Origin of the sequence: Kitasatospora sp. NPDC101183 (genome assembly GCF_044767945.1) — a bacterium.
In the GTDB taxonomy this organism is placed as follows: Bacteria; Actinomycetota; Actinomycetes; order Streptomycetales; family Streptomycetaceae; genus Kitasatospora.
Genome location: NZ_JBIWOW010000027.1, coordinates 55,052 through 109,170, shown reverse-complemented (window position 1 = coordinate 109,170; position 54,119 = coordinate 55,052). Strand labels below are relative to the sequence as shown.

General features: G+C 74.3%; 42 protein-coding genes, 1 tRNA gene and 1 pseudogene (1 of these 44 cut by a window edge). 30 read left to right on the top strand and 14 right to left on the bottom strand.

The window, feature by feature from the left end; translation table 11 throughout:
* Positions 1-91: 91 nt before the first annotated feature.
* The gene (locus tag ACIRRS_RS30945) at positions 92-2,767 is read right to left on the bottom strand and encodes a flippase-like domain-containing protein (RefSeq protein WP_402977676.1); all 2,676 of its coding nucleotides are present in this window, start codon (positions 2,765-2,767) and stop codon (positions 92-94) included.
* Positions 2,768-2,902: 135 nt separating this feature from the next.
* On the opposite strand from ACIRRS_RS30945, the gene ACIRRS_RS30940 reads away from it, so the two are divergent.
* From ACIRRS_RS30940 to ACIRRS_RS30925, 4 genes are all read left to right on the top strand, one after another.
* A complete protein-coding gene (locus tag ACIRRS_RS30940) occupies positions 2,903-3,289 on the top strand; it encodes an MGMT family protein (protein ID WP_402977673.1) in 387 nt (128 codons plus the stop codon).
* Between the two features lie 105 nt (positions 3,290-3,394).
* The gene (locus ACIRRS_RS30935) at positions 3,395-6,709 is read left to right on the top strand and encodes an ATP-dependent helicase (RefSeq protein WP_402977670.1); all 3,315 of its coding nucleotides are present in this window, start codon (positions 3,395-3,397) and stop codon (positions 6,707-6,709) included.
* Positions 6,710-6,866: 157 nt separating this feature from the next.
* Positions 6,867-10,082 (top strand): UvrD-helicase domain-containing protein, encoded by a 3,216-nt coding sequence (locus tag ACIRRS_RS30930; protein ID WP_402977667.1) that lies wholly within the window; start codon positions 6,867-6,869, stop codon positions 10,080-10,082.
* A 284-nt stretch (positions 10,083-10,366) separates the two neighbouring features.
* A complete protein-coding gene (locus tag ACIRRS_RS30925) occupies positions 10,367-11,455 on the top strand; it encodes a PP2C family protein-serine/threonine phosphatase (protein ID WP_402977664.1) in 1,089 nt (362 codons plus the stop codon).
* Positions 11,456-11,458: 3 nt separating this feature from the next.
* On the opposite strand, the gene ACIRRS_RS30920 is transcribed toward ACIRRS_RS30925, so the two are convergent.
* Positions 11,459-12,427 (bottom strand): endonuclease/exonuclease/phosphatase family protein, encoded by a 969-nt coding sequence (locus ACIRRS_RS30920; RefSeq protein ID WP_402977661.1) that lies wholly within the window; start codon positions 12,425-12,427, stop codon positions 11,459-11,461.
* A 78-nt stretch (positions 12,428-12,505) separates the two neighbouring features.
* Here ACIRRS_RS30920 and ACIRRS_RS30915 point away from each other — a divergent pair, with 78 nt between their 5' ends.
* The 6 genes from ACIRRS_RS30915 (at position 12,506) to ACIRRS_RS30890 (ending at position 20,437) form a co-directional block, all read left to right on the top strand.
* Positions 12,506-13,138: a PadR family transcriptional regulator gene (locus tag ACIRRS_RS30915; protein WP_402977659.1), complete on the top strand. Its 633-nt coding sequence runs from the start codon at positions 12,506-12,508 to the stop codon at positions 13,136-13,138.
* Positions 13,139-13,192: 54 nt separating this feature from the next.
* Positions 13,193-13,954 (top strand): ABC transporter ATP-binding protein, encoded by a 762-nt coding sequence (locus tag ACIRRS_RS30910; RefSeq protein ID WP_402977656.1) that lies wholly within the window; start codon positions 13,193-13,195, stop codon positions 13,952-13,954.
* Positions 13,951-16,815 (top strand): ABC transporter permease, encoded by a 2,865-nt coding sequence (locus ACIRRS_RS30905; RefSeq protein WP_402977653.1) that lies wholly within the window; start codon positions 13,951-13,953, stop codon positions 16,813-16,815. Before ACIRRS_RS30910 ends, ACIRRS_RS30905 begins: the two co-directional genes overlap by 4 nt.
* Positions 16,816-16,962: 147 nt before the next feature.
* Entirely contained in the window at positions 16,963-18,366 is a 1,404-nt protein-coding gene (locus ACIRRS_RS30900; RefSeq protein ID WP_402977650.1) for a dipeptidase, read from the top strand.
* 58 nt (positions 18,367-18,424) lie between these two features.
* The gene (gene nudC, locus ACIRRS_RS30895) at positions 18,425-19,366 is read left to right on the top strand and encodes an NAD(+) diphosphatase (protein ID WP_402977647.1); all 942 of its coding nucleotides are present in this window, start codon (positions 18,425-18,427) and stop codon (positions 19,364-19,366) included.
* A 231-nt stretch (positions 19,367-19,597) separates the two neighbouring features.
* On the top strand, positions 19,598-20,437 hold the full coding sequence (locus tag ACIRRS_RS30890; protein ID WP_402977644.1) for a GntR family transcriptional regulator: 840 nt from the start codon (positions 19,598-19,600) through the stop codon (positions 20,435-20,437).
* A 28-nt stretch (positions 20,438-20,465) separates the two neighbouring features.
* Here the strand turns inward: ACIRRS_RS30890 and ACIRRS_RS30885 are convergent, their stop codons facing one another.
* Positions 20,466-20,720: a mycoredoxin gene (locus ACIRRS_RS30885; RefSeq protein ID WP_402977641.1), complete on the bottom strand. Its 255-nt coding sequence runs from the start codon at positions 20,718-20,720 to the stop codon at positions 20,466-20,468.
* Between the two features lie 203 nt (positions 20,721-20,923).
* Between ACIRRS_RS30885 and ACIRRS_RS30880 the strand changes: the two genes are divergently transcribed.
* The 4 genes from ACIRRS_RS30880 to ACIRRS_RS30865 all read left to right on the top strand — a co-directional run bounded on the left by ACIRRS_RS30880 (position 20,924) and on the right by ACIRRS_RS30865 (position 24,866).
* A complete protein-coding gene (locus ACIRRS_RS30880; protein WP_402977638.1) occupies positions 20,924-23,185 on the top strand; it encodes an ATP-dependent DNA helicase UvrD2 in 2,262 nt (753 codons plus the stop codon).
* 283 nt (positions 23,186-23,468) lie between these two features.
* Complete coding sequence (locus ACIRRS_RS30875; protein WP_402977635.1) at positions 23,469-23,930, top strand: hypothetical protein; 462 nt, start codon at positions 23,469-23,471, stop codon at positions 23,928-23,930.
* A 169-nt stretch (positions 23,931-24,099) separates the two neighbouring features.
* A complete protein-coding gene (locus ACIRRS_RS30870; RefSeq protein WP_402977632.1) occupies positions 24,100-24,468 on the top strand; it encodes a WhiB family transcriptional regulator in 369 nt (122 codons plus the stop codon).
* On the top strand, positions 24,465-24,866 hold the full coding sequence (locus ACIRRS_RS30865; RefSeq protein ID WP_402977629.1) for a hypothetical protein: 402 nt from the start codon (positions 24,465-24,467) through the stop codon (positions 24,864-24,866). Before ACIRRS_RS30870 ends, ACIRRS_RS30865 begins: the two co-directional genes overlap by 4 nt.
* 108 nt (positions 24,867-24,974) lie before the next feature.
* Here the strand turns inward: ACIRRS_RS30865 and ACIRRS_RS30860 are convergent.
* Together ACIRRS_RS30860 and ACIRRS_RS30855 are read right to left on the bottom strand one after the other, a co-directional pair.
* Positions 24,975-26,377 (bottom strand): annotated as a pseudogene (locus tag ACIRRS_RS30860) (ABC1 kinase family protein).
* A 129-nt stretch (positions 26,378-26,506) separates the two neighbouring features.
* The gene (locus ACIRRS_RS30855; protein WP_402977626.1) at positions 26,507-27,595 is read right to left on the bottom strand and encodes a ThiF family adenylyltransferase; all 1,089 of its coding nucleotides are present in this window, start codon (positions 27,593-27,595) and stop codon (positions 26,507-26,509) included.
* 376 nt (positions 27,596-27,971) lie between these two features.
* On the opposite strand from ACIRRS_RS30855, the gene ACIRRS_RS30850 reads away from it, so the two are divergent.
* Positions 27,972-28,556 (top strand): M48 family metallopeptidase, encoded by a 585-nt coding sequence (locus tag ACIRRS_RS30850; RefSeq protein ID WP_402977623.1) that lies wholly within the window; start codon positions 27,972-27,974, stop codon positions 28,554-28,556.
* 64 nt (positions 28,557-28,620) lie between these two features.
* Here the strand turns inward: ACIRRS_RS30850 and ACIRRS_RS30845 are convergent, their stop codons facing one another.
* Both ACIRRS_RS30845 and ACIRRS_RS30840 read right to left on the bottom strand, forming a co-directional pair.
* Positions 28,621-29,196 carry an NUDIX hydrolase gene (locus ACIRRS_RS30845; RefSeq protein ID WP_402977621.1) on the bottom strand — a complete coding sequence of 192 codons (576 nt, stop codon included), beginning with the start codon at positions 29,194-29,196 and terminating at the stop codon, positions 28,621-28,623.
* A complete protein-coding gene (locus tag ACIRRS_RS30840) occupies positions 29,193-30,746 on the bottom strand; it encodes a zinc-dependent metalloprotease (protein WP_402977619.1) in 1,554 nt (517 codons plus the stop codon). The genes ACIRRS_RS30845 and ACIRRS_RS30840 overlap by 4 nt, the downstream gene beginning before the upstream one ends.
* A 199-nt stretch (positions 30,747-30,945) precedes the next feature.
* Here ACIRRS_RS30840 and ACIRRS_RS30835 point away from each other — a divergent pair, with 199 nt between their 5' ends.
* The 4 genes from ACIRRS_RS30835 to ACIRRS_RS30820 all read left to right on the top strand — a co-directional run bounded on the left by ACIRRS_RS30835 (position 30,946) and on the right by ACIRRS_RS30820 (position 34,175).
* Positions 30,946-32,094, top strand: a complete 1,149-nt coding sequence (locus tag ACIRRS_RS30835) for an NAD-dependent epimerase/dehydratase family protein (RefSeq protein ID WP_402977617.1) — start codon at positions 30,946-30,948, stop codon at positions 32,092-32,094.
* A 107-nt stretch (positions 32,095-32,201) separates the two neighbouring features.
* A complete protein-coding gene (locus tag ACIRRS_RS30830) occupies positions 32,202-32,642 on the top strand; it encodes a molybdenum cofactor biosynthesis protein MoaE (protein WP_402977615.1) in 441 nt (146 codons plus the stop codon).
* A gap of 207 nt (positions 32,643-32,849) precedes the next feature.
* The gene (locus ACIRRS_RS30825) at positions 32,850-33,041 is read left to right on the top strand and encodes a hypothetical protein (protein ID WP_402977613.1); all 192 of its coding nucleotides are present in this window, start codon (positions 32,850-32,852) and stop codon (positions 33,039-33,041) included.
* Between the two features lie 42 nt (positions 33,042-33,083).
* On the top strand, positions 33,084-34,175 hold the full coding sequence (locus ACIRRS_RS30820) for a PDZ domain-containing protein (RefSeq protein ID WP_402977611.1): 1,092 nt from the start codon (positions 33,084-33,086) through the stop codon (positions 34,173-34,175).
* Between the two features lie 23 nt (positions 34,176-34,198).
* Here the strand turns inward: ACIRRS_RS30820 and ACIRRS_RS30815 are convergent, their stop codons facing one another.
* Entirely contained in the window at positions 34,199-34,771 is a 573-nt protein-coding gene (locus ACIRRS_RS30815; RefSeq protein ID WP_402977609.1) for a PPA1309 family protein, read from the bottom strand.
* Positions 34,772-34,934: 163 nt separating this feature from the next.
* On the opposite strand from ACIRRS_RS30815, the gene ACIRRS_RS30810 reads away from it, so the two are divergent.
* From ACIRRS_RS30810 to ACIRRS_RS30800, 3 genes are all read left to right on the top strand, one after another.
* Positions 34,935-37,931, top strand: a complete 2,997-nt coding sequence (locus ACIRRS_RS30810) for a UPF0182 family protein (protein WP_402977606.1) — start codon at positions 34,935-34,937, stop codon at positions 37,929-37,931.
* A gap of 65 nt (positions 37,932-37,996) precedes the next feature.
* Positions 37,997-38,070, top strand: a tRNA-Met gene (locus tag ACIRRS_RS30805).
* A 353-nt stretch (positions 38,071-38,423) separates the two neighbouring features.
* On the top strand, positions 38,424-40,391 hold the full coding sequence (locus tag ACIRRS_RS30800) for a tetratricopeptide repeat protein (RefSeq protein ID WP_402977603.1): 1,968 nt from the start codon (positions 38,424-38,426) through the stop codon (positions 40,389-40,391).
* Between the two features lie 5 nt (positions 40,392-40,396).
* Here ACIRRS_RS30800 and ACIRRS_RS30795 read toward each other — a convergent pair whose 3' ends face one another.
* A complete protein-coding gene (locus tag ACIRRS_RS30795; RefSeq protein ID WP_402977600.1) occupies positions 40,397-40,813 on the bottom strand; it encodes a Fur family transcriptional regulator in 417 nt (138 codons plus the stop codon).
* Positions 40,814-40,918: 105 nt separating this feature from the next.
* On the opposite strand from ACIRRS_RS30795, the gene ACIRRS_RS30790 reads away from it, so the two are divergent.
* Positions 40,919-42,394, top strand: coding sequence for a catalase (locus tag ACIRRS_RS30790; RefSeq protein WP_402977597.1), 1,476 nt, complete (start codon positions 40,919-40,921; stop codon positions 42,392-42,394).
* Positions 42,395-42,584: 190 nt separating this feature from the next.
* On the opposite strand, the gene hisN is transcribed toward ACIRRS_RS30790, so the two are convergent.
* The 5 genes from hisN to ACIRRS_RS30765 form a co-directional block, all read right to left on the bottom strand.
* Positions 42,585-43,382, bottom strand: coding sequence for a histidinol-phosphatase (gene hisN / locus ACIRRS_RS30785; protein WP_402977595.1), 798 nt, complete (start codon positions 43,380-43,382; stop codon positions 42,585-42,587).
* A gap of 70 nt (positions 43,383-43,452) precedes the next feature.
* Positions 43,453-43,776, bottom strand: coding sequence for a DMT family transporter (locus tag ACIRRS_RS30780; protein ID WP_402977593.1), 324 nt, complete (start codon positions 43,774-43,776; stop codon positions 43,453-43,455).
* Positions 43,777-43,884: 108 nt separating this feature from the next.
* Positions 43,885-44,940 carry a ribosome small subunit-dependent GTPase A gene (rsgA, locus tag ACIRRS_RS30775; RefSeq protein ID WP_402977590.1) on the bottom strand — a complete coding sequence of 352 codons (1,056 nt, stop codon included), beginning with the start codon at positions 44,938-44,940 and terminating at the stop codon, positions 43,885-43,887.
* Positions 44,941-44,956: 16 nt separating this feature from the next.
* Positions 44,957-46,288 carry a 3-phosphoshikimate 1-carboxyvinyltransferase gene (gene aroA, locus ACIRRS_RS30770; protein WP_402977587.1) on the bottom strand — a complete coding sequence of 444 codons (1,332 nt, stop codon included), beginning with the start codon at positions 46,286-46,288 and terminating at the stop codon, positions 44,957-44,959.
* Between the two features lie 67 nt (positions 46,289-46,355).
* Positions 46,356-47,090: a M50 family metallopeptidase gene (locus ACIRRS_RS30765; RefSeq protein ID WP_402977584.1), complete on the bottom strand. Its 735-nt coding sequence runs from the start codon at positions 47,088-47,090 to the stop codon at positions 46,356-46,358.
* Positions 47,091-47,213: 123 nt separating this feature from the next.
* Here ACIRRS_RS30765 and ACIRRS_RS30760 point away from each other — a divergent pair, with 123 nt between their 5' ends.
* From ACIRRS_RS30760 to ACIRRS_RS30730, 7 genes are all read left to right on the top strand, one after another.
* A complete protein-coding gene (locus ACIRRS_RS30760) occupies positions 47,214-47,960 on the top strand; it encodes an SOS response-associated peptidase (protein ID WP_402977581.1) in 747 nt (248 codons plus the stop codon).
* 18 nt (positions 47,961-47,978) lie between these two features.
* Positions 47,979-48,626, top strand: a complete 648-nt coding sequence (locus ACIRRS_RS30755; RefSeq protein ID WP_402977578.1) for an alpha/beta family hydrolase — start codon at positions 47,979-47,981, stop codon at positions 48,624-48,626.
* Between the two features lie 247 nt (positions 48,627-48,873).
* Entirely contained in the window at positions 48,874-49,617 is a 744-nt protein-coding gene (locus ACIRRS_RS30750) for a sigma-70 family RNA polymerase sigma factor (protein WP_402977692.1), read from the top strand.
* Entirely contained in the window at positions 49,614-50,015 is a 402-nt protein-coding gene (rsrA, locus tag ACIRRS_RS30745) for a mycothiol system anti-sigma-R factor (RefSeq protein WP_402977575.1), read from the top strand. The genes ACIRRS_RS30750 and rsrA overlap by 4 nt, the downstream gene beginning before the upstream one ends.
* A gap of 305 nt (positions 50,016-50,320) precedes the next feature.
* A complete protein-coding gene (locus ACIRRS_RS30740; RefSeq protein ID WP_402977572.1) occupies positions 50,321-51,757 on the top strand; it encodes an HD-GYP domain-containing protein in 1,437 nt (478 codons plus the stop codon).
* 125 nt (positions 51,758-51,882) lie between these two features.
* A complete protein-coding gene (locus ACIRRS_RS30735; RefSeq protein WP_402977570.1) occupies positions 51,883-53,220 on the top strand; it encodes an HD-GYP domain-containing protein in 1,338 nt (445 codons plus the stop codon).
* Positions 53,221-53,485: 265 nt separating this feature from the next.
* Positions 53,486-54,119 carry the 5' portion of a tetratricopeptide repeat protein gene (locus tag ACIRRS_RS30730; RefSeq protein WP_402977567.1) on the top strand. The gene runs 353 nt beyond the window's last position, so only the first 634 of its 987 coding nucleotides appear in the window; its start codon is at positions 53,486-53,488; its stop codon lies off the right edge, out of view.

Here is a 54,119-nt window from a genome sequence, read left to right as displayed (position 1 = left end):
GGCTCCACACCTACAATCACCACCGCGGACACACCGCACTCGCAGGCAAGCCACCCGCCAGCCGCATCCCCAACCTCACGGGACAGAACACCTAGAGCGCGCTCTTGCGCTGTAGCACGTTGTAGGCGATCCAGCCCGGCACCACCGGCAGCCAGAAGGTCAGCGCCCGGTAGAGGAACACCGCCGGGGTGGCGACCGAGGGGGAGACGTCGGCGACGGTCAGGGCGCCGATCAGGGCGACCTCGACGGGGCCGATGCCGCCCGGGGTGGGGATCGCGGAGCCCGCCGCGTTGGCGGTCAGGAAGACCACCGCCACGGCCGAGAAGCTGACGTTGCCGCCGAACGCCTGCACCGAGAAGTCCAGGCAGGCGGTGAAGGAGAGCGTCAGCAGCAGGATGCCGCCGAAGCCGGTGATCAGCTTGCTGGGCGTCTGCATCAGGTCGAGCATGCGCGGCACCACGCCGAAGAACAGCGAGCGCAGCCGCCCCAGCACGAACCGGCGCATCGGCGCCACGGCCGCCACCACCAGGGCGAGCACGGCGGCCGAGAGCACGCCGATGATCACCGCGCGGGAGGCGGAGAGGTCCCCGTTGGTCTGGCTGCCGGTGATCAGGCCGAAGGCGAACAGCAGCAGCAGGTGCCCGGCCAGGCCCGCCAGCTGGGAGGCGCCCACCGAGGCGACCGCCTGCCCGGAGCGGATGCCGGCCTTCTGCAGGTACCGGGTGTTGAGCGCCATGCCGCCGATCGCCGCCGGGGCGACCAGCTTGACGAAGGACCCGGCGATCTGGGCGGCGACGGTGCGCCGGAACGGCAGCTTCTCGGGGACGAAACCGGTGAGGCTCATCGCCGCGGCCACGTAGCTGAACGCCGCCGCGAGCAGGGCCGCCGCGGCCCAGGCCCAGTTCATCTGGGAGAGCTTGAGCTGCGCCGGATTGATGGTGGTCAGCGCCAGGTACGCGGCGAAGGTGAGCGCGATCACCATGATCAGGGTCTTGGGCTTGAGCCGCTCCAGCTTGGCCGGCGCCATCGGCGCCTCCGGGGCGATCTGGAGGATCTGGCCGCGCAGCCGGCTCAGCAGGTCCTCGCCGGCGACCGCGATGTCCTCCTCCGCCTGCTGCTGGGTGCGCTCGCCGGAGGCGACCTGCTCCAGGGCCCTGGCCCGGGCGACGGTCTTGCGCTCCTTGGTCAGCTTGGCGAGGTCGACCCTGGTGGAGCGGCTCATCCCGACGGGCTGGAGCAGCGGCAGGGCCTGCGCGACCCGGTCGGCGCCGAGCACCGCGTTGGCGACGGAGACGGCCCGCTCGGGGCCGATCCGCAGCGCGAAGGTGGTGAGCAGCTGGGCGACGTCGATGCGCAGGGTCAGGTCGGTGGCGGCGATGTCCCCGCCGGAGAGGTTGACCAGGCAGCCGGTCTCCTCGTCCACGACCAGCAGGGACTCGCCGGTCAGGCGGCGGTGCGCGATGCGGCGCTCGTGCAGGGCGGCCACCGACTGCCACAGCGAGGCCATCATCCGGTCGGTGACGTCCTCGTCGGCCAGCTCGTCGAGGGTGCGGCCCTCCACGTACTCGTAGACCAGGATCGCGGCGTCCGGGCCCAGCTCGGAGGTGGCGACCAGCTGCGGCGCCCGGGCTCCGGAGGCGGCGGCCGCGTACGCGATCAGCGCCTCCTGCTCCAGGGCCTGGCGCAGGGACTGGGGGCTGCGGCGCACGGCCACCGAGCGCAGCCGCAGGCGGCGCCAGGCGCGGTAGAAGAAGCCGGAGGCCTGCTGCTCCCGGTCGATGATGTGGACGTCCAGCGGCGGGCCGTCCTGCTGGGTGACGTGGTAGCGGCGGGTGCCGCCGGGCGCGTCGGGGGCGCGCAGCGCGGAGTCCGGGGTGAAGCCGACCTTGCGCAGGCCGATCATCAGGTGCTGGCCGGTGGGGCGGATGTTGGGCGAGCCGATCGCGTACAGCGTGCCGTAGGCGACGGACCAGCCGATCAGCACGGTGAGCATCAGCGACAGCGGGGTGGTGTAGCCGCCGAGCAGCTCGGTGATCCCGCTGAACAGCACGACGGCCCAGAGGGCGACCCGCCAGCGGGGTCTGCTCGACATGCCGACGGCGGTCATGTAGGCGATCACCGGCGCGAGGTAGCCGTGCACCGGGTCGGTCAGGGTGCCGTTGCTGTTGGTCGCGAGCCGGGTCAGGGCGTCGCGGATGTGGTCGGAGGCGCCCTCGGCCACCCACCAGTCGATGCCCAGCGAGACGCCGTACGCCAGCACCGAGGCGAGCACGCCGTCGGCGACCCGCAGGCCGTCGCGTTTGATCAGCCGCTCGACGGCGAAGGACAGCGGCACGGCCAGCACGGCGACGCTGGAGAGCAGGCCGGTGATGGTGGACAGCACCGCGGAGAAGTGCGGGGCGTTGGTGGCGATGTCCTGCTCGATGCCGCTGGTCGTCGAGGTGGCGATGCCCGCCAGCACGAAGACGGCGACGATGCCGAGGACGCCGGCCAGGAAGCGGATCAGGTCGGACGGGCGGTGCGCGCGGGCGGCGAGCAGGGGCTCGTCGACGTCCAGCGGCGGGGCGTCGTCCAGGGGGTCGTGGTCGGGGGCGGGGACCTTCGCTGCCCGGTCCCTCTTGGTCTTGACCAGTGACACCTGGGGCGGGACGGGGGCCGCGGGCTCCTCCTCCGAGGGGCTCTGCGGCCCTCCCGGAGGCTCCGCGGGTACGGCGGCGGAGGACTCGTCGGAGTCCTTCTCCACGCCCACGTCAGCCGTCCCGGTCATCTGGTCTTGTCCTCGTATCACCACTCACCGCCCCGGAAGATGGTGGCATGCCCCGCGCCCCCGCGCTGGACAGGGGCCGGATCGGGCGCGGCGGATCGTACGGACCGGCCCTGCCCCGCGCCCCGGTGCGGAAGAATGCCGCAGGTGACGGACGTGACAGAGGAAGGCCCTCCGGGTGCACTTCCGGCCTTCGCCGAACTGGTGCTCGACCTGACCGAGCGGATTCCACCCGGCAGGGTGATGACGTACGGGGACGTCGCCGAATACCTCGGCCAGGGCGGCCCGCGGCAGGTCGGCCGCGTGATGGCACTCTACGGCGCCTCCGTGCCCTGGTGGCGGGTGATCCGGGCGGACGGGCGGCTGCTGCCCGGCCACGAGCACCGCGCCCTCGCCCACTACGGTGACGAGGGCACCCCGCTGCGCGAGCTCGCCGACCCGCCCCGGGTCGACCTGCGCCGGGCCCGCTGGGACGGCGCCGAAACGTCACCGGATGCGGCGAAACCGCCACGCGGACGGGATTGACGGGGCAGGATCGTAGGCTCGATGCGGGCGGGCTCACTCGGGCCCGCTCGTCCGGATGGGCCCCGGCCCGCCCCTCAGGTGCCCGAAAGACCCCAGGACCAGTCAGTGACCTCCCCCTACCGGCTCGTGCGCAGCCCGCTCGCCCAGCCCGACCCGCCCGTGCTGGACGAGTACCAGCGCGCCGTGGTCGAGCACCGCGGCGGCCCGCTGCTCGTCCTCGCAGGGCCGGGCACCGGAAAGACCACCACCCTCGTCGAGGCCGTCGCCCGCCGCATCGAGGAGGGCGTCGACCCTGAGAAGGTCCTCGTCCTCACCTTCAGCCGCAAGGCCGCGATGGAACTGCGCGACCGGATGTCCGGCCGCCTCGGCGCCAGCGCCGCCGCCCCGCAGGCCACCACCTTCCACTCCTTCTGCTACGCCCTGCTGCGCGCCCACCAGTCCCCCGAGGACTACGCCGAGCCGCTGCGGCTGCTCTCCGGCCCCGAGCAGGACGTCATGGTCCGCGAACTGCTGGCCGGCGGCGCCGAGGACGCGAAGGCCGGCCGGGGCCGCACCGCCTGGCCGCTGGACCTGCGCGCCTGCCTCACCACCCGCGGCTTCGCCGACGAGGTCCGCGCCGTCCTCGCCCGCAGCCGCGAGCTCGGCCTCGGCGAGCAGGAGCTGGAGCGCTTCGCCCAGGGCGTCCAGCGCCCCGACTGGGCCGCCGCCGCGCACTTCCTCGCCGACTACCTCGACGTCCTCGACCTGCGCGGCGTCCTCGACTACGCCGAGCTCGTCCACCGCGCCGTCCTGCTCGCCGAACGCCAGGACGTCGAGGAGGACCTGCGCCGGCGCTACGAGGTCGTCTTCGTCGACGAGTACCAGGACACCGACCCCAGCCAGGTCCGGCTGCTGCGCCGCCTCGCCGGGCCGGGCCGCGACCTCGTCGCCGTCGGCGACCCCGACCAGTCGATCTACGCCTTCCGCGGCGCCGACATCAACGGCATCCTCGACTTCCCCCGCACCTTCCGGCGCGCCGACGGCGCCCCCGCCGACGTCAAGGTGCTGCGCGTCTCCCGCCGCTCCGGCGCGGTCCTGCTCGCCGCCTCCCGCGAACTCGCCCGCCGCATGCCGATGGGCCGGCTGCCCGCCGACAAGCTCGCCCAGCACCGCGCCCTGCTCCCCTCCCGGGAGGGCGGCCGGGTCGAGGTGTACACCTACCCGACCCCCGGCGCCGAGCTGGACTCCGTCGCCGACCTGCTGCGCCGCGCCCACCTGGAGGACGGGGTGCCCTGGGGCGAGATGGCCGTCCTCGTACGCGCCGGCGCCCGCTCCATCCCCGGCGTGCGGCGGGCCCTCGGCGCCGCCGGAGTCCCCCTGGAGATCGACGGCGACGACCTGCCGCTGCGCGAGGAGCCCGCCGTCGCCCAGCTGCTGCTCGCCCTGCGGGTCTGCGCCGATCAGGCCGCCCGCGACAAGGCGGGGGACCCGGACGCCCCCGACCCGCTCACCGTCGACCTGGCCCACGCCCTGCTCACCGGCCCCCTCGGCGGCCTCGACGGCGCCGACCTACGCCGCCTCGGCCGCGCCCTGCGCGAGGAGGAGCGCGCCGCCCTGCGCGCCGAGAAACTGCCCGGAGCCCCCCGGGCCGCGGGCGAACTGATCCGCGAGGCCCTCGCGGAACCCGAGCGCCTCGTCGCCCTCGACCCCGCGCACGCCCGCCGCGCCCGCGACCTCGGCACCCTGCTGCGCAAGGTCCGCGAACGCCTCGCCGGAGGCTGCACCGCCGAGGACGCCCTGTGGGAGCTGTGGGACGGCAGCCGCCGCTGGCGCGAACGCCTGGAGCGCGCCGCCCTGCGCGGCGGCGCCGCCGGCCGCAACGCCGACCGCGACCTCGACGCCCTGTGCGCCCTGTTCGAGACCGCCGCCCGCGCCGAGGAGCAGGTCACCGGCCACCGCAGCGCCCTCGACCTGCTCGCCGAACTCGACGCCCAGGACATCGCCGCCGACACCCTCACCGTGCGCACCGTCCGGCCCGAGGCCGTCCGCCTGATGACCGCCCACCGCTCCAAGGGCCTCGAATGGCGCCTCGTCGTCGTCGCCGGGGTCCAGGACGGCCTCTGGCCCGACCTGCGCCGCCGCGGCTCCCTCCTCGAAGCCGACCGCATCGGCCGCGACGGCCTCGCCGAACCCCTCTCCCCGGCCGCCCTCCTCGGCGAGGAGCGCCGCCTCTTCTACGTGGCCGCCACCCGCGCCAAGGACCGCCTCGTCGTCACCGCCGTCAAGGCGCCCGCCGACGACGGCGACGAGCCCTCCCGCTTCCTGCGCGAGCTCTACCGCGAGGACGTCGACCCGCGGACGGGCCGCGTCGTGCGCCGGACCCCGCCCGTCACCGTCGAGGACGTCACCCACCGCCCCCGGCGCCCGCTCTCCGTCGCCGCCCTCGTCGCCGAGCTGCGCGCCGTCACCGTCGACCCCGCCCGCAGCCCCGAACTGCGCCGCGCCGCCGCCGAACGCCTCGCCACCCTCGCCGCCGCCTCCGACGAGGAGGGCGTGCCGCTCGTCCCCGCCGCCCACCCCGACCGCTGGTGGGGCCTGGACGACCCCACCACCGCCCCCGAACCGCTGCGCAGCCCCGACCAGCCCGTCCGGCTCTCCGGCAGCGGCCTCGAACAGCTGGAGAACTGCTCCCTGCAGTGGTTCCTCGACAAGGAGGTCAAGGCCCGCGCCCCCGGCTCCGCCGCCCAGGGCTTCGGCAACGTCGTCCACGCCCTCGCCGACGAGGTCGGCTCCGGCCGCGCCCCCGCCGACCTCGCCGTCCTCATGGAGCGCCTCGACACCGTCTGGGACGCCCTCGCCTTCGACGCGCCCTGGAAGTCCCAGCAGGAGAAGACCGCCGCCCGCGACGCGCTGGAGCGCTTCCTCAACTGGCACGTCCTCGAACGCGGCCGCGACGTGGTCGCCACCGAGCACGGCTTCGACCTCACCCTCGACGTCGGCGGCGTCTCCGTGCGCATCCGCGGCTCCATGGACCGCGTCGAGAAGGACCACGCCGGGCGGGCGTACGTCGTCGACTTCAAGACCGGCAAGCAGATCCCCACGGACAAGTCCCTGCCCGAGCACAAGCAGCTCGCCGTCTACCAGCTCGCCGTCCGGGCCGGGGCCCTCAACGAACTCCCGGGGTTCGACGGAGGGCCGCCGGCCGTCGGGGGAGCCGAGCTCGTCCATCTGCGCGAGGCCGCCGCCAAGGCCGACCAGGACAGCCCCAAGGTCCAGCGCCAGGAGCCGCCCGAGGGCGAGCCGTGGATAGAGAACCTCCTCGCCGAGGCCGCCGGGAAGGTCCTCGCCGAGCGCTTCGTCCCGCAGACCGGCGGCGGCTGCGACCGCTGCTCCTTCCGCCGCAGCTGCTCCGCCCAGCGTGACGGGGCCCAGCTTCTCTGAGTGCCCGCTCGCCTCCGGGCGCTCTGACCCGGTGCCGACGGTCGGCGCTCCCTCGCTTCTCCCTTTCGGCACCGGCGCGCCCTTCGGCTCGGGGCACGGCTCGTCGAGTGGAGCCCGGCAGGTGAAGGGTGTCCGAAGCTCCGGTTACGGTTGCGGGGTGACCGCCGTGCTCAGCCATCCCGACCAGCTCAAGGAGCTGCTCGGCATCCCGTTCAACCGGGAGCAGATGGCCGCCATCGGCGCCCCCCTCGCCCCCGCCGTGATCGTCGCCGGCGCAGGCTCCGGCAAGACCACCGTGATGGCCGCCCGCGTCGTCTGGCTCGTCGGCTCCGGAGCCGTCCGCCCCGAGGAGGTGCTCGGCCTCACCTTCACCAACAAGGCCGCCGGGGAACTCGCCGAACGCGTCCGCGTTTCCCTCGCCCGGGCGGGTGTCACCGACCGCGACGAGGCCGAACCCCTCGGCGAGCCCGAGATCTCCACCTACCACGCCTTCGCCGGGCGCCTGCTCAAGGAGCACGGCCTGCGCATCGGCATCGAGCCGGACGTACGGCTGCTCGCCGACGCCACCCGCTTCCAGCTCGCCGCCAAGGTCCTGCGCACCGCCCGGGGGCCCTTCCCGCACCTCACCGGCACCTTCGCCAACCTCGTCGCCGACCTCATCGCCCTCGACGGCGAACTCGCCGAGCACCTCGTCGAGCCCGACACCCTGCGCGCGTACGACGAGGGCCTCCTCGACACCCTCGCCGGGGTCAAGCTCACCAACGACGACCTGCGGGCCGTCCCCGCCACCGCCCGGGCCCGGCTCGAACTGCTGCGCCTCGTCGAGGACTACCGGCGCCGCAAGCACACCGCCGGGCTCATGGACTTCGGCGACCAGATAGCCGCCGCCGCCCGCCTCGCCCAGCAGCGCCCCGAGGTCGGCGAGCTGCTGCGCGCCCAGTTCAAGGTCGTCCTGCTCGACGAGTACCAGGACACCTCCGTCGCCCAACGCCTCATGCTCGCAGGGCTGTTCGGAGGCAGGGCAGGGCACCCCGTCACCGCCGTCGGCGACCCCTGCCAGGCCATCTACGGCTGGCGCGGCGCCTCCGTCGCCAACCTCGACGACTTCCCCCGCCACTTCCCCCGCGCCGACGGCAGCCCCGCCGACCGCTACGCGCTCAGCGAGAACCGCCGCAGCGGCGGCCGGCTGCTCGCCTTCGCCAACGGTCTGGCCGCCCCCCTGCGCGCGATGCACGAGGGCGTCGAGGCGCTGCGCCCCGCCCCCGGCGCCGAGCGGGACGGCTACGTGCGCGCCGCGCTGCTGCCCACCCACGCCGAGGAGATCGACTGGCTCGCCGACTCCATCGCCCACCTGGTGCGCACCGGCACCGCCCCCGGGCGCATCGCCGTGCTGTGCCGGGGCGGCGCCGCCTTCCCCGACGTCCACGCCGCCCTCGTCGCCCGCGAGGTGCCCGTGGAGGTCGTGGGCCTGGGCGGGCTGCTGCAACTGCCCGAGGTCGCCGACCTGGTGGCCGTCTGCGAGGTCCTCCAGGACCCGACCGCCAACGCCGCGCTGGTGCGCCTGCTGATCGGCCCGCGCTGGCGGATCGGCCCGCGCGACCTCGCCCTGCTCGGGCGCCGCGCCGCCGACCTGGTGCGCACCGACCGGGGCGACGGGGGAGAGGCGCTGGCCGCCGCCGTCGCCGAGGCCGACCCCACCGAGGTCGTCTCGCTGGCCGACGCCGTCGAGACCTTCCTGACCGCCTCGGCCGACGGGGGTGGCGACCAGCCCGACGACCTGCCCTTCTCCGCCGAGGCCCGGGTGCGCTTCGCCCGCCTCGCCCGCGAACTGCGCGAGCTGCGCCGCTCCCTGGCCGACCCGCTGATGGACGTGCTGCACCGGGTCCTGACCGTCACCGGCCTGGAGGTCGAACTCTCCGCCTCCCCGCAGGCCCTGGCCGCACGCCGCCGCGAGACCCTGCACGCCTTCCTCGACGTCGCCGCCTCCTTCGCCGACCTCGACGGGGACCCCGGCCTGCCCGCCTTCCTCGGCTTCCTGCGTGCCGCCCAGGAGTACGAGCGCGGCCTCGACTCCAGCCTCCCCGGCGGCGAGGACACCGTGAAGGTCCTCACCGCCCACAAGTCCAAGGGCCTGGAGTGGGACGTCGTCGCCGTCCCCGGCCTGGTCAGGGGCGCCTTCCCCTCCTCCAGCCCGCGCGAGCGCTGGACCAGCACCAAGCGCGTGCTCCCGCACGCCCTGCGCGGCGACGCCGCCACCCTGCCCGACGTGCGCGGCGACTGGACGTCCAAGTCCATGACGGCCTTCAGGAAGAGCCTCGCCGAGCACTCCGCGACCGAGGAACTGCGCCTGGGCTACGTCGCGTTCACCCGCCCCCGCTCCCTGCTGCTGGCCTCCGGGCACTGGTGGGGGCCCTCCCAGAAGACCGTCCGCGGCCCGTCCGCCTTCCTGGAGCAGCTGCGCGAGCACTGCGAGGAGCCCGGCAACGGCGAGGTCGAGCACTGGGCCGAGCAGCCGGAGAAGGGCGCCGAGAACCCGGCGCTGGCCGCCCCCGTCGACCGCCCCTGGCCGCTGCCGCTCGACCCCGCCGCCCAGCACGCCCGCCGCCGCGTCGCCGAGGTCGTCCGCGCCCGGCTCGCCGGGGCGCCCGCCCCCGAGGCGGAGCCGATGGCCGTCGAGGACCAGCGCCAGGTCGCCTCCTGGGACCGCGACCTGACCGCCCTGCTCGGCGAGTTGGAGCGCTCCCGGCGCACCGCCCGCGAGGTGCCGCTGCCCGGCGCGCTCTCCGCCACCCAGCTGCTGCGCCTGGCCGCCGACCCGGACGGCTTCGCCCACGACCTCGCCCGCCCGATGCCCCGCCCGCCCCAGCCCGCCGCTCGGCGCGGCACCCGCTTCCACGCCTGGGTGCAGTCCCGGATCGAGCCGCTGCTGCTGATCGAGCCCGGCGCGCTGCCCGGCGCCGACGACGACGGCATCGAGGACGAGCAGGACATGGAGCGCCTCAAGGAGGCGTTCCTGCGCACCCCGTACGCCCGGCGCCGGCCGCTGCGGGTGGAGGCGCCGTTCCAGCTGGTGCTCGCGGGGCGGGTGGTGCGCGGCCGGATCGACGCGGTCTACCGCGAAGGTGACGCAGTGTCGGAATCCGGTGGTGCGTCACGCTACGAAGTGGTGGACTGGAAGACCCACCGCGAGGAGAGTGCCGACCCGTTGCAGCTCGCGGTCTACCGGCTCGCCTGGGCCGAGCAGGCGGGCGTCGACCCCGAGCAGGTCACGGCCTCGTTCCTGTACGTCCGCAGCGGACGGATCGTCCGCCCGGAAGGACTTCCCGACCGAAAAGAGTTGGAACGGCTCCTGATCGGGAACAGTGAAGAATGAGTCACCGAGAGCATCCAACTCATCACGCCGACGCCCGAAACCTGTGCGTCGTGCACGTTTCGCGCCTATTGTGGGGTCGGTAACCGGTCAACCCCGTGCTCCGGCCACCAGCGAGGTCCACGCCTCCTAACCCTCAGTCATCACCGCAGGTGTCCCACGGGCACCGGCGACTTCTGCTGGAGAGACCGAAGTTGAGCGCGACCGGATGGATCAGAGAGCGGTTCACCGGGCCGACCCCGGGCTCCGCTCCGGGCACGACCGGCACCTGGCCGAGGACGGCGCTCATGCTGCCCGTCATCGGCATGGCGCTGATCGTCGCCCTCGACTACCTCAGCGGCACCGAGGTGACCGTCGAACCGGCCCTCACCGCCGTCCCCGCGCTGGCCGCCGTGGTCAGCCGCCGCACCTGGTACCCCCTCGTCATCGGCCTGTGCACCGAGGCCGTGGCCTTCCTGATGGCCTTCCGCAGCGACGCGCTGGGCCAGTCCGTGCACGCCGCCAGCGTCATCGCGATCCTGCTCGTCGCCACCATCGGCTGGGTCAGTGCCACCCTGAGGCTGCGCCAGGAGCGGGCCCTGGCCGACGCGCAACTCGTCGCCTCCATCGCCCGACGGGTCCTGCTGCGGCCCGTCCCCGAGAAGGTCGGCACCGTCCGGGCAGCCGTCCACTACGAGGCCGCCGCCGCGCACGCCCGCATCGGCGGGGACCTCTACGAGGTCGTCAACACCCGGCACGGGGTGCGGGCCGTGGTCGGCGACGTGCGCGGCAAGGGCCTCGGCGCGGTGGAGACCGCCGCCGCCGTCCTCGGCGCCTTCCGCGAGGCCGCCCACCAGGAGGCCGCCCTGGACAAGGTCGCCGGCTGGCTGGCCGTCAGCCTCGACCGGGCCCTGCACGAGAACGACCACCCGGGCGTGGAGGAGGAGTTCGTCACCCTGGTGCTGATCGGCGTCGGCCCGGACGGCACCGCCGAACTCGTCAACTGCGGCCACCCCTCCCCGCTGCTGCTGCGCGGCGGGGACGTCCTGCCCCTCGAACTCGACGAGACCGTACCGCCGTTGGGCGTCCTCGACCCGGCCGACGTCCGCCCGCCCGTCCACCGCGTGACGCTGCGCGGCGGCGACCGGGTGCTGCTGTTCACCGACGGCGTCATCGAGGCCCGCGACCGCTCCGGCGCCTTCTACCCGCTCGCCGAACGCCTCCCGCGCTGCGCGGCCGGCCACCCGGCGGACGTCCTGGAGCGCCTCCACGAGGACGTGGTGCGCCACGTCGGCCGCCAGCTCGGCGACGACGCGGCGATGCTGCTCCTGCAGTACGAGCCCGCCGGCGGCACCGGCCTGCCCCAGCAGGCCGGCATCCTGACCCACCAGAACTAGCTGCTAGAGCGAGACCTCCACCAGCAACGGCCGGTGGTCCGACACCGCCGAGCGCGGCGCCGCCGCCGGGCCCACCGCCGTGCGCGGCACGCCCACGGCGAGCACGTGGTCGAACTGGACCGCCGGCCGGTGCGAGGGGTACGTGGGGGTGCGCGCCAGGTCGTACCAGCCCTGCAGCCGGGCGCGCGGCTCGCGCACCCGGCGCCGACGCGGCTCGGCCGCCGCCCGCCCCCGCCGCGCCGTGCGCAGCCGGCGCACCTGCGCCCGGGGCGCGCTGCGCTCCAGCGCCGTGGCCCCGCCCAGCACCGTGCGGGGCACCGCGCCGATCAGGTTGAAGTCCCCCAGCACCAGGTACGGCTGCGGCAGGTCGGCGATCCAGCGGCGGATGCCGGCCAGCTGCGCCATGTTCCAGCCGGGCACGAAGGACAGGTGCGCGGCGACCACGGTGAACGGGCCGTGCCGCCCTTCCAGCACCGCCGCCAGGGCCGCGCGCGGCTCGTCCGGCACGGGGGTCAGGCCGCGCCGGCCGGCGACCCGCAGCGGCAGGCCGAACGGCGCGGGGGCGAAGCGCCGGGCCCGCCAGTGGTGCACCGGGAGCCTGGTCAGCAGCGCGGTCCCGTACGAGGGCGGGGCGCCGTCGCCGGTCTCGCCCGGCCCGTACACCCGCAGGCCGCCGGGGGCGGAGGGCTCGGGCAGCCAGCCGGCCACCGGGGCGGGGCGCCCGTGCAGGGCGGCGGCGAAGCGCCAGTCGGCGGCGCCCATCGCGGCGGCGGCCACGGCGGCCTGGTCGGCGCCGCCGGAGCGGTCCTGGTGGCGGTCCACCTCCTGGAGGGCCAGCACGTCGGCGTCCAGCGCGGCGACCGCCTCGGCCAGCGGGGCGCCCGGGTCGTCCGGGTAGGGCCGCGGGGCGCCGTCCGGTGCCAGGGGCTGACCGTGCAGCAGGTTGAAGGTGGCGATGCGCAGCTGGCTCACCCGGACGACGGTACCCGCTCGCCGGAGGGCGGGGGCGCGGCTTGAGGCGGCAGGGCATACCGGGTATACATACTGAGTATGTCCATCCGCCACGGTCTGCTCGCCCTGCTCGACCAGGGCCCCCGCTACGGCTACCAGCTGCGCGTCGAGTTCGAGGCGCGCACCGGCGCCACCTGGCCGCTCAACGTCGGGCAGGTCTACACCACCCTCGCCCGCCTGGAGCGCGACGGCCTCGTCGAGCCCGCCGGGGAGGACGAGGAGGGCCACCAGTTCTACGCCGTCACCGACGCCGGCCGCACCGAACTGCGCGCCTGGTTCGACACCCCGGTGCCCCGCACCAGCCCGCCGCGCGACGAACTGGCGATCAAGCTCGCCATGGCCGTCACCGTCCCCGGAGTCGACGTCTCCGCCGTCGTCCAGGGCCAGCGCCGCCACAGCATCAAGGCCCTCCAGGACTACACCCGGCTCAAGGGCCGGGCCCTGGCCGCCGAACCCGCCGACGGGCCCACCGCCGGCAACGACCTCGCCTGGCTGCTCGTCCTCGACCAGCTGATCTTCCAGACCGAGGCCGAGATCCGCTGGCTCGACCACTGCGAGACCCGGCTCGCCAAGCAGGCCGAACTCCGGCAGGCCCGCGCCGCCCAGGCCGCCCGCGACGGCGTCGCCGAACGGCCCGCGCCCGCCAAGGGCCTGCGCCGCACCCGCCGCTAGAACCGCACCGCTCGGCCCCGACCCGAGCGCACACCCAGCAACAAGGGGGGAATCGTGTCCCACGACCCACACCGGAACGAACCGGTGCTGCACCTCGAGAACGTCACCCGCGTCCACGGCCAGGGCGCCGCCGAGGTCCAGGCCCTGCGCGGCGTCGACCTCAAGGTCCACCCCGGCGAGTTCGTCGCCGTCATGGGCCCCTCCGGCTCCGGCAAGTCCACCCTGCTCACCCTCGCCGGCGGCCTCGACAGCCCCACCGACGGGCAGGTCCTCGTCGAGGGCGTCGCCCTCGGCGGCCTCAGCCGCAAACGCCTCGCCCAGGTCCGCCGCCGCTCCATCGGCTACGTCTTCCAGGACTACAACCTCATCCCGGCGCTCACCGCCGCCGAGAACGTCTCCCTGCCCCGCGAACTGGACGGCCTCTCCACCCGCGCCGCCCGCCGCGAGGCCCTCGCCGCGCTCTCCGAACTCGGCATCCTCGAACTCGCCGACCGCTTCCCCGACGACATGTCCGGCGGCCAGCAGCAGCGCGTGGCCATCGCCCGCGCCCTCATCGGCGAGCGCCGCCTCGTCCTCGCCGACGAGCCCACCGGCGCGCTGGACTCCACCACCGGCGAGTCCGTCCTCGCCGTACTGCGCGCCCGCTGCGACGCCGGCGCCGCCGCCATGATGGTCACCCACGAGGCCCGGCACGCCGCCTGGGCCGACCGCGTCGTCTTCCTGCGCGACGGGAAGATGGTCGACGAGTCCGTCAGCCAGGACGCCGCCAGCCTCCTCGTGGCCGCCGCCGCGAACAGCAAGCAGGTGGACGAGTGAGGATCGGAGCCTGGCGGGTCGCCCTGCGCATGGCCCGACGGGACGCCCTGCGCTCCAAGGGCCGCAGCGCCCTCGTGATCGCCATGGTCGCCCTGCCCGTCCTCGGCGTCACCGGCGCCGACGTCTTCTACCGAAGCGGCGAACTGACGCCCGGCGAACGCGCGGTGCGCGTCATGGGCCAGGCCGACGCCGACCTGCGCATGTCCCAGCGCGGATCCAGCGTCCTCCAGGCGCCCGACCCGGACAACGGCATGATGATGCCCAGCCCCGGCCGCGACGCCTCCGGCAAGCCCGTCGAGCCGACCCCCGCCCAGAAGCGCAGCCAGGAGACCGAACCCGCCGAACTGGCGCGGCAGTTGCTGCCCCCGGGCACCGTGTTCGTCCCCCAGCCCGACACCTACTACGGCGCCGCGAAGAGCGCCGAGGGGCTGCTCAGCGTCCAGGTCACCGAGAAGGACCTCGCCGACCCGCTCTGGAAGGGCGCCGTCAAGCTCGTCGACGGCGCCGCCCCCACCGCCGACAACCAGGTCGCCGTGACCAGGGCGTTCCTCCAGCGCTCCGGGCTCAAGATCGGCGACCGCACCGGAGTCCAGGGCCTCGACGGCACGGACCTCACCATCACCGGCTCCGTCGAGTACCCCGGGGACCTCAACTCCACCGAGATCGTCGCCCGCCCCGGCGCCCTCCTCGGCGCCCTCGCCAAGAGCGCCGACAACAGCCGCAACAACCACAAGACCGACAACGGCACCGTCAACCACTGGCTCGTCAAGCTCCCGGCCGGCGCCGCCCTCGACTGGCCCAAGGTCGTCGAGCTCAACACCTACGGCTTCACCGCCACCTCCCGCGCCGTCCTGCTCGACCCGCCCGCCCGCGCCGACGTGCCCTTCTACGTCGACGCCGACCGGCGCGGCAGCGGCGACCGGCCCTCCTTCTTCAACCGCACCTCCGTCGTCATGCTCGGCACCGTCGTCGGCATGGCCCTGCTGGAGATCGTGCTCCTCGCGGGCCCCGCCTTCGCCGTCGGGGCCAGGCGCTCCCGGCGGCAGCTCGGCCTGCTCGCCGCCGCCGGCGGTGAACGCGCCAACGTGCGCGCCGTCGTCCTCGGCGGCGGCATCGTCCTCGGCCTCACCGGCGCCGCCGTCGGCATATCCGTCGGGCTCGGACTGACCGCCCTGTTCCGCACCGCCGCCGAGGAACGCGCCGGCTCCCGCTTCGGACACTTCAACGTCCAGCCGCTCGACCTGCTCGGCATCCTCGCCGTCGGCCTCGTCACCGGGCTGCTCGCCGCCGTCGTCCCCGCCGTCCAGGCCTCCCGCCAGGACGTCGTCTCCGCGCTCACCAGCCGCGACTCCGTCAAGCCGCCCAGCCGCCGCCTCGCCGTCCTCGGCCTGCTCATGCTCGGCGGCGGCGGCGCCACCGCCCTGCTCGGCGCCACCAGCGAGTCCACCAACCGCAGCCTCACCGTCATCGGCGGCTCCGCGCTCGCCGAACTCGGCATGGTCGTCCTCACGCCGTTCCTCATCGGCCTCTTCGGCCGGCTCGGCCGCTGGCTCCCCCTCGGCCCCCGCCTGGCCCTGCGCGACTCCGTGCGCCACCGCGGCCGCACCGCGCCCGCCGTCGCCGCCGTCATGGCCGCCGTCGCCGGCTCCGTCGCCGTCAGCATCTACATCGCCAGTGGCGAGGAGGAGTACCGCCGCGACTACGTCCCCGCCGGGCCCGCCAACGCCGTCATGCTGGGCGGCAGTTGGGGCCCCACGGTCAACCGCACGATGCTCCCGCAGATGCGCGAGGCCGTCGAGCAGAGCATCCCCGGCCTCGGCCCCCGCGCCGACGTCCTGCGCGTCAACTACAAGGGCGACTGCACCGGCGACGCCAGCTGCGGCTCCGTCATGGTCATCAAGCCCAAGGACAAGCGCTGCCCCGCCCAGGACCTCGGTGACACCGTCACCGGCATCGAGTACAACCGCGTCCTGGAGACCGACCCGCGCTGCAAGCAGGACGAACGCCGGGGCAGCCGCTTCGGCGACCTCACCTCCGGCGACGCCGGCCTCCTGCGCAATCTCTACGGCGTCACCGACCCCGCGGCCGTCCAGGCCCTGGACGGCGGCAAGGCCGTCGTCTTCGACCCCGACTACGTGGACAAGGACGGCAAGGTCACCCTGCGCCTGTACGAGCCCATGGACGTCAACTCCCACGAGGTCAAACGCGCCGCGCCGACCGACGTGCAGGTCGACGCCGTCGTCGCCACGCCCGTCCTGGCCTCCCACCGCCAGGCCGTCATCAGCACCGCCGCCGCCACCCGGCTCGGCCTCACCACCAGCCCCGCCGGCTCCGTCTGGCTGCCCGGCAGCACCCCCAGCGACGCCGCCGAGCAGAAGGCCGCCGGCGCCATCGGCAAGTACACCGACTACCACCAGCTGGACATCGAACGCGGCTACCAGAACAAGGGCGACCTCATCTCCCTCGGCCTCAACGGCTTCGCCGCCCTCGTCGCCCTCGGCGCCGCCGGCATCGCCACGGGGCTGGCCGCCGCCGACTCCCAGCGCGACCTCACCACGCTCGCCGCCGTCGGCGCCGAACCGCGCATCCGCCGAAGCCTCTCCGGCTTCCAGTGCGGCGTCATCGCCGCCATGGGCACCCTGCTCGGCACCGTCTGCGGCGTCGTCCCGGCCATCGCCCTGCGCAAACTCAACTCCACCGGCTACCCCGGCATGAGCGCGGAGCAGCTCGCCAACAAGTCCCTGATCGTCTTCCCCTGGACCACGGTCCTCGCCGTCGTCGTCCTGCTGCCGCTGCTCGCGGCCGGCCTCGCGGCACTGCTCACCCGCTCGCGGATCACCCTGCTGCGCCGCTCCGGCTGAGCCCGGTCCGGCTGAGCCCGCTCCGCCCCCGCCACTCCCGTCGCGCGCCCCGGCCGCGGCGGGGGTGATGGACGTTACAGGCGCGAGCGGGCCCGGCGGGCGGACGGCCGGGGCGGGCACCCGCACGGGCGAACTACAGTCGTCGTCATGACGAGAACCCCGGACAGCGCCGTCCGCTCCCACATCGCCGAGCACCGGGCCGCCTTCCTCACCGACCTGTGCGAGTGGCTGGCCATCCCCTCCGTCTCCGCCGACCCCGAGCGCGCCGGCGACGTGCGCCGCTCCGCCGAGTGGCTCGTCGCCAAGCTGCGCGACACCGGCTTCCCGGTCGCCGAGGTGTGGGAGACGGACGGCCTGCCGGCCGTGTTCGCCGAGTGGCCCTCCGGGGACCCGTCCGCGCCGACCGTCCTGGTCTACGGCCACCACGACGTGCAGCCCGCCGCGAAGGAGGACGGCTGGGCCACCGAGCCGTTCACCCCCACCTTCGTCGGCGAGCGGCTGTACGCCCGCGGCGCGGCCGACGACAAGGGCCAGGTCTTCTTCCACACCCTCGGCGTGCGCGCCCACCTCGCCGCCACCGGCCGCACCGCGCCGGCCGTCAACCTCAAGCTCCTGATCGAGGGCGAGGAGGAGTCCGGCTCCCCGAACTTCGCCGCCCTCGTGCGCCGCGAGGCCGACCGGCTCGCCGCCGACGTCGTGATCATCTCCGACACCGGCATGTGGGCCGAGGACACCCCGACCGTCTGCACGGGCATGCGCGGCCTCGCCGACGCCCAGGTCGACCTGTACGGGCCCGACACCGACATCCACTCCGGCTCCTTCGGCGGCGCCGTCCCCAACCCGGCCGCCGTCGCCGCCGAACTCGCCGCGGGCCTGCACGACGCCGACCGCAGGGTCGCCGTCCCCGGCTTCTACGACGGCGTCGTCGAGCTGACCGACCGCGAGCGCGAACTCTTCGCCGAGCTGCCCTTCGACGAGGAGCGGTGGCTGCGCGTCGCCAAGTCGTACGGGCTGCGCGGCGAGGCCGGGTACTCCACCCTGGAGCGGATCTGGGCCCGCCCCACCGCCGAGGTCAACGGCATCTGGGGCGGCTACACCGGCCCCGGCGGCAAGACGATCGTCCCCTCCTCCGCCCACCTCAAGCTCTCCTTCCGGCTCGTCGCCGGGCAGGAGGTCGAGAAGGTCCGCGAGGCCGTGCGCGCCTGGGTCGCCGAGCGGGTGCCCGAGGGCATCCGCCACGAGATCGTCTTCCCCGGCGCCACCCGGCCCTGCCTGACCCCGCTCGACCACCCGGCGCTGCGCTCCACCGTCCGCTCGATGGAGCGGGCCTTCGAGAAGCGGGTGCTGTTCACCCGCGAGGGCGGCTCCGGCCCCGCCGCCGACCTGCAGGACGTGCTCGGCGCCCCGGTGCTCTTCCTCGGCATCTCGGTGCCCTCGGACGGCTGGCACTCGGTGGACGAGAAGGTCGAGCTGGACCTGCTCGCCAAGGGCGTGGAGACCGCCGCGTACCTGTGGGGCGACCTGGCCGAGAACTTCCGGCCCGGCGCGTGACGCGCCCCGGCCGTCAGATCACTCATCCGGATGACTCATCAACTGGGGATGGAACGACGTGAGCACCGTGCCTGAGACCGATCCCGCCCCGCACCTGGCCCTGGCCCGGGCCGGGGTGGACCGGGCGGCCGAGCACCGCTTCGACGAGCCGTGGCTGGCCGCCGCCTGGAGCCACCCGACCACCCGGGTGCTGCCGATCGCCGGGGGCGAGGCCTTCGTCGTCGACACCGCGCAGGGCACCGAGCTCGTCCTGATGCCCTCCTTCGAGGCGCCGCAGGGCGGGGACCGGTACTTCCTGGGCACCGACGAGGACGGTGTCTCGTACTTCGCCCTCGCGGGGGAGACCCTGCCAGGGCGCCTGGACGGCGACGCCCGCCCCGCCGGGCTGCGCGAGGTCGGCGCCCTGCTGTCCGACCGGGACGCGGGGCTGCTGGTGCACGCCGTCGCCCTGGAGCACTGGCACCGGCTGCACAGCTTCTGCTCGCGCTGCGGCCACCCGACCGAGAAGGCCGGCGCCGGGCACGTGCGGCGCTGCACCTCCTGCGCGGCCGAGCACTACCCGCGCACCGACCCGGCCGTGATCATGGTGATCACCGACGAGCAGGACCGCTGCCTGCTCGGCCGCCAGGCCCTGTGGCCGGAGGGCCGCTGGTCCACGCTGGCCGGATTCGTCGAGCCGGGGGAGTCGATCGAGCAGGCCGTGCGCCGCGAGGTGCAGGAGGAGGCGGGCGTGCGCGTCGGCGAGGTGCGCTACGTCGCCAGCCAGCCCTGGCCCTTCCCGTCCAGCCTGATGCTCGGCTTCAGCGGCCGCGCCCTGCCGGAGGGCACCGGGATCACCGTGGACGGCGAGGAGCTGGCCGAGGCGCGCTGGTTCTCCCGCGAGGAGCTGCGGGCCGGGATGGCGGCGGGGGAGATCCTGCCGCCCTCCGGGATCTCGATCGCCCGCCACCTGGTCGAGCTCTGGTACGGCGAACCGCTTCCCGCGGCGGCCCGCTGGTAATCCTGTATGAATTCCACGGGCGATCTCCCGGGAATGCCTGGAGGGGGGCGTGCGATTCCCATCGCGCGCCCCCCGTTTTCGTTCCCGACCCCCCGGAGAAACCGCCGTTCGTGGCCGGACGGGCCAGTTCTGCTACCACCAGGAGTCCCGGAAGCCCCACGGTCGACCCGCCAGGACGAAATCGCCGGAAACGACTGAAAACGCGCCGCCGCGCTCGCTACATTCACTCGGGTGACGATTCCGAGGGGCACCGCCCAATCCCCCAAATACCAGCGCCTCGCCGCCGACCTGCGCCGCCGCATCGCCGAAGGCGAATTCACCACCGAGTCCGCCCTCCCGGTCGAGAGCGAACTGGAACGCCAATACGGCGTCGCCCGCAACACCGTCCGCCTCGCCGTCGACGTCCTCGTCAACGAAGGCCGCCTCGTCCGCCTCCAGGGCAAGGGCACCTACCTGCGCGAACACCCCGTCCTGGATCACCGCGCCTACGGCCCCACCACCGCCCCGGCCGGCCGCGACTGCCTGGCCTCCCCCTCCGCCGTCTACCTCGGCGAAGCCGCCGACGCCGGCCGCGAACTCGGCACCGACTTCGAGATGACCATCGTGCGCGCCCGCGTCGACATCGCCGAACGCCTCGGACTGCGCCCCGGCGAGGCCATCGTCGTCCGCCGCCAGCTGCGCCTGCTCGACCGCGAGCCCTACTCCATCGAGGAGAGCCACTACCGCGCCGGACTCGCCGCCGGCACCCCGCTCATGGAGCCCGACCCCGTCGACGGCGGCGACGAAGCCGTCCTCGCCGCCCTCGGCCGCACCGAGATCGGCGCCGTCGACCACCTCGTCGCCCGGATGCCCGGCCCCGAGGAGGCCCAGTGGTTCCAGGGCGGCCCCGGCGTCCCCCTCGTCGTCCAGACCCGCGTCACCTACGACCGGCGCGGGCCGGTCCGCGTCATCGAGACCCGCTACTCCGCCGACCGCTGCCGGCTCGTCTACGGCGTCGGCGACCTCGGCGCCCGCACCACCCTGCCCGCCCCCTCCGCCCCCGTCGACCCCGCCCGGGCCGACGCGCCCTGAACCCCGGCGCGCCGCCCCCGGGCGCGGGTCAGGCGGCCAGCGCCTTCTTCACCTGGATCAGGCTCGGGTTCGTCATCACGACCCGCTCGCCGCCGCTCTGCGGCGTCACCAGGACCGTCGGCACCGTCTGGTTGCCGCCGTTCACCGACTCCACGAACGTCGCGGACTCCGGGTCCTGCTCGATGTTGATCTCGGTGTAGGCGATGCCCTCACGGTCCAGCTGGCTCTTCAGGCGGTTGCAGTACCCGCACCAGGTCGTGCTGTACATCGTCACGGAAGACATCGAGGAGGCTCCTTCTGGGTCTGGCTGCTTCGGCCCGGTCCTTGTTCGAACCGGGTCGTACGGTCCGACAGCCGCAACGCCCACCGGAGCGCGGGCATTCCGGCCGCACCCGCCGGACGGCCCGGCGGAACGGGAACGATCATCCTCCGGTCATACCGCCCCTGTGGACAACCCCGCCCCCGTTGTCCCACCGGGCTGAGAGGATGGAACGCATGCAGGAAGACCTCTTGAGCGGCAGCCCGTCCGACGCCCCCCACGGCTGGGCCGACCCCGGCGCCGCCACCGGCCCCGACGCCGTCCTCGCCGGGCTCGACCCGGAACAGCGCGCCGTCGCCACCTCCCTGCAGGGCCCGGTCTGCGTCCTCGCGGGCGCCGGTACGGGCAAGACGCGCGCCATCACCCACCGCATCGCCTACGGCGTGCGCAGCGGCGTCTACCAGCCCGCCCAGGTCCTCGCCGTCACCTTCACCGCCCGCGCCGCCGGCGAGATGCGCGGCCGCCTGCGCCAGCTCGGCGCCGAAGGCGTCCAGGCCCGGACCTTCCACGCCGCCGCCCTGCGCCAGCTCCAGTACTTCTGGCCCCGCGCCGTCGGCGGCCCCGTCCCCCAGCTCCTCGAACGCAAGGTCCAGCTCGTCGCCGAGTCCGCCGGCCGCTGCGGCCTGCGCGTCCAGCGCACCGAACTGCGGGACCTCACCGCCGAGATCGAGTGGGCCAAGGTCACCCAGATCGGCCCGGACGACTACCCCGCCGCCGTGGCCAAGCTCGGCCGCGACGCCCCCCGCGACCCCGCCGAGACCGCCCGCGTCTACCGCACCTACGAGGAGGCCAAGAGCCGCCGCGGCGTCATCGACTTCGAGGACGTCCTGCTGCTCACCGCCGCCATCCTCGAGGACCGCCCCGACATCGCCGACCAGGTCCGCTCCCAGTACCGGCACTTCACCGTCGACGAGTACCAGGACGTCTCCCCGCTCCAGCAGCGCCTCCTCGACCAGTGGACCGGCCCCGGCGGCGGCGCCAGCCTCTGCGTGGTCGGCGACGCCAGCCAGACCATCTACTCCTTCACCGGCGCGACCCCCGACTACCTCCTCAACTTCCGCACCCGCCACCCCGACGCCACCGTCGTCAAGCTCGTGCGCGACTACCGCTCCACCCCCCAGGTCGTCCACCTCGCCAACGGCCTCCTCTCCCAGGCCCGCGGCGAGGCCGCCCGCCACCGCCTCGAACTCGTCTCCCAGCGCGAGGCCGGCCCCGAACCCGTCTACACCGAGTACGAGGACGAGCCCACCGAGGCCGAGACCACCGGCCGCCGCATCAAGGACCTCCTCGCCTCCGGCGTCCGCGCCAGCGAGATCGCCGTCCTCTTCCGCACCAACGGCCAGTCCGAGGTCTACGAGCAGGCCCTCGCCGACCTCGGCGTCCCGTACCAGCTGAAGGGCGCCGAGCGCTTCTTCGAGCGCCCCGAGGTCCGCGACGCCGGCGTCCTGCTGCGCGGCGCCGCCCGCGCCGCCGACGACCCGCTCACCGAGGGCGCCCCCGACCTCGCCGGCCAGGTCCGCGCCGTCCTCGCCAGCCGCGGCTTCACCCCCGAGCCGCCCGCCGGCTCCGGCGCCGTCCGCGACCGCTGGGAGTCCCTCGCCGCCCTCGTCCGGCTCGCCGAGGAGTTCGAGCGCACCCGCACCGCCGAAGGCCTGGGCGCCGACCTCGCCGCCTACGTCGCCGAACTCGACGCCCGCGCCGCCGCCCAGCACGCCCCCGCCGTCGAGGGCGTCACCCTCGCCTCCCTGCACGCCGCCAAGGGCCTCGAATGGGACGCCGTCTACCTCGTCGGCCTCACCGAGGGCACCCTGCCGATCATCTACGCCAAGACCGACGAGCAGATCGAGGAGGAGCGCCGCCTCCTCTACGTCGGCGTCACCCGCGCCCGCAAGCACCTCAGCCTCTCCTGGGCCCTCTCCCGCTCCCCGGGCGGCCGCGCCTCCCGCAAGCCCACCCGCTTCCTCGACGGGCTGCGCCCCGGCTCCTCCGGGCCCGGCGCGCGCACCGGCGGCCGCGCCGGCCGGGGGAGCGTCGAGGCGGGCGAGCGCTCCGCCGGCCGAAGGGTCCGCGGCCCGGTCACGTGCCGGGTCTGCGACCGCGTCCTGACCGAGGCCGTCGAGCGCAAGCTGCGCCGCTGCGAGGACTGCCCCTCCACCATGGACGAGGGCCTCTACGAACGCCTGCGCGAGTGGCGCAGCGGCGAGGCCCGCAAGCAGGGCCTGCCCGCCTACGTGGTGTTCACGGACGCGACACTCATGGCGATCGCCGAGGACGTGCCCGGGAGCACCCGGGAACTGGCCCTGATCTCGGGGGTCGGCGCCATGAAGCTGGACAAGTACGGGGCCGCCGTGCTCTCGTTGTGTGCGGGGGAGGAGCCCGAAGAGGCACCGGACGACGTCGAGGACGGCGAGCCGGCCGATCCGGCGTGAGCCGGTGCGGGCGCGGTCCAGGTACCGCTCGGGGGACTTCCCGACACATGGCGAAACGCGCTCGTGAAAAATAGTTTGCGCGGCGTACCGGGAGCGCAATAGCCTGCCGGAGCGGTCAAGGGGACTGGATCGCACGGGTCACACCTGTGCCGAATCCCCGAGGCCACAGAGCTGCACGGGCCTCACGGCCCGCAGCGGCCACACAGCTTCACCGAGACAGACATCCGAAGATTCGGAGCCTGGGAGACCGGGCTCCGCGAGACGCCGAGAGGAGGCGAAGGCAATGGGAAACATGACGAACACCAAACTGACTGGCCAGACCGTTGTCGCTGCCTCCCTGCGTGCCGCCCGCCTGCGGGCGCTCGCCGAGCTCGGTGGAACCGGTCTGGGTCTCGACACCGCTGGTGTCTCCGTCGCCCCCGCTGTCAGTGCGCTTGGACACACTGATCTCTGCGTCACGGGTGGCAGGAGCGTCGAGGGCACCTCCGTCGAGACCGGTCTGTCCCGCGGCTGGGCGTCGTTCGGCACGTCGAACCTGATGTGCGACGAGCGACCGACCCTGGCACCGAAGGCGGCCGTAGCCGCCGCCGAGCATGGCGGCTATGCGCGGGTCATCGGTGCCGGAAACCCCCAGAAGAAGCAGAACGAGCAGCAGATCGAACTGGCCCAGGCCGCCATTACCGGCGCCCAGGCCATCCGGATGCGGGCCTTCCGCGGCCCCGAACCCTGGAGAGAACGAACCTGAGCCAGTCTCAGGTCGGCACCTCCAGGGCCGCGGAACCCGTCACCACCGGGATTCGCGGCCCTTCTGTTTTGTCCGGTACGCAAGACCACCCAGGCCCTCCGGGGCCTCCGGCCCGGCACCACCAGTCCACCGAGCCGGAACCACTGAGAAGACGAGGAAGACGCCCACAGTGTCCACGGTCATCACACCGCCCACCCCGTCCGTACCGACGACAAGCCAGAACACCAAGGCCGACCAGGCCGACCCCCCGGAGGTTTCGTTCATGCAGCTCAACTCGATCGAGCAGGCGGAGGCCCTCGGCCTCCCCATCCCCTGCCGCGCCTTCGACCCGGAGGTCTTCTTCGCCGAGACGCCCGCCGACGTCGAGTACGCGAAGTCCCTCTGCGGCACGTGCCCGGTGAAGGAGGCCTGCCTCGCCGGCGCGCTGGAGCGGCGCGAGCCGTGGGGCGTCTGGGGCGGCGAGCTGTTCGTCCAGGGTGTCGTCGTGGCCCGCAAGCGGCCCCGTGGGCGTCCGCGCAAGACCGAGGTCATGGCGTGAATCCCACCCATGCCGCAAGGGTCGTCCGCCGGGGAGAGCAGCCCCCGCTGGACAGCGCCCTGCGCCGATCCGTACGGATCGCCGCCGCCAAGGCCGACGCAGCAGCACACACCGTCCAGTTTCCGAGCACGCACCACGAGCAGGACCACCACATGACCCCCGCCGCCATCGATCCGACCGTCCGCGCAGAGCAGACCACCGAACTTCAGATCCAGAACAGGACCCTCGAAATGCAACTCCTCCACGAATCCCTGGCCCGGGCGCATATGCAAGACAGGCTGCACGAGGCCGAGAACCAACGCCTCGTCACCCGGGTGGTCCGGGCCCGCAAGCTCCGGCAGCGGGCCGAGCGGGCCTCCCTGCGGGCGCGCAAGGCGCTCGCCGTCGCCCTGATGTAACAGGCTCCGCCGCCAGGTCCTCCCCTGTCGTGCCGCAGGCCGCTCCCCGACGGGGGAGCGGCCTGCGGTCGTTCGGTCGGGCTGAGTGCTCGGCCTCGGCGCTTCGGCTCAGCGCTTCGGCTCGGCCTTGGGCGCGCTCTCGGGTGTGGTCTTGGGCGCGGCCTTGGCGGGCGGGGCCGGCGGCTCTTCGGCGAAGCCGGGGAGCCACTCCAGCATCTCCGCCCGGAAGGGGGCCTGGGCGCCCAGCTGGCACAGCACCCCGATGGTGCTCAGCGTCACCCGGTGGATCAGAAGGTAGGCCGGGGGCAGGTTCAGCTGCTTGCCCAGGTTGTGGGCGGGGGAGCGCGGATCGGCGATCCGGGCCGCCTGGGCGCGCATCCACGCCCGGGTGAAGTGGAAGTCGTCCACCGTGGCCGGCTCGATGATCGGCAGCAGGTAGTCCAGCACCGCGTCCGGGTCCAGCTTGATCGAGGGCTTCACGAAGCCCTCCTCGCGCAGCATCTTGAGCACGCCCGCCGCGTCCCCGCCCAGGGCCATCCGCAGGGACGCCCCGATCGGCGCGGGCAGGCCGCCGGGCAGCCGGTCCACCGTGCCGAAGTCCAGCACGCCCAGGCGCCAGCCCGACACCGGGCCGTCGTCCTTCAGCAGGCGGAAGTTGCCGGGGTGCGGGTCGGCGTGCAGCAGGCCGGTGCGGGACGGGCCGGCGAACAGGAACCGGGCCAGCAGTTGGCCCGCGCGGTCGCGCTCCTCCTGGGTGCCGCCGGCGATCACCTCGGCCAGCGGGGTGCCGTCCATCCACTCGGTGACCAGCACCTGGTCGGCCTGCGCCACCACCTGGGGCACGGCGATGTCGGCGTCGCCCGCGAACTCCTCGGCGTGCCGGCGCTGGGCCTGCGCCTCCAGCGCGTAGTCCAGCTCCTCGGAGACCCGCTCGCGCAGCTCGACGATCAGCGGCTTGATGTCCAGGCCCGGGATCAGCGGGCCCAGCAGCCAGGCCACCCGGCTCAGTTGGGAGAGGTCGCCAGCAGCGCGTCCCCGGCGCCCGGGTACTGCACCTTGACGGCGACGCGGCGCCCGTCGTGCCAGACGGCGCGGTGCACCTGGCCGATCGAGGCGGCCGCGGCCGGGCGGTCGTCGAACTCCTGGAACAGCTCGCGCCAGTCGGCGCCGAGCCGCTGGGCGAGGGCGGTGTGCACCGTGGCGGCGGGCATCGGGGGAGCGGCGTCCTGCAGCTTGGTCAGCGCGGCCCGGTACGGCCCGGCGACCTCCTCGGGCAGCGCGGCCTCGAAGACGGACAGCACCTGCCCGAACTTCATCGCCCCGCCCTTGAGCTCGCCGAGGACCTTGAACAGCTGGTCGGCGGTGGCCTGCTGGAGCTCGGCCGTGACCACCTCGGCGGAGCGGCCGCCGATCCGCCTGCCCAAACCGAGAGTGGCGCGTCCGGCTATCCCCAGGGGCAGGGCGGCGAGCCGTGCCGTGCGGGTCACTGCCTTGCGCGGAAGATCGCTCACCCGGGCCTCCAAGTCGCTGGCCCCCCGACGCCGGACGGGCCCACCATCACTACGCCATTGTGCCCGTTCCTCGGGGCGGGTCCGGCAGTATTTCGCCGGGCGCGGCAGGGAGTTCGCCCAGGACGGGCCCTAGCCCGGCGGGAGCGGCTGCCACAGGCAGCCGCAGTCCGGGTGCCCGCGCAGGCGCAGGCGCCGGGGCATTCCGTCGACGGCCGACACCTCGCACCAGCCGTCCACGCTCGGCGGCCTCCCGCCGTCCAGGTAGACCTGGACGTGGAGGGCCGCCAGGCCGGCGACGGCCGTCGCCAGGGCCGAGTCGCAGGCCGGGGTGCGGGCCCGGCCGGGCCCGTCGTCGGCGAGCTGGGCCAGGACGCGCGGCCAGGCGGCGTCCTCGTCCTCGCGGCGCAGCACCAGGCAGTGCCCGCAGGCCGACATCGCGGGGATCACCAGGGGACCGACGACCCCGAACTCCTCGACCACGCCCACGTACAGGTGCGGAACCCCGGCCTTCAGCAGCTGCCGGGCCTCGTACCACCCGCCGGCGAAGGCCGCGCTGCCGTCCCGTGGCGCGAGCACCACGAAGTCGGGGGGCGGGGCGCCCGCCGGCCGGCGCGGTGCGGGCCGCTGCGGCCGGGCCGAGGCGCGCTGGACGGCCTCCTTGGCGGCGGTGGCCCGCAGCCGGCCGACGTCGTTGGGCGGCACGCCCGCCGGGGAGCAGTCCCCGGGCAGGACGCGGCCGCCGTCCACGACGGTGACCTCGCCCGCGCCGCCTGCGGCGAGGACCGCCGCGACGGCCGCGCCGACCCGGCCCGCGCCCCGGACCTCGATCCGCTGCCCGGCCCTGCGGGACAGGACGGCCGGGGCGGCGCCGGGCCCGGAGTGGACGAGGGTGAGCGAGGCGAGGTCCGGCCCGAGCTGTCCGCGGTGCGGTTCGGGGAACCGCGCCAGGGCCGAGGCGGCCGCCGCCGCGTCGTCGAGCAGCCCCGTCTCCTCCAGTTCGGCGAGCAGCGCCTCGGCCGGCTCGCGGCCGAGGCCGAGGCGTTCCCCCGCGTCCAGGAGAGCGGGCCGGTCGCGCGTCCCGTCGAGCAGCGCGAGGAAGTCGCAGAGGGTCTTGTCGGCGTTGCCGAGCACCCCGGCGAACCGGGTGACGGTTCCGAACTGCAGGGTCTCGGTGTCCCGCCAGCTGCGGGACAGCGCGGGTTTCAGGGCCAGGTGCACGGCCGTCTCCCTTCCGATCGTTTCCGGACGGCTGACCGCAGCTTGCACCATCGGTCCGGGTTCGTGCGGAAAGTTATCCACAGGCTCCTGGTCGTGATCACATGATCTGTTCGCATGCCCTGGGGATACCGCGCGACTTCCCCGGAGGGTCGAGTTCCGGACACCCCGAATCGGCCTTTCGTTACCGATCACTCCACGAAAGATTTCGGCCATGGCAGCGGACTTCTGTCAGGGGTACCGGGTAACGTCGTGTGCCATGGCAGCCGAACGGGACTCCCATCCACCGGCGTCGCGTCGGCGTGCCCGTGCAGCGTCCGGGTCGCAAGTGGCGGCGCCCAGTACGCGTGGGCGGCCGGATCAGGACCAGCAGCAGGCGGTGGGAGCCGCGCCCCAGGAGCCGCACGACCGGGGCCGGGTCGAGGTGCGCCGCAGCGCCCGCCGCAGCCGGACGGTCTCCGCGTACCGCGAGGGCGACCGGACGGTCGTGCTGATCCCGGCCCGGATGTCGCCCGCGGACGAGCAGCGCTGGGTCGCGCAGATGCTGGAGAAGCTCGCCGCGCAGGAGAAGCGGCGCGTCCCCGGGGACGAGGCGCTGATGGCGCGGGCCCGTGAGCTGTCGGCGGCCCACCTGGCCGGCCGGGCGGCGCCCGTACAGGTCCGCTGGGTGACCAACCAGAATTCGCGCTGGGGCTCCTGCACCCCCAGCGAGGGGACGATCCGCCTCTCCCACCGGCTCCAGGGCATGCCGGACTACGTCCTGGACTACGTGCTGCTGCACGAGCTGGCCCACCTGCTGGTGCCGGACCACGGCCCCGCGTTCTGGGCGCTGCTGGAGGCCTACCCGCGCACCGAGCGGGCGCGGGGGTACCTGGAGGGCGTGGCGTCGGCGGCCCGGCTGCCGCACATCCCCGGGGCCCGGCACGGCGCTCCGGGCGGCGATCCGGCGGGCTCCTGCGGCTGAGGTCAGGAGAAGGAAGAAGGGGGCGTGGGCCGGTCCGGCCCACGCCCCCTTCGGGTGCCGCGCCTCAGCCCGTCAGCTGCCGGGCCCGGGCGACGAGGTCGCGCACCGACCGGTCGGCCAGGTCGGGCAGGCGGTCGTAGTCGAACCAGCGCAGGTCCAGCGACTCCTCGCTGATCAGCGCCTGCGCGCCGGCCGGGGCCAGGGCGATGTACTGGACGTCCAGGTGGACGTTCTCCGGGCGGTCCTTGCCGGTGCAGCGCACCAGGTGCCGGTCGAGCTTGGCGGGCGCCGGGGCGCCGCCGTCCTCCAGCAGGGTCAGCTCGGGGATGCCCGACTCCTCGACGGCCTCGCGCAGCGCGGCGGCGGCCAGGGTCGCGTCCCCGGGCTCGCAGTGCCCGCCCATCTGCAGCCACCGGCCGACCTTGGGGTGCAGGGTGAGAAGCACCCGCCCCGCCGACGGGTCGACGACGGCCGCGCTGGCGGTGACATGCGCGGGCAGGCAGGAGCGGTACAGGCCCTGCGGCTGCTCGGCCAGGTGCGCCAGGTAGTCGTCCCGCAGCCGGGCCTGCTCCTCCTCGGCGGGGAGCCAGGCGGTCAGGGCGCGGACGGCGTCGGCGTGCAGGGTGGGGGTGGCCGTCATGCGGTGGGCTCGCCCTTTCCGTCCGGGTCCTCGTCGGAGTCCTTCTTGGTGAGGTCGGGCTTCCCGCCCGCGGCGGCCTCGCCGAGCAGCTTGTCGAGGGCGTCGAAGTCGATGCCGCCCTCCAGACCCTCGCCGCCCCGGTGCACGAAGGCGTCCGGGTCGTCGAGGTCGGCGGCGGTGGGCAGCATGTCGGGGTGCTCCCACAGGGCGTCGCGGCCCTCGATGCCGCGGGCGTCGGCGAGCAGCGCCCACAGCCGGGCGGCGTCGCGCAGGCGGCGCGGGCGCAGTTCGAGGCCGACGAGGGTGGCGAAGGTCTGCTCGGCGGGCCCGCCGGCCGCGCGGCGGCGGCGGACGGTCTCGCGCAGCGCCCCGGCCTGCGGCAGGTGGGGCTCGGCGGCGGCGTGGACGACGGCGTCGACCCAGCCCTCGACGAGGGCCAGCGCCGTCTCCAGGCGGGCCAGCGCGGCCTTCTGCTCGGGGGTGTCCTCGGGCTGGAGGAGGCCGCCGGCGAGCGCGTCCTGGAGTGCCTCGGGGTTGCTCGGGTCCAGCTGGCCGACGAGCTCCTCCATGCGGGAGGTGTCGACCTTGATGCCGCGCGCGTACGCCTCGACGGCGCCGAGCAGGTGGGCCCGCAGCCACGGCACGTGGGCGAAGAGCCGCTGGTGGGCGGCCTCGCGCAGGGCGAGGTAGAGGCGGACCTCGTCGACGGGGACGTTGAGGCCCTCGCCGAACTCGGCGACGTTCTGGGGCAGCAGCGCGGCCTTGCCGGCCGGGGCCAGCGGCAGGCCGACGTCGGTGGAGCCGACGACCTCGGCGGCCAGCGCCCCGAGGGCCTGGCCGATCTGGGTGCCGAACATGGCGCCGCCCATGGAGCGCATCATGCCCATCAGCGGGCCGGCCATGGCCTGCATCTCCTCGGGCAGGACGCCGCCCATGGCGTTGCCCACCCGCTCGGCGACGGGGTCGACGAGGTCCTTCCACACCGGGAGGGTGGCCTCGATCCACTCGGCGCGGCTCCAGGCGACGGCGGTGCTCGCACCGGAGGGGAACTCGGTGGAGCCGTCCAGCCACAGGTCGGCGAGGCGGACGGCCTCGGCGACGGCGGAGCGCTCGGCGGCGCTGACGGAGCGGTCCTTGCTCTTGCCCTCGGCGGGCTCGGCCACGACCGTCTGCCGGGCGATGTTGGTGGCGAGCTCCCAGTTCACCGGGCCGCCCTCGAAGGAGAGCATCTGGCCGAGCTGCTGGAACGCGGCGCCGAGGTCGCCGGTGCCCAGGCCGCCGAACAGGGCGCCGAAGGGGTTGTCGCCGCCGGGGCCGCCGGCACCGCCCGGGGCTCCGGGCAGGCCGAACAGGGCGCCGAAGGGGTTGGCGCCGCCGAAGCCGAACGGCTGCTGGCCGCCTTCGCCAGAACCGGGGCCGGAAGCGCCGGAAGAGGACGAGGCGGGGTCGGAGCCGCCCTTGTCCTTCTTCTGCTGCGCGTCGTCGGGCTTGGCCTTGCCGTCCTCGGGCTCCTCGGGCGGAACGCCGAATCCGAAGGGAAGGTCGCTCACGGGGTCCTCGATCCGGTCGGCCGTCATACGGGTGTGGCGGGAAGTACTGCCGCCCGGGGCACCGGCTCGGTGGGGGTCTCGGGCGCGGCTCCGGTGCGGCAGGCCCGCGCCGGGTGCACCGCGGGGCCTTCGCCTCGGGCAGGATGGACGTACGTGACACACGTCCGTACGCACATAAGCTAACCGTGGAGGATGGCCGGTGAGTTCCCCGCCTTCGGACGTTCGCTCTGGGCTGACCGCTGGAGAGGACGACCCGGACGCCACGGCGTCGCCGCCTCCAGCCTACGGCGGACGGCCGCTGACCGTGGCGGTGACGGGGGCCGCGGGCGTGCTCGGCGAGCGGGTGGCGGCCCGGCTGGTGGCCTCCCCGCACGTGCGCAAGGTCCTGGCGGTGGACGACCGGCGCGGGGACGTGCCCGGGGTGCAGTGGCGGGTCCTGGACGTGCGGGACCCGGCGGTCGCGGAGCGCCTGGCCGGGGTCGACGTGGTGGTGCACCTGGCGATGGACTTCGGCATGGAGTCCGACCCGAGGGCCCGCAGCGCCTACAACGTGCGCGGCGCCCAGACCGTCCTGACGGCGGCCGCCGCGGCGGGCGTGCACCGGGTGGTGCTGTGCACCTCGGCGATGGTCTACGGGGCGCTGCCCGACAACGAGGTGCCGCTGGCGGAGGACTCCGAGCTGCGGGCCACCGAGGAGGCCTCCCTCGTCGGGGACCTGCTGGAGATCGAGCGGCTGGCCCGCCGGGCCCCGCGCGCCCACCCGGGGCTGCAGGTGACCGTGCTGCGCCCGGCCGTGGTGGTGGGCCCGGGGGTGGACACCGTGCTGACCCGGCACTTCGAGGCGCCCCGGCTGCTGGTGGTGGCCGGTTCCCGCCCCTGCTGGCAGTTCTGCCACGTGGAGGACCTGGCGGCGGCGCTGGAGTACGCGGCGCTGGGCCTGGTGGACGGCGAGGTGACGGTCGGCTGCGACGGCTGGCTGGAGCAGGAGGACGTGGAGCGCCTGTCGGGCATCCGGCGGATGGAGCTGCCGGCGGCGCTGGCGCTTGGAACGGCGGCCCGGCTGCACCGGCTGGGGCTGACCCCGGCGCCGGCGGGCGACCTGGCGTACACGATGTACCCGTGGGTGGTGTCCGGCAGCCGGCTGCACGAGGCGGGCTGGCGCCCGGCGCACACCAACGAGCAGGTGCTGGCCGAGCTGCTGGCGCAGGTGTCGGGCAAGCACGCGGTGGCGGGGCGGCGCCTGGGCGGCAAGGAGGCCGCGACGAGCCTGGGCGCGGCCGGGGCGACGGTGGCGCTGGTGGGTACGGCGGCGCTGGTGCGCCGGGCCCGGAAGCGGCGCCGGTTCTGACCCTCGGGGGCCCGGAGACCCGCAGAACTTCTCACGATGCGAAATCACGGCATCGTGATGCGGAAAGGACTTGCCCGTCCGCGCCCTCGATGGGGGATCATTGGGCCATGCCCGAGAACCACGACCCCATCCGCCTGCTCGCCATCCGCGACACCCCGCTGTCCCTGGACGAGGTGTACGAGGCGGTCGGTGACGACGCGGCCGGCGGCACGGCCGTCTTCGTCGGGACGGTGCGCGACCACGACGGCGGCCGGTCGGTGACGACGCTGGAGTACAGCTGCCACCCGAGCGCCGAGGAGGAGATGCGCCGGGTCGCCGAGAAGGTCGCGGCGGACTTCCCCGTCCTGGCGCTCGCGGCGGTGCACCGGATCGGCCGGCTGGAGATCACCGACAAGGCCGTGATCGTCGCCGTCGCCTGTGCCCACCGCGGCGAGGCCTTCGCGGCCGCGCGCCGGCTGATCGACGACCTCAAGCACGAGGTGCCGATCTGGAAGCACCAGGTCTTCGCCGACGGCGAGGAGGAGTGGGTCGGCGCCGGGGCCTGCTGACCCCCGTACGGTGAGTGACGACCTGCACACCCACGGTGGTGTGCGGGTCAGGCGCGCCGGGCCCTCACCCGAACGGGTCCGGGGGCGGGCGTCGGATACCCCTTGGAAGTGAGCCGATCGGCGGCCCCGTAACCCGGACGGCGCCGTCGGCGTTGTCCGCCGGAGTGGTTAATCTGCTCATAGGCACGACGAGCTGGGAGTACCGACATGAGCGCGCTCGCCTGGTTGATCATTCCGTGTGTCGCCCTCGTGGTCGCCGCCGTCTGGGCGGGCTGGGCGCAGCGCGAGCCGAGGGCCACGCAGGATCCGGCCTCCCTCGCCGAGCACCGCCGTTTCATGGACGCGATGGAACGCACCACGGCGGGCGCCGGAGCCTCCGGGGAGCGCTCCGGCCGGTAGCCCGCCGGGCGCGCCGTCGACCGCGTCCCGTACTGTCGAGGCATGCCACGCCGCTCCGCGACGATGCTCGCTGCCACCCTGCTGCTCATAGCGCTGCTCTGCGTCTCGGTGCTGATGAAGGTTCCGTACACGGAGATGAGCCCGGGCCCGACGTACAACACGCTCGGCGAGCAGGGGGGCAAGCCGGTGATCACCATCACCGGGCACGACTCCTACCCGACCAGCGGGCACCTCAACATGACCACCGTGCAGGTGACGGGGGCCAAGTACGAGCCCAGCCTGGTGAACGCGGTGATCGGCTGGCTGCGCGACGACGTGCTGGTGGTGCCGCACGACAACGTGTACCCGAAGGGGCAGTCGGACGCGGACGCCAAGAAGCAGAACGCCGAGGAGTTCGCCTCCTCCGAGGACAGCGCCCGCACGGCGGCGCTCAAGCAGCTGGGCATCCCGGTCGGCAGTGACCTGATCGTCAAGTCGGTCACGGCGGGCGCCCCCGCGGAGGGGAAGCTGCACGCCGGGGACCAGATCGTGGCGGTGGACGGCGCGGCGGTGGGCTCGGCCGAGCAGGTCGTGGCGGCGGTGACGAAGCACAAGCCGGGCGAGTCCGTGGTCTTCACGGTGGTGCCCCGCTCGCAGAGCGGCGCCGGCACCCGCACCGACGTGACGGTGCCGACGACCCGGGCCCGGGACCTCGACCCGAAGGCGCCCGCCGAGCGGGCCGACCTCGCGGTGGTGGGCATCGGCACCGGCGTGCGGCACACCTACCCGTTCCAGATCGACATCGGCCTGCAGGACGTGGGCGGCCCGAGCGCCGGACTGATGTTCTCGCTGGGCATCATCGACAAGCTGACCCCGGGCGGGGACCTGACCGGCGGGAAGTTCGTCGCGGGCACCGGCACGATCGACGACGACGGCAAGGTCGGCCCGATCGGCGGCATATCGATGAAGATCATCGCGGCGCGGGACGCGGGCGCGCAGTACTTCCTCACCCCGTCCTCGAACTGCTCCGAGGCCGCGAAGAACGTCCCGTCCGGGCTGACCCTGGTCAAGACGGACACGCTGGACGGAGCGCTGAAGTCGCTGGAGCAGATCCGCTCCGGGCAGACCGCGGCGCTGCCGTCCTGCGCGAAGTAGGGTCCTCGGCCGTCAGGAGGCCGTCAGGAGAAGGTGGCCAGCAGGGCGTCGGTGAGGCCCGGTACCAGGTCGGGGCCGGTGAGCACCTCGCGGGCGACGTCCTTGGAGCGCAGCCGCAGGGCGATCTCCTTCTTGCCGTCGCGCAGCACGGCGGCGGTGATCCGCACCTCCTCGCGCTTGGGGTGGTTGGCCACCCACTCGGCGAGCTGGGCGTCGCTCGCGCCACGGGGGCGGGACTGCTCGGCGCCGGGCGGCAGCATCAGGCGCTCGACGACGAGGGCGCAGCCGACCACCGAGGCGGGCCAGGCGATGGTGCCGAGGAACTTGTCGAGCTCCGTGCCGGCCGGGATCTCGTCCTGCTCGACGGGGGTGAGGCCGGGCTCGTCGCCGTCGGCCAGGCCGAGCTGCTTGGCGACGCGGGGGTCGGCCTTGCGCAGGGCGGCGGTGTCGACCAGGGCGAAGAGGCGGGCGGGGAGGTCCCAGCCGAGGGTGCCGACGTACTCGTCGATCTCCAGCGCGGCCCGGGTGAGCGGGGTGGCGGCGGGGAGCTTGGAGACGTCGTCGGGGGAGTTTTTCGGATCAGACGCGTCGGACATGCCCCAATCCTCACACGCCGGGCGGGTGCCGGGCGCGGGGGCGGCGGCGGGGGCGTCGTCGTAACCGTCTGCTAACGGTGGGAACTCGGCCAAAGCCTGGTTAAGTTGCCCTGAAGACCGATCGTCCAGACGACACAGCTGAGGTGCCACCGTGGTATTCCAGATGCCGGAACGCTCAGGGCCGGGTTTCCGGCGCAGGGTAGGCCCGCCCTCCCGGCGCGCGCGGGTGGCCCTGTTGACCCTGGGCGTGCTCGCGGTGCTGTTCCTGCTGTTCGTCATGTTCGCCGGGTTCTGGACGGACTGGCTGTGGTTCAGGTCCGTGCACTACGGATCGGTGTTCACCACGCAACTGTGGACGAAGATCGGGCTGTTCGCGGTGTTCGGCCTGCTGATGGCCGTGATCGTCGGCCTCAACATCTGGCTGGCGCACCGGCTGCGGCCGCCGCTGTCGGCGATGTCGGTGGAGCAGCAGAGCCTGGACCGCTACCGGACGGGCCTGGCGCCGTTCAAGCGCTGGGCGCTGATCGGGGTCTCGCTGGTGATCGGCCTGGTGGCGGGCGCCGCGGCCTCGGGCCAGTGGCGGACGTGGCTGATGTGGACGAACGCGACCCCCTTCGGTGAGAAGGACGCGCAGTTCGGGATGGACGTCTCCTTCTACGCGTTCGACCTGCCGTTCTACGAGTTCGTGCTGGGCTTCGCGTTCAGCGCGGTGATCGTCTCGCTGCTGACGTCGGCCCTGGTGCACTACCTCTACGGCGGGCTGCGGCTGCAGGGCCCCGGCCGCCGGGCGAGCGCGGGCGCGCAGGGGCACCTGGCGGTGCTGCTGGGCGTGTTCGTGCTGCTGAAGGCGGTGGCGTACTGGCTGGACCGGTACGCGCTGGCGGTGAAGACCGGCACGTACAAGGGCGTGGGCGGCTGGACGGGCCTGCGGTACGTGGACGCGAACGCGTTCCTGCCGGCGAAGACGATCCTCTTCTTCGTGGCGATCATCTGCGCGGTGCTGTTCTTCCTGACGCCGGTGCGCCGCACCTGGGCGCCGGCGCTGATCGGCCTGGGCCTGATGGTGCTCTCGGCGGTGCTGATCGGCGGTCTGTACCCGGCGATCGTGCAGCAGTTCCAGGTCAAGCCGAACGAGCAGGCCAAGGAGACGCCGTACATCCAGAAGAACATCGACGCGACGCGGCAGGCGTACGGGATCGCGGACTCGCAGGTCGCCCCGTACTCCCCGCAGGGGACGACGAACGGCGACGCGCTGAAGCCGGACGCGCAGACGATCGCGGACGTGCGGCTGGTGGACCCGAACGTGGTGTCGCCGGTGTTCCAGACGCTGGAGCAGCAGCGCAACTACTACGCGTTCCCCAACACCCTGGACGTGGACCGCTACGGCTCGGGCTCGGGCAAGCAGGACACCGTGATCGGCCTGCGTGAGCTGGACCTCAACGGGGTGCAGCGCAACTGGATCAACGACCACTTCAAGTACACCCACGGCTACGGCGCGGTCGTCGCCAAGGGCAACCAGGTCGACACCACCGGCCAGCCGGTGCTCACCGAGTCGGGCCTGCCGACGACGGGGACGGCGCTGGGCCCGTACGAGCAGCGGATCTACTACGGCGAGAAGACCTCGACGTACTCGATCGTCGGCGGCTCGAACAAGGAGATCGACTACTACGACTCCAAGAAGGGCGCGAACGAGGAGAACACGTACGACGGCGGCAGCGGGGTGTCCCTGGACAACCCGCTGACCAGGGCCGCGTACGCGGTGCGCTTCGCCGAGCCGCAGATCCTCTACTCGGGGGCGATCACGGACGGCGCGAAGGTGATCTACAACCGCACGCCCAAGGAGCGGGTGGAGAAGGTCGCGCCGTGGCTGTCGATCGACGCCGACCCGTACCCGGTGGTCGTGGACGGCCGGGTGAAGTGGGTCGTGGACGGCTACACCACCTCGGACGGCTACCCGTTCTCCTCGAAGACGACGCTGGGCACCGCGACCAAGGACTCGCTGACCAACCAGCGCGGCGAACTGCTCGCCGTGGCCGGGCAGGTCAACTACATCCGCAACTCGGTCAAGGCCACGGTGGACGCCTACACCGGCGAGGTGACGCTGTACCAGTGGGACGAGAAGGACCCGGTGCTGAAGACCTGGATGAAGGCCTTCCCGGGGACGGTGGAGCCGAAGGCCGAGATCCCGGCCTCGCTGGTCCCGCACCTGCGCTACCCGCAGGACATGTTCAAGGTGCAGCGCGACCTGCTCGGGCAGTACCACGTGACGGACTCCAACACGTTCTTCAACGGCACCGACATCTGGCAGGTCCCGGTGGACCCGACCAGCAACACCAAGCAGGTGCAGCCGCCGTACTACGTGACGGTGCGGATGCCGGACGCGGCGAAGGCGAGCTTCTCGCTGACGAGCACGCTGGTGCCCGCGGACCGTCCGAACCTGGCGGCCTTCATGGCGGTGAACTCGGACCCGGGGGAGGACTACGGGAAGATCCGGGTCCTGAAGATGACGGGTGAGAGCGGCGCCCCCGGCCCCGGCGTGGTGCAGTCGAAGTTCAACTCCCGCAAGGACGTGGCCCAGCAGATCACGCTGCTGCAGGGCGGCGACTCGGTGCTGGAGTACGGGAACCTGCTGACCCTGCCGGTCGGCGGCGGCCTGCTGAACGTCGAGCCGGTGTACGTGCGCGGACGCGGCGCCAAGTACCCGACGATGCAGAAGGTCCTGGCGGTGTACGGGGACGACAACGTGGCGTTCGAGGACTCCCTGGAGGCCGCGCTGAAGAAGCTGTTCGGCGACGGGACGCCGCCGGTGACGCCGGTCGCGCCGGCCGCCTCCTCGCAGGGCTCGGGGGCGACGACGCCGACCACGCCGACGACTCCGGGCACCCCGACCTCCCCGGCGACGCCCGCACCCACCTCCCCGACCACGCCGACGCCGGGCGGGACGATCTCGCCGGACCTCGCGAAGGCGCTCTCCGACGCGGAGAAGGCGTACAACGACAGCCAGACGGCGTTCAAGAACGGCGACTGGGTGGCGTACGGCACCGCGCAGAAGGCGCTCGGCGAGGCGCTGAAGGCCGCCGAGGCGGCGCGCGGCGGCTCGGCGCAGACCCCGAGCGGCCCGCCGCCGACCCCGGGGGGATCGCCGAGTCCTCACGCGTAGGGCTCCTGAGCTGCGGGGACCGTTTTCCGTTCCGCGTCGAAGTCGTGCTATGGTTACTTCACCGACGCGGGGTGGAGCAGCTCGGTAGCTCGCTGGGCTCATAACCCAGAGGTCGCAGGTTCAAATCCTGTCCCCGCTACTCAGTAGCAGGAAGGCCCGGAGGATTCGTCCTCCGGGCCTTTCGCGTTTCCCTGCCGGAGGGAACCGCTCCGGTACCATCAACCGTCGCCAGAGAGGTCGACTGCGGGGTTTGTGGGATCCGGGTGTCGGGAAATCGACAAAGCGCCGAAGCAATTTCGTCGGCTTCGGGTCCTCCCCGCGCGAATTCGGCCGGGGCAGGTGTACGCGGGTTGCGGGTGGTGCGACGATGGGACACATGGGGGATGCGGCGCGGCTGCTGACAGGCCGTCCGGTCCGGCGTCTCCCCTGGGAGTCCCCCCGGCGAGGGGCCGGGGCGCGGTGCCGCGTCACTCTGGGGGAGCGGGAGTCGGCATGAGGCTGATCGGCAAGTACGGCCAGGGCGCCAAGCCGGCGGCCGTGGAGGCGGACACCGACGCCTGGGCGGAGAGCGCCGAGAGCCTGGAGAGCCGCCCCGGAGCCCTGCCCGCCCAGCGCACCAGCGGCCTGTCCGAGCGCCCCCAGGCGGCCGGATCGGGCCCCGACAGCCTCGTCCACGTGCCGACCCGCCAGTTCGCCGCCGAGGTCGGCCCGTACGGCCGGCAGGGCCCCGACGGCGCCGCGCTCGACCCCGGCTCGCTGGACCCGACGAGCTTCGAGACGGCCCTCGCCGCGCGGGAGTCCGCCGCCCTGGAGGCCCGGCACCGGCAGGCCGCCGACGACGGCGACGCGGACGCCGCCGGCCGGCTGGGCACCCTGCTGCTGCGCCGGGGGGACCTGGAGGACGCCGAACCGTACCTGCGGGCCGCCGCGGCCGCCGGGGTGCGCGCCGCCGCCAACAACCTGGGCGTGCTGCTGCACCAGCAGGGCCACCGGGCCGAGGCCGGCCAGTGGTGGCGCCAGGCGGCCGTGGCGGGCAGCGCCCCGGCCGCGCACGCGCTCGGGCTGCAACTGCGCGACCAGGGCGAGGAGGAGGCCGCCGAGTACTGGCTGCACTTCGCCGCCGACCACGGCCACCCGCTCGGCGCCTACGCGCTGGGCGACCTGATGGAGCACCGGCGCGACGTGCGCGCCGAGCGCTGGTTCAAGGTGTCCGCCGACGCCGGGCACCGCGAGGCCGCCTACCGGCTGGCCCGGATGCGCGAGGCCGCGGGGGACAAGGAGACCGCCGAGACCTGGTACCGCACGGCCGCCGCCCGCAGCCACGCCCGGGCCGCGCTTCGCCTGGGCGTGCTGCTGGAGGAGCGGGCCGGCGAGGAGCAGGCGCTGCTGGAGGAGGCCGCCCGCTGGTACCGGCAGTCCGCGCAGAACGGGGAGGCCCGCGCCGCCTGCGCGCTCGGCTTCCTGCTGCGCGACCGCGGGGACCTCACGGCCGCCGCGGAGTGGTGGCAGGAGGCCGCTGAGGCGGGCGACGGCAACGCCGCCAACGCGCTGGGCGCCCTGCACGCCGGGCGGGGCCGGGCCAAGGAGGCCGAGCGCTGGTACCGCACCGCGCTGGAGGCCGGGGACCACAACGGAGCCTTCAACCTGGGGCTGCTGTGCGCGGGCACCGGACGCGAGCAGCAGGCCGAGCAGTGGTACCGCCGGGCCGCGTACGCCGGGCACCGGGAGGCGTGCAACGCGCTGGCCGTGGTGCTGCTCCAGCGCGGGGACGAGTCCGGCGCCGTGCCGTGGTTCTCCAAGGCCGCCGAGGCCGGCAGCGTGGACGGCGCCTTCAACCTGGGCGTGCTGCACGCCGGGCGCGGCGAGCAGCGCCAGGCCCAGGAGTGGTACGCACGCGCCGCCGCCGAGGGGCACGGGGAGGCGGCGCTGCAACTGGCCGTCGCCCAGGAGCAGCGCGGCAACCTGGCGGGCGCCCTGGAGCGCTACCGGCAGGCGGCGGCGGGCGGTTCGGGGGAGGGCTGCTTCCGGCTGGCCTCGCTGCTGGACCGGCGCGGGGACGCGGACGCCGAGGCGGAGCACTGGTACGCGGTGGCGGCGGACGCCGGGCACCGGCGGGCGCAGGTGCGCATGGGCGTGCGGGCGGCCGAGCGGGGGGCGCTGGAGATCGCCGAGAGCTGGTACCGGCGGGCCGCCGAGGCGGGCAGCCGCAGCGCGGCGTTCAACCTGGGGCTGCTGCTGGCCCGGCAGGACAGCGAGGCGGAGGCGATGCTCTGGTACACCCGGGCCGCCGACGCCGGGCACGGGCGGGCGGCGCTGCGCCTGGCGCTGCTGGCGCTGCGCCGGGGGGAGCCGGTGCAGGCGGAGAACTGGTGCCGCCGGGCGGCGGACTACGGGCCGGCCGAGGTGGCCGAGCGGGCGGGGCGGCTGCTGGGCGCGCTGAACGCGGAGCTGAGTGCGTAAGCGTCTTACAGGGCGCGGCAGTTCGGGCAGAGGCCCCGGTAGGTGATCTCGGCGGCGGTGAGGGCGAAGCCGTGCCGCTCGGCGGCCGGGAGGGCGGCGAGCGCGTCCCCGTCCGGGTGGACGTCGCGTACGGCGCCGCAGCCGGAGCAGACCAGGTGCTGGTGGGCGCGGTGCGCGTTGGGGTCGTAGCGCCGGGCGCGGCCGACGGCGTCGAGCTCCACCACCTCGCCGAGGGCGACGAGTTCGCCGAGGGTGTTGTAGACGGTGGCGCGGCTGATCTCGGGCAGGCGGGCGGCGGCGCGGGTGTGCACCTCGTCGGCGGTGAGGTGGACGTGGTCGCCGGAGAGGACCTCGGCGACGACGCGGCGCTGCGAGGTCAGCCGCCAGCCCCGGGCGCGCAGTCGTTCCAGCAGGTCGTTCATGACGTCCAGAGTAGGTCACACTCCGGGATTGGTTCCAGTGTTGACTTGGACAAAGTCCAAAGTTAGGTTCGTTGCATCACGACCGGACACCGTGGAGGCACCCCCATGACCACCCAGGACGAGCTGCGCCCGACCCTCACCACCGAGGCGGGTGCCCCCGTCGCCGACAACCAGAACACCGAGACCGCGGGCCCCGGCGGCCCCGCGCTCATCCAGGACCAGCTGCTCTTCGAGAAGCTCGCGCACTTCAACCGCGAGCGCATCCCGGAGCGCGTCGTCCACGCCCGCGGCGCCGGGGCGTACGGGACCTTCACCGTCACCGCCGACGTGACGCCCTGGACCAGGGCCGCGTTCCTCTCGGAGGTCGGCAAGCGCACCGAGGTGTTCCTGCGCTTCTCCACCGTGGCCGGAAACCTCGGCTCGGCGGACGCCGTGCGCGACCCGCGCGGTTTCGCGCTGAAGTTCTACACCGAGGAGGGCAACTACGACCTCGTCGGCAACAACACCCCGGTGTTCTTCATCAAGGACGCCACCAAGTTCCCCGACTTCATCCACACCCAGAAGCGGGACCCGTACACCGGCTCCCAGGAGGCCGACAACGTCTGGGACTTCTGGGGCCTGTCGCCCGAGGCCACCCACCAGGTGACCTGGCTCTTCGGCGACCGCGGCATCCCCGCCTCGTACCGGCACCTGAACGGCTACGGCTCGCACACCTTCCAGTGGCAGAACGAGGCCGGCGAGCACTTCTGGGTCAAGTACCACTTCAAGACCGACCAGGGCATCCGCAACCTCACCCAGGACGAGGCCAACCGGCTCGCGGGCGAGGACCCGGACAGCCACCAGCGGGACCTGCGCGAGGCCATCGAGCGCGGGGAGAACCCGAGTTGGACGGTGCAGGTGCAGATCATGCCCGCCGCCGACGCGGCCTCGTACCGCTTCAACCCCTTCGACCTGACCAAGGTCTGGCCGCACGCCGACTACCCGCCGGTCGAGATCGGCCGCCTGGAGCTGGACCGCAACCCCGACAACGTCTTCGCCGAGGTCGAGCAGTCCGCCTTCTCCCCGTCGCACTTCGTGCCCGGCATCGGCCCCTCCCCGGACAAGATGCTCCAGGGCCGGCTGTTCGCCTACGCCGACGCCCACCGCTACCGGGTCGGCATCAACGCCGACCACCTGCCCGTCAACCGCCCGCACGCCACCGAGGCCCGCACCAACGGCCGCGACGGGCACCTGTACGACGGGCGGCACGGGCGGAGCAAGAACTACGAGCCGAACAGCTTCGGCGGGCCCGTCCAGACCGGCCGCCCGCTGTGGGCCCCCACCGCCGTGGACGGCTACACGGGCACGCACGCCGCGCCCTCGCACGCCGAGGACGACGACTTCGGGCAGGCCGGCGCCCTCTACCGGCTCTACTCCGAGGAGGAGAAGCAGCGGCTGATCGCCAACCTGGCCGGCTTCATCGCCAAGGTCTCCGCCGACCGCGAGGACATCGTGGCCCGGGCGGTCGACAACTTCCGCAAGGCCGACGCCGATTACGGGCAGCGGCTGGAGGCGGCCGTCCGCGAGCTGCGCAAGTCGTAGCGCCCGGACGGGAGATGACGGCGGGCCCCTTCACCAGCTCCCACTGGTGAAGGGGCCCGCACTGCTACTCGCCCGCTCGCCTCCGGGGCGCTCCTGACCCGGTGTCGACGGTCGGCGCTCCGGCGCTCGTTCCTCGCTTGTCGCTTCTCCCTTTCGACACCGGCGCGCCCCTTCGGATCGGGGCGGGTGGTCATACGGACAGGCGGCGCAGCGCCTCCTCGTGCAGCAGCCCGTTGCTGGCCACCGCGTCGGCGCCGCCCGCGCCGGGGATGCCGTCCAGGCCGGTGAAGCGGCCGCCGGCCTCCTCGACGATGACGCAGTTGGCGGCCATGTCCCACAGCGACAGCTCGGGCTCGGCGGCGATGTCGACGGCGCCCTCCGCGACCATCATGTAGGACCAGAAGTCGCCGTAGGCGCGGGTGCGCCAGCAGGCGCGGGTGAGGTCCAGGAACGGGTCGAGGCGACCGCGCTCCTCCCAGCCGCCGAGCGAGGAGTACGAGAAGGAGGCGTCCTCGATCCGGGAGACCCCGGAGACGTGGATGCGGGAGGCCTTGGCGAGGCTGCGGCCGGCGAAGGCGCCCAGGCCCTTGGCCGCCCACCAGCGGCGCTGGATCGCGGGCGCGGAGACGATGCCGACCACCGGGCGCTCCACGCCGTCCGGGCCGTCCTCCAGCAGGGCGATCAGGGTGGCCCAGACCGGGACGCCGCGGATGTAGTTCTTGGTGCCGTCGATCGGGTCGATCACCCAGCGGCGGGGGCCGGAGCCCTGGAGGCCGAACTCCTCGCCGAGGACGGCGTCCCGGGGCCGGGCGCGCTGGAGGATGCTGCGCACCAGCTCCTCGGCGGCCTTGTCGGCGTCGCTGACCGGGGTGAGGTCGGGCTTGGTCTCGATCTTCAGGTCGAGGGCGCGGAAGCGCTCCAGGGTGACCGAGTCGGCCGAGTCGGCGAGGACGTGGGCGAGTCGGAGATCGTCGTGGTAGTCGGCCATGCCCGAAACCCTAGCCCAGTGGGCTGCTGGGGAAGGGGCGGGAACCGGCCTCGGTGCGCCGCAGCGCGCCTCAGTGCGCGGAGCCGCTGAGCTGGAGGCCGATGACGCCGGCGATCACCAGGGAGATGGAGACGAGCTTGAGCACCGAGGTGGTCTCGTCCAGGAACGCCATGCCGTAGATCGCGGTGCCGGCCGCGCCGATGCCCGTCCAGACCGCGTAGGCGGGGCCGACCGGCAGGGTCTTCAGCGAGATGGTGAGCAGGCCGAAGCTGCCCAGGGCGAACACGCAGAAGCTGATGGTGGGCCAGAGCCGGGTGAAGCCCTCGCTGAGCTTGAGGTTGATCGCGAAGCCGGTCTCCAGCAGTCCGGCGAGGATCACCAGGGCCCATGCCATCCGTGCCCTCCGAGTCGGTCGACGGGTCGGGCGCGGCACCGGCCCGACCTTCCTATGATCACCAGGACGGCGCGGTTCGACACCTCGAACGGAGGACGCTCACGGCCCTCAGTCGCCCTCGCGGGCCTCCTTGCTGGCCAGCAGGCGGCGCAGCGAGTAGAGCCGGGCGGCCTCGGCGTGGCCGTCGGCGACCCAGGCGTCCAGGGCGCAGTCCGGCTCGTCGTGGCTGCAGGCGCGCGGGCAGTCGACGGTGCCCGGCTCCAGGTCGGGGAAGGCGAGGATGACCCGGGACGGGTCGATGTGGGAGAGGCCGAAGGAGCGGAAGCCGGGCGTGTCGATCACCCAGCCGGTGTCCAGGGCCTTCTTCGAGCCGGGCTTGGCGCCGGGCGGCGGGGGCAGGCGCAGCGCGAGGGCGGAGACGGTGGTGTGCCGGCCCCGGCCGGTGACGGCGTTGACGTGGCCGGTCTGGCGGCGGCGGTCCGGGACGAGGGCGTTGACCAGGGTGGTCTTGCCGACGCCGGAGTGGCCGATGAAGACGGTGGACAGGCCGCGTAGGTGCTCGCGCACGGCCTCGGCGCCGGTGGTCTCCAGCTCGTCCCGGCGGGTGACCACGTAGGTGATGCCCAGCGGGGCGTAGGACTCCAGCAGGGGCGCCGCCGGGGCGAGGTCGGCCTTGGTGAGCACCAGCACGGGCTCCATGCCGGCGTCGTACGCGGCGACCAGGCAGCGGTCGATCAGCCGGGGGCGGGGCTCCGGGTCGGCCAGGGCCGTGACGATGGCGAGCTGGTCGGCGTTGGCGACGACGATCCGCTCGTACGGGTCGTCGTCGTCCGCGGTCCGCCGCAGCACGGAGGCGCGCTCCTCGACCCGGACGATCCGGGCGAGGGTGTCGGCGTCTCCGGAGAGGTCCCCGACCAGGCCGACGAGGTCGCCGACGACGACGCCCTTGCGGCCCAGCTCGCGGGCCTTCATGGCGACGATCTGGCGTTCCTGCTTCGTCCCCGGGTCGACCAGGCAGGTGATGCGGCCGCGGTCGACGGTGAGCACCATCGCCTCGGCCGCGTCCTCGTGCTTGGGCCGGATCCGCGTGCGCGGCCGCGAGCCCCGGCGGGCGGGGCGGTTGCGGATGTCGTCCTCGTCGGCGTCCTTGCCGTAGCGGCGCATGGTTCCCAGTCTCCGCTCAGGCGCCCGCCGCCGCCTCGCCGAGCAGTTCCGCCCACATCTGCGGGAAGTCGGGCAGGGTCTTGGCGGTGGTGGCGATGTTCTCCACCTGCACGCCCGGCACGGCGAGGCCGATGACGGCGCCGGCGGTGGCGAGGCGGTGGTCCTCGTAGGTGTGGAAGACGCCGCCGTGCAGGGGGCGGGGGCGGATGCGCAGCCCGTCCTCCGTCTCGCTGACGTCGCCGCCGAGGTCGTTGATCTCCTTGGCGAGGGCGGCGAGGCGGTCGGTCTCGTGCAGGCGCAGGTGGGCGATGCCGTACAGGTGCGACTCGGAGTCGGCGAGGGCGGCGACCGCGGCGATCACGGGGGTGAGCTCGCCGACGTCGTGGAGGTCGGCCTCGATGCCGTGGATGCGGCCGGTGCCGGTGAACTGCAGGCCCTCGTCGGTGAATTCGCAGGCGCCGCCCATGCGGGTGTACAGCTCGCGCAGCTGGTCGCCGGGCTGGGTGGTGTGGGCCGGCCAGTCGCGGACGGTGACGCGGCCGCCGGTGGCGAGGGCGGCGGCGAAGAACGGGGCGGCGTTGGAGAGGTCGGGCTCGACGACGAGGTCGCGGCCGATCAGGGCGCCGGGGGTGACCCGCCAGACGTCCTTCTCGCCGCCGTCCTCGGGGGCGTCGACCTGGACGCCGGCCTTGCGGAGCATCTCGACGGTCATCCGGATGTGCGGCAGGGAGGGGACGGGCCCGCCGACGTGGCGGACCTCGACGCCGTGGCGGTAGCGGGCGCCGGAGAGCAGCAGGGCGGAGACGAACTGGGAGGAGGCGGAGGCGTCCAGCTCGACGGGGCCGCCGTCGAGGCCGCCGGTGCCGTGCACGGTGAAGGGGAAGGTGCCGCGGCCGTCGTCCTCCAGGCGGGCGCCGAGGGCGCGCAGGGCGTTGATGACGCCGTGCTGGGGGCGCTCGTGGCTGCGCGGGTCCCCGTCGAAGTGGACGGGGCCGTCGGCGAGGACGGCGAGCGGGGGCAGGAAGCGCATGACCGTGCCGGCGTTGCCGACGTCGACGGTGGCGGGGCCGAGCAGGGCGGGGGCGGGGATGACACGCCAGGCCTCGCCGCCGCCGGTGCCGCCGGAGTCGTTGTTGACCTTCTCCTCGATGCCGACGCCCAGGGCGCGCAGGCCGTCCGCCATCAGCTGGGAGTCGCGGCTGCGCAGCGGGCGGCGCACCCAGCCGGGCTCGTCGGCGAGGGCCGCCAGCACCAGGGCCCGGTTGGTGACCGACTTCGAGCCGGGGATGGTGACGGTGGCGTCCACGGGGGTGGTCGCGACAGGGGCGGGCCACAGTGTCTCGGTCATGGGGGCCAGTCTAGGGGCCCTGTGCGGGCTTCCCAGGCGGTGGCCCGTATGGCGGGACCGCCCCGGCTCAGAGCTGGAGCGGCTGGAGGAGCCAGGCGGCGCCCAGGGCGAGGCAGGCGAGCGCGGTGAGCAGGAAGACGGTGATCCAGGCGAGGCCGGGGATGTGGGTGAGGCGGGCGAGCTGGTCCGCGTCGGAGTCGCGGGCCCAGCCGATGCGGCGCTGGTGCTGGAGCTCCAGGACGGGCCGGACGGCGCCGAAGAGGAGGAACCAGCAGCCGAGGTAGGCGAAGCCGGCCTGGACCTGGGCGCTGCCGAACCAGGAGACGAGGAAGAAGGCTCCGCCGGCGAGCAGGACGGTGAACAGGCCGAAGGCGTTGCGGATGCGCACCAGCAGGGCGAGCAGCAGGGCGATGGCGAGCCAGAGCAGCAGGGTGATGCGGTCGGTGGCGAGCAGGGCGGCGCAGCCGAGGCCGAGGAGGGCGGGGGCGGTGTAGCCGGCGGCGGCGGTGAGGACCATGCCGGGGCCGGTGGGGCGGCCGTAGGAGAGGGTCAGGCCGGAGGTGTCCGAGTGCAGCCGGATGCCGGCGAGCTTGCGGCCGGTGAGCAGCGCGGCGAGGCCGTGGCCGCCCTCGTGGGCGATGGTGACGGCGTTGCGGGCGACGTGCCACAGGGGCCGGGCGAGGACGGCGAGCAGGGCGGCGGCGCCGGTGGCGAGGACGAGCCAGCCCGGTGGGGCGGCCTGGGTGCCGGTGACGCGGCTCCACAGGTCGGCGAGGTCGTGTCCGCTCTGGTGCGTGGTCATGCGTGCGTGGCTCCGTCCGCTGCGTTGGGCCGTTCGGGGCAGCCTCCCATGCGGGGACGGCGGGGTGGCATCGGGTGGTTCTGGGGTCCGGATGAGAAGTCCGGGCGTGGGAGGCTGGCCCGCATGTGCGGTCGCTTCGCAGCCGGTGGCAGGCCGGAGGACATCGTCGATCTGTTCGGCGTGGAGCAGTGGGACCCCGAGGAGACGCTGGAGCCGAACTGGAACGTCGCGCCGACGAACAGCGCCTTCGTGGTGCTGGAGCGGTTGGCGAAGCAGGAGCGCCGGGCGGTGCGGCAGCTGCGGGTGCTGCGCTGGGGGCTGGTGCCGCAGTGGTCGAACACGGCCGAGACGGCGGTGAAGATGATCAACGCCCGGGCGGACACGGTGCACGAGAAGCCGTCCTACCGGCAGGCGTTCGCCGCGCGGCGCTGCATCCTGCCGGTGGACGGCTACTACGAGTGGCAGACGGTGCCGGGGGAGCGGGGCAAGGCCCGCAAGAAGCCGTACCTCGTCTCCCGGGCGGACGGGACGCCGCTGGCGCTGGCCGGGCTGTACGAGTTCTGGCGCGACCGGACGGTGCCGCCGGACCACCCGAAGGCCTGGCTGGTGACCTTCGCGGTGGTGACCACGGAGGCGGAGGAGCTGCTGGCGCCGATCCACGAGCGGATGCCGCTGTTCCTGGACCCGTCCTCCTGGGACGAGTGGCTGGACCCGACGGCGGACGACCCGGAGGAGCTGCGGCGGCTGCTGATACCCCCGCCGCCGGGGGCGCTGCTGGCCACGCCGGTGTCGCCCGCGGTGGGGAGCATCCGCAACAACGGCCCGGAGCTCCTGGAGCCGTACACCGAGGTCGAGACCACGCTGTTCTGAACCGTCGAAGGGGACCTGATGGGGTCTGAGATGACCGTCGAGCTGGTGGACACCGACGCGGGCGAGGCCCGGATCACCTGCCACCGGGCCGCGAGGCCGAAGGCCGTGCTGGCGCTGGGGCACGGCGCCGGGGGCGGGATCGAGGCGCGGGACCTGGCGGCGCTGGCCGCCGCGCTGCCGCCGCGCGGGATCACCGTGGCGCTGGTGGAGCAGCCCTGGCGGGTCGCCGGGCGCAAGGTCGCGCCGGCGCCGAAGACCCTGGACGCGGGCTGGCGCCCGGTGGCGGAGCTGCTGGCCGCGCGGGGGCCGGCGCTGGTGGTCGGCGGGCGCAGCGCCGGGGCGCGGGTGGCCTGCCGTACGGGCGCGGACACCGGGGCGGCGGGGGTGGTGGCGCTGGCGTTCCCGCTGCACCCGCCGGGCAGGCCGGAGAAGAGCCGGGCCGGGGAGCTGCTGGAGTCGGGGCTGCCGACGCTGGTGGTGCAGGGGCCGACGGACCCGTTCGGCGGGCCGGGGGAGTTCCCGGAGCTGCCCGAGGGGCACGAGCTGGTGGCGCTGCCGTACGGCAACCACGGTTTCGAGGTGCCCAAGCGGGCCGGGACCGGCCAGGAGGAGGTCCTGGACCTGCTGTGCCGGGCGGTGGGGGACTGGGTCCTGAAGACCGTGTGAGCCGGGAATGCGGGCGGGCCCGGCGTGGTTGTCGCCTTCGTCGGCGTGAGCGTCACGTTGGAACCACCGGTGAGAGGCAGGGCAGATGGGTTCGATCGCGTGCCCCGAACGGCCCGAGGAGCGCGAGGCCGCCGCGGCGTTCGCACCCTCCTGGTCGGAGTGGCTGGACGCGGGCGAGAAGCCCGTCAGGCCGATATCCTCGCTCTCGGGGCGGCCCACGGGGGGCCGCGTCCGTCATGCCGAGGAGGTGGGTCCGGTCGTCGGGACCGAGCACGAGGCCGAGCCGGGCCGCGGCCCGGACGGGGCCCTGCCCGCGGGCGAGGCGCTGACCGGTGAGGAGCTGGCCGAGGCGATCGGCGAGGACACCTTCCGGGTGTCCGCGGAGGAGACCGAGGAGGCCCGGCGGGAGCGCTTCGAGCGCGACGCCCTGGGGTACCTCGACCCGATGTACTCGGCGGCGCTGCGCATGACGCGCAACCCGGCCGATGCGGAGGACCTGCTCCAGGAGGCGTTCGCGAAGGCGTACGCGTCCTTCCACCAGTTCCGTGAGGGCACGAACCTCAAGGCCTGGCTGTACCGCATCCTCACCAACACGTTCATCAACTCGTACCGCAAGAAGCAGCGCGAGCCCCAGCGCACGGCGGCGGAGGAGATCGAGGACTGGCAGCTGGCCCGGGCCGAGTCGCACATGTCGACCGGTCTGCGCTCGGCCGAGACCCAGGCGCTCGACCACCTGCCGGACAGCGACGTGAAGGACGCGCTCCAGGCGATCCCGGAGGAATTCCGGATCGCCGTCTACCTCGCGGACGTAGAAGGCTTTGCGTACAAGGAGATCGCGGACATCATGGGTACTCCCATCGGTACGGTGATGTCCCGGCTGCACCGCGGCCGTCGTCAGCTGCGCGGCATGCTGGAGGATTACGCCCGTGAGCGCGGGCTCGTCCCGGCCGGCAGCGGGGCAGGGCAGGAAGCGAAGGGCTCGGGCTCATGAGCTGCGGCGATCCGCACGAAACCGAGTGTGGCGAGGTCCTCGACCACCTCTACGAATTCCTCGACAACGAGATGGCCGAGGGCGACTGCGCGAAGCTGCGCGAGCACTTCGAGGAGTGCTCGCCGTGCCTGCGGCAGTACGGGCTCGAGCAGGCCATCAAGGCGCTGATCAAGCGGTCCTGCGGGTGCGACGACGCCCCGGCGGACCTGCGGGGCAAGGTGCTGGCCAGGATCGACTCGATCCGGGCCGGGCAGCGGTCGGGCGAGCCGGTGGTGGTCGTGGAGTCGACGACGGTCGAGGTGCGGGTGGAGGCGGCGCGTGCCGTGCCGCAGGTGGAGCGGGCGGCCGAGTCGGCCGAATCCGTGCAGGACGCCTCGACGGTAACGGTGCGTGACTGATCTGGCGGGCTGATCCGCCGGTCTCGGCGGGACGGTCCTGAGCGGCCCCGGGAGCACGTGCTCCCGGGGCCGCTCCCGTTCTGCTCGCGTGCGCCCTCACTCGATCGGGTGAGTTGGCGGTGCGCCAACTGCGCCGTTGCGCGATCATGCGTCCCCGCGCCCGGTGCGCGCCCTATCCTCCTGACGGACGCTCACCGCCGCTCGCCGCGGCGGGTGGGGACGGCGCGGGCCCGGACGGCGGGGAGGTCGACATCGCTACCGACAGTGGAGGCGCGACCCTGCCGCCGGGGGCGGCGCGCTACCTGGTGGCCGTCCCCGTGACGGCCCTGTGCTGCCTGGTCCCGCTGCTGCCCGCCGGGTTGACCCCCGGGGTGCCGGGCTGGCTCGGCGGGCCGGTGGACTGGCCCAAGGTCGCGCTGCTCGCCTTCCTGCACGGCTGCTGGGAGTCGCTCGCGCAGGGCCTGCCCACGCCCTGCCTGCGGCTCCTGCGCCGGGTGATGCGCCGCCCCGCGCCCGCCGAACGGGTGCTGATCCGCCCCGGCGCCAACGCCTTCTTCCCCGTGCTGTTCGCCGGGGTGCTGATGCTCGCGCCCGCCGCCGCCGCGCTGGTCGCCGTGCCCGCCGCGCTGCTGGGCGGGCCCGTCGGGCCGCAGTGCCGGGGGCGGCAGCTGTTCAACGGCTCGCAGCTGGCGCTGTGCGCCTTCGCCGCCTCCGTCGCCTTCCACCTGCTGCACGGGCCGCAGCTGCTGCTCGGCTCCCGCTTCCCCGCCGCGCTGCTGCCCGGATTCACCGCCGTCGCCGCGTTCTGCCTGGTCAACGGGGCCGTGGTCGGCGGGATGCTGATCCTCACCGAGGGGCGGCGCCCCGGGGTGCTGCTGCGCGGGGCCCGCTCGGTGTGCGGGCTGCCCGTACTGGTGCACGCGGCCGGCGGGCTGATGGTCGCGGTGCTGTGGCAGGGCCCGTACGGGGCGTTCTCCGCGCTGCTGGCGCTGCTGCCGCTGTCCATCTCGGCCTGGGTGTTCGCCCAGGGGCAGCGCGAGCAGGACGCGCACCAGGCCACCGTGCAGTCGCTGGTGCAGGCCGTGGAGATCAAGGACGCGTACACGCGCGGGCACAGCGAACGCGTCGGCCGGGCCTCGGTGCTGATCGCCGGTCAGCTCGGCATGGAGCCCGGGCGGCTGCGCACCCTGCGCTTCGCGGGCGTCCTGCACGACGTCGGCAAGCTGGGCGTGGCCACCGAGCTGCTGCGCAGAAACGGTCCCCTCAGCGAGGAGGAGCGGCGGGCCGTGGAGGTGCACCCGGTGTACGGGTACGAGCTGGTGCGCGGGATCGACTTCCTCGGCGAGGCGCACGCCGGCATCCTGCACCACCACGAGCGGATGGACGGGCGCGGCTACCCCAGCGGGCTCGCCGGGGAGCAGATCCCCGAGTTCGCCAGGATCATCTCCGTGGCCGACGCCTTCGACTCGATGACCTCCACCCGCTCCTACCGGCGCGGGCGGCCGGTCGGCGAGGCCGTCGCGGAGCTGGAGCGCTGCTCGGGCAGCCAGTTCGACCCGGTGATGGTGCGGGCGCTGATCGACGCGCTGGCCGTGCACGACTGGCAGCCGGTGCTGCCGCCCTCCGGGGACTGCATCCGGGCCGTGCCCGACATCCCGCTCGGGGTGCCGGAGCCCGCCCGCACCGCCCCGGGCCGGGTGCCCGCGCAGGGCGGGACCGCGCCGATGGCCGGGCAGCCGTGACCGCCCCGGCGGGGCCCGGACGGCGCCGGCGCGGCGGCAGCGGTGGCGGCGGTGCTGCCGTCGGGCGGGCGGGACGGACGGCGGGGGCCCGGCGCGCGGGCCTGGCGGCGCGCCGGGCGGGGTCGGTGCGCGCCGCCCGGGCGCACGGGGCCTTCGGCCCGGGCGGGGCGGCCGGGCGCGGGGCCGCCACGGTGCGGGCGGTGCACGCGGGCGCCCTCGCCCTGCTGCTGGTCGCGGCGGGCGCGGTCGCGGTGCGCGGGGTCGCCGAACCGGGGGTCGCGCTGGCGTTCACCACCCTGATCGCCCTCGGCGAGTGTGTGCGCATCACCCTTCCGGGTGACCGTGAACAGGCGCCGATCGGTGCCGCCGGGGCGCTCGCGTACGCCCTGCTCGGCCCCCTGCGCGGGGTGCCGACCGCGCACGGGACGCTGCAGGTCGTCGCCGTCACCGGCGCCGGGCTGCTGCTCGCCTGGCTGCCCGGCCTCGCCCTCGCGCACCGGCGCCGCCCGCCCTGGGCCGACCCGGCTCGGCGCGACGGCGCCGCCCGGCGGCTGCTCGGGGTCGGCTTCGCCGCCGCCGTCTTCCAGCCGCTCTACAACGGCGGCCTCGTCGACCGGTTCTCGCCCGAGGGCCCCGCGTACGGGGCGTTCCTGACCGCCGTCGCCGCGCTCGCCGCCCTGTGCGACGCCACGCTGGCGGCGCTGATCCGGCGCTCCGCCACCGGGCTGCGGCTGTCGGCGGCGCTGGAGGACGAGCTGCGCTCGCTGTTCGGGATCGGCTCGGCGATCGTCGCCACCGGGATGCTGGTGAGCCTGGCGGCCGGGGAGGTGGGGCTGTGGGCGCTGCCGCTGTTCTGCACCCCGCTGCTGCTGGCCCAGGTGTCGTTCCGGCGGGCCGCCGCCGTCCGGGCCACCACCGGGCAGACCATCGCCTCCCTGGCCAGGGCCACCGAGGTGGCCGGCTACACCCCGCACGGGCACGCGCGCCGGGTCGCGGACACGGCGTGCGCGCTGGGGCGCGAGCTGGGCCTCGGGACCCGGGAACTGGCGCTGCTGGAGTACGCGGCGCTGATGCACGACGTGGGGCAGCTGTCCCTGGTCGAGCCGGTGCCCGACGGCGCCACGGCGCTGCTGCCCTGCGCCGAGCAGCAGCGCATCGCGCGCCTGGGCAGCGAGGTGATCAGCCGCACCGGGGTGCCCCGGCAGGTCGCCGAACAGGTCGCCCGGCTGGCCGATCCGTGCGTCGGGCAGGGCGGGGGCGAGCGCCCGGTGCCGCTGGCCGCACGGATCATCCGGGTCGCCAACGCCCACGACGACCTGCTCACCGCCGCCCGCGGCCGGGGCGTGGGCGAGGCGGTCGGGCGGCTGGAGGCGCTGGAGGTGCTGCGGCTGGGCCGGGGGCGGGTGTACGACGCCAGGGTGGTGGACGCCCTGGCCAGGGTGGGCGGGCAGTCCCGGGGCTGAGCCCGTACGGGTTGAGGGGGCGCGCCGGGGCGGGCAGGCTGGGAGGGAAGCCAGGGGCTGTCCGGCAATGCGCCCGGCGGGAATTGCCGGACAGCCCCCAACCTCGGCGGTGGGGAGCGCGGGCGGGGGCGGGCGTGGTTGGATGCGGTCGTAGCGTGGAACACCGACCCGGGGCACCGGGCCCGGCGCCGTCCGAAACCTTCGGCGGACGCCACGGGCGCGGTGGGCACGGGGACTTGAGCGGACGACGACGGCAGGGACGAACGTGAGGATCTTCCACCGGGCACGGCACCGGCCGTCCGCCACCTGGCGGCAGACGACCGACCGGGCCTTCACGCTGATCGGCGACGGCCGCTACGAGGACGCCGGCGCGCTGCTGGTCATGGCCGCCGACCTGGAGCCCTGGCTGTCCGACTCCTGGTTCAACCTCGCCCTGCTGCACAAGTTCCGCCGCGACTGGGAGCAGGCCCGCTCGGCCGGCCTGCGGGCCGTCGCCCTGCTGGACCGCGAGCACGGCGCCCCGGACTGGTGGAACCTCGGCATCACCGCCACCGCCCTCCAGGACTGGCCGCTGGCCCGCCGCGCCTGGCAGGCGTACGGGCTGAAGCTGCCCGGCGGCCCCGGCGTGGACGGCCCGGTCAGCCTGGACCTCGGCACCACCCCGGTGCGGCTGTCCCCGGACGGCGAGTCCGAGGTGGTGTGGGGCCGCCGGCTCGACCCGGCCCGCATCGAGGTGCTGTCCATCCCGCTGCCCTCCTCCGGCCGCCGCTGGGGCGAGGTGGTGCTGCACGACGGCGCCCCGCACGGCGAGCGGGTCACCGACGGGGTCGCGTACCCGGTGTTCGACGAGATCGAGCTGTGGGCGCCCTCCCCGGTGCCGACGTACGTGGTGCTGCTGC

Excerpts from the sequence above, each read along its gene's own strand:
- ACIRRS_RS30945 (WP_402977676.1), bottom strand. The coding sequence starts at position 2,767 with ATGACCGGGACGGCTGACGTGGGCGTGGAGAAGGACTCCGACGAGTCC.
- ACIRRS_RS30940 (WP_402977673.1), top strand. The coding sequence starts at position 2,903 with ATGCCGCAGGTGACGGACGTGACAGAGGAAGGCCCTCCGGGTGCACTT.
- ACIRRS_RS30925 (WP_402977664.1), top strand. The coding sequence starts at position 10,367 with ATGCTGCCCGTCATCGGCATGGCGCTGATCGTCGCCCTCGACTACCTC.
- ACIRRS_RS30915 (WP_402977659.1), top strand. The coding sequence starts at position 12,506 with ATGTCCATCCGCCACGGTCTGCTCGCCCTGCTCGACCAGGGCCCCCGC.
- ACIRRS_RS30900 (WP_402977650.1), top strand. The coding sequence starts at position 16,963 with ATGACGAGAACCCCGGACAGCGCCGTCCGCTCCCACATCGCCGAGCAC.
- ACIRRS_RS30885 (WP_402977641.1), bottom strand. The coding sequence starts at position 20,720 with ATGTCTTCCGTGACGATGTACAGCACGACCTGGTGCGGGTACTGCAAC.
- ACIRRS_RS30880 (WP_402977638.1), top strand. The coding sequence starts at position 20,924 with ATGGAACGCATGCAGGAAGACCTCTTGAGCGGCAGCCCGTCCGACGCC.
- ACIRRS_RS30875 (WP_402977635.1), top strand. The coding sequence starts at position 23,469 with ATGGGAAACATGACGAACACCAAACTGACTGGCCAGACCGTTGTCGCT.
- ACIRRS_RS30845 (WP_402977621.1), bottom strand. The coding sequence starts at position 29,196 with ATGACGGCCACCCCCACCCTGCACGCCGACGCCGTCCGCGCCCTGACC.
- ACIRRS_RS30830 (WP_402977615.1), top strand. The coding sequence starts at position 32,202 with ATGCCCGAGAACCACGACCCCATCCGCCTGCTCGCCATCCGCGACACC.
- ACIRRS_RS30825 (WP_402977613.1), top strand. The coding sequence starts at position 32,850 with ATGAGCGCGCTCGCCTGGTTGATCATTCCGTGTGTCGCCCTCGTGGTC.
- ACIRRS_RS30820 (WP_402977611.1), top strand. The coding sequence starts at position 33,084 with ATGCCACGCCGCTCCGCGACGATGCTCGCTGCCACCCTGCTGCTCATA.
- ACIRRS_RS30815 (WP_402977609.1), bottom strand. The coding sequence starts at position 34,771 with ATGTCCGACGCGTCTGATCCGAAAAACTCCCCCGACGACGTCTCCAAG.
- ACIRRS_RS30810 (WP_402977606.1), top strand. The coding sequence starts at position 34,935 with ATGCCGGAACGCTCAGGGCCGGGTTTCCGGCGCAGGGTAGGCCCGCCC.
- ACIRRS_RS30800 (WP_402977603.1), top strand. The coding sequence starts at position 38,424 with ATGAGGCTGATCGGCAAGTACGGCCAGGGCGCCAAGCCGGCGGCCGTG.
- ACIRRS_RS30795 (WP_402977600.1), bottom strand. The coding sequence starts at position 40,813 with ATGAACGACCTGCTGGAACGACTGCGCGCCCGGGGCTGGCGGCTGACC.
- ACIRRS_RS30790 (WP_402977597.1), top strand. The coding sequence starts at position 40,919 with ATGACCACCCAGGACGAGCTGCGCCCGACCCTCACCACCGAGGCGGGT.
- hisN (WP_402977595.1), bottom strand. The coding sequence starts at position 43,382 with ATGGCCGACTACCACGACGATCTCCGACTCGCCCACGTCCTCGCCGAC.
- ACIRRS_RS30780 (WP_402977593.1), bottom strand. The coding sequence starts at position 43,776 with ATGGCATGGGCCCTGGTGATCCTCGCCGGACTGCTGGAGACCGGCTTC.
- rsgA (WP_402977590.1), bottom strand. The coding sequence starts at position 44,940 with ATGCGCCGCTACGGCAAGGACGCCGACGAGGACGACATCCGCAACCGC.
- aroA (WP_402977587.1), bottom strand. The coding sequence starts at position 46,288 with ATGACCGAGACACTGTGGCCCGCCCCTGTCGCGACCACCCCCGTGGAC.
- ACIRRS_RS30765 (WP_402977584.1), bottom strand. The coding sequence starts at position 47,090 with ATGACCACGCACCAGAGCGGACACGACCTCGCCGACCTGTGGAGCCGC.
- ACIRRS_RS30760 (WP_402977581.1), top strand. The coding sequence starts at position 47,214 with ATGTGCGGTCGCTTCGCAGCCGGTGGCAGGCCGGAGGACATCGTCGAT.
- ACIRRS_RS30755 (WP_402977578.1), top strand. The coding sequence starts at position 47,979 with ATGGGGTCTGAGATGACCGTCGAGCTGGTGGACACCGACGCGGGCGAG.
- rsrA (WP_402977575.1), top strand. The coding sequence starts at position 49,614 with ATGAGCTGCGGCGATCCGCACGAAACCGAGTGTGGCGAGGTCCTCGAC.